Here is a 50,589-nt window from a genome sequence, read left to right as displayed (position 1 = left end):
AAATAAAAACGGAATACTACCAAGTATGACACAAAACTCTGACCCATATGAAAATGCAGTAGCAGAAAGAATAAATGGAATATTAAAACAGGAATTCATGATTGATAAATACAACCTAGATTTAAAAATCATGAAACAAATTGTAAAAGAATCAATCAGTATATACAATGAATTAAGACCTCATTATTCTAATTTCATGCTGACTCCAAACAAAATGCATATACAAAGTCAAATTAAAATGAGGACATATAAAACAAAAAACACTTGCAAAAACGTTTTTGCAAGTGTTTAATTAAATATTTTTATCTAATAATCTGTATCGGTTATTCAGGACAAGACAATTTGATTTTCATTTTAAATCAAAAATCATCACCTAAAATAAGACCAATTAAATTGAGTATTCCTATCAATAAAAAACTATCCCAGTTCAATTCTTTAATTACGACAAGGTTAAATCGTAGGATGAACTTGCACAATTTAGGCTATTTACCCCGATGGATTATCGTCAGCATTGATATGCTGATTTTAATGTTTTGTTTTTTTTCTACCTACATGATATTTAGAGGAATAGGGATGAATTATATCGCTACGCCCCACAATATTGCTTTCATTAGTTCTTTTTTTGGGCTCAATTTGTTTTTCTTTTGGTTATTCAGAACCTATTCTGGAATCATCCGACACTCCTCCAATATCGATGCGGTCAAATTGCTATTCTCCCAACTATCGGTTTTGGTTTTGTTTCTTCTCTTTAATTTTATCAGTCAGATTTTTTTCAAAGAAAAGCCCTTCCTCAACACCGCACTCTTTATCAATGTCGTGCTTTCTTTTTGTGCTTTGTTTTTGTATCGTGTAGTGGTGAAACAAACTTTTGAACTGTACTTCTCCGAAAAAAGTAATGCTAAATTAATACGAACCGTGATTTATGGTACGGATGCCAATGCATTATCCGTTGCTAACGCTTTAAAGTTTGAAACTCCATCGCGCTTTAAAATTGTTGGGTTCGTGGATAAGAACAATCAAAATGCTTCCAAGCGGATGTTAGATTTGCCTATTTTAGTGCAAAAGAAAAAGCTGCCTGCATTAATGCGTTCCGTCGGTGCTGGAAGTGTCATTCTAGCGGACAAGGGATTGTCACGCGAGGAACAAATCATTATTGTGGATCAATGCTTGGAATACAATTTCAAAGTTTTTACGGTACCTTTAATTTCGGACTGGGAAAATCAAAAAGAGATTTCCCAGAAAGTTAAGACCATTCAAATTGAAGATCTTCTGGAACGGAAACCTATCGTGCTAGACAGTAAAGCGATTTCTAAGCAACTAAAAGATAAAGTGATTTTGATTACTGGTGCCGCTGGTTCCATAGGAAGTGAAATCGTGCGTCAAGTTTTGGTTTTTAATCCAAAAAAAATTATCATGCTGGATCAGGCCGAGACACCGCTCCATCACCTGCAATTAGAAACAGAAAGTATCAGTACGACAGCAAAAATACGAACCGTCATCGCAGATATTAGAAATGTAGAGGCAATGGACATGGTATTTAAAACATACCAACCCCAAGTAGTCTTTCATGCTGCTGCCTACAAGCACGTGCCGTTGATGGAGGAAAATCCATGTCAAGCCATTTTTACCAATATAAAGGGGACCAAAAATCTTGCTGATTTAGCCTGCTTGTACAACGTGAAAAAATTTGTCATGGTGTCTACAGATAAAGCGGTAAATCCCAGCAATGTAATGGGGGCAAGTAAAAGAATTGCTGAAAAATACGTACAGTCGTTGCAGCTTCGGGATCAAAAAGAGAAAGGAACGGGCGCCACTAAATTCATTACCACTCGTTTTGGGAACGTATTAGGGTCCAATGGCTCGGTTGTTCCTTTGTTTACCAAACAAATTGCCGAAGGCGGACCACTAACGATTACCCATAAAGACATCATTCGTTATTTTATGACTATTCCTGAGGCTTGTCAGTTAGTGCTGGAAGCCGGAGCAATGGGAAATGGAGGTGAAATATACATTTTTGACATGGGTAAACCAGTCAAAATTATTGACTTGGCTCGAAAGATGATAAAGTTAGCAGGATTTATTCCAGAGCGAGACATTAAAATAGAGATTGTAGGATTGAGACCAGGAGAAAAACTCTATGAAGAATTACTCAATGATACGTCTAAGTCCATCCCGACGCACCATGCCAAAATCATGATTGCGCAAGAGATTCAAGAAGAGTTTGAAGCGCTGCATACCGATATAAATGAGTTAATCAGTCTGTCTAATTTATTCGGTAACGATGCTATAGTAGCTCAGATGAAAAAAATAGTGCCAGAGTTCAAAAGTATGAATTCGACGTATGAACTATTAGATAAATAATCAGACAGCTGCTAATCAATGCAATAGGATTGATAATCCATAATTTTTAATTCTTTTGTTTTATTCCTGTTTTTTAGCAAGTTCAAGGAGAGTTTAATTTTTATTTTGCAACAAAACAAAATAGCTTTTGTTAAAAATATTTAAAATAGAAGTGTCGTACAGTCACTTGTCTTATGCAGCTAAAGCCCTTTTTTCGGGAAGCTTTTAATTGAATTTTATAATGAAGCCAGTCTCGAGTAGCGTTTACTCTTGAATGTTTAATATTTTAATAATAATCCCTATATTTGCGCCCTTTTTAAAACATATTATATGAAATACTTTTTCTTATTAAAAAAATCAATCCCATTTTTGTTTTTAGTATTGTTGGGCTCTTGTGCATCCAAAAAAGACATGATTTATTATCAGGATATTGATGCTTTAGCAGGCCAAGAAAAATCAAATTCATATGAAATTAAAATACAACCCGATGATTTGTTGCAGATTTCCGTATATGCAGAGGATCCTGAGATTGCTAAAGCTTTTAGTTTAAATACGTCTAGTGAGACAGCAACTGCTGGAGGATTGGGATCGGTTTACTTGGTAGATGCCTATGGCCTTATTGATTTTCCAACTTTGGGTAAGATTAAAGTTAGTGGATTCACTAGAACTGAAGTTCTTCATTTATTAGATACTAAATTATCTCAATACATAAAAAAACCGATTGTCAGTTTACGCATTATGAATTTTAAAGTTTCAGTGCAAGGTGAAGTTAATACCCCTGGTACCTACCCCATAGCATCCGAGCGAATTACTTTGATTGAAGCTCTTACTCTCGCTGGTGACTTGAGTGTTTATGGAAAAAGAAAGAATATTTTAATTATTCGTGAAATAGATGGTGTTAAATCATTTAATAGGGTAGATATTACTAAAGCCGAGTTTATGAACACGCCCTTTTATTACTTGGCGCAAAATGATGTGGTTTATGTAGAGCCTAATCAAAATAAAATCAACGGATCAGCAGTGGGTCCGAGTACGGGGTTGATATTCTCAGTCATGTCCATCTTGATAGCTTTAACCACATTAATTATTACCTCTTCAAAATAAAACAGTTTCATGGAAAATAATATGTTAAATGAAAATTCAGAACAGGATTTTCAAATACGGGCTGTTGTAGATCAGTATGCATCCCATTGGAAATGGTTTGTATTTGGGGTTTTTGTCAGTTTGTTTGGTGCCTACCTCTATTTAAGATACACTGTACCGCAATACCGTGCGGCGACTACGATATTAGTAAAGGATGAAAAGAAAGGCGGACTTTCCTCAGAATTATCTGCATTTGCCGATATGGGAATTGGTGGAGGAAAAAGCAACCTTGACAATGAAATAGAAATACTCAAATCCAGAACTTTGGTAGAAAGTACCGTTCGGAAAATGAATTTGAATATTGCCTTTGTGGTGGAAGGAAAGGTACTAAGTACTAATTTGTATAAAAATGCACCAATTTTAATCAATTATCTGGAGCAGAAGTCTGATTTTTATAATAAAAGCAGGTCCTATCAATTTTTGGCGTTGTCGGAATCTACTTTTCAGTTTGAAGATTTATTAGGTCAAGGGAACGTGTTGGAAGGAGACAAAAAAGTTTTTCGCTATGGAGAGCCGGTAAAGACGAAATATGGTACGTTAGTTCTAAATAAATCGCTAGTAAGCTCAGCGCCGTATAATGAAAATGTAGAGCCAATAAACATTGTAATTAGTCCGCTTGAAAATGTAGCGGAAAGCTATAGAGCCCGCTTGAATGTGACCCCATTAAGTAAAACCAGCAGCATTGTCGAACTTTCTCTCGTAGATCCTGTTCTGCAAAAGGCAGAAGATTTTTTAGATAATTTAGTTCGAAATTACAATGAGTATGCTGCCGCTGATAAAAATTTTATTTCTGAAAACACCTCTAAGTTTATAGCTAATAGATTGGCCTTGATCACTGACGAATTGGATGGTGTAGAGCAAAATGTTCAGAATTTTAAGAATGCAAATCAGGTAACAGACATTGAAACGGAGGCAGGACTTTTTATAGAAGGGTCCAATGAGTACGATAAAAAAGGGATAGAGGCAGATATTCAGTTGAATGTTATTTCGTCCATGGTCGACTTTATAAAAAAAAGCAAGCCGTCTGATTTATTGCCTACTAATATTGTGAGCGGAGAAGCTACCGAATTAATCGGATCGTACAATCAATTGGTTTTAGACCGCAATAGAATTTTGAAATCGGCTACCGAGGTTAATCCTACGGTGATTAAACTGAATGAGCAATTAGCATCCTTAAAGTCAAATGTCGCATCAAGTTTGAGTCGCATGCAATCCAATTTAAGGATTCAAAAAAGAGATCTCAACAATCAGGAGGGACTTTTGAATCAAAAAATTGGTAAAATACCGGTTCAGGAACGTCAGTTTAGGGTCATAGCCAGGCAACAAAAAGTAAAAGAAGAGCTTTATTTGTATTTATTACAAAAAAGGGAAGAAACGGCTATTGCATTGGCAGCTACAGAGTCAGTTGCCAGAGTAGTGGATGCTGCCAAAGGTTCCGATAGTCCTGTTGCTCCTAAAAAAAATATCATTTATTTGGGTGCGCTTTTATTAGGGATTTTGGTGCCATTCGGAGTCATTTATGTAATGGATTTGTTAGACACTAAAATAAAAAGCCGACTGGATTTAGAAGGGAAAACATTAATTCCTTTTATTGGAGATGTGCCAACTTCAGACACTCCTTCGGAAATTATAAAATCTGAAAGTCGAACAAGTTCTGCCGAGGCTTTACGAATTATTAGAACAAATCTAGAGTTTATGCTCAGCAAGGTTCCTGACGGTCAGGCTAAAACTATTTTTTTAACCTGCACTTTTCCTAAAGAAGGAAAAACTTTTGTCTCTGCTAATCTCGCTGCTACTTTTGCTCTTTCAGGGAAAAAGGTTTTGTTGATTGGAATGGATATCAGGAATCCTAGATTAGATGAGTACTTAACTTTGCCGGATCGTGGTGTTACTAATTATTTGTCTTCTAAAAATTTAGTGCTAGAGGATCTTATTGTAAAATACAACGGGTTTGAAGATTTTCATGTGCTACCTGCTGGTGTAATTCCACCAAATCCTGCGGAGTTATTGATGAACAAGAAAGTAGACACCCTTTTTGAAACGCTAAAAAATCAATACGATTATATCATTGTAGATACAGCTCCAGTTAGTTTAGTGACAGATACGCTCTTAATAGCTAAGCATGCAGATTGTTTTATTTATGTGGCGCGTGCCAATTTCTTAGAAAAGAGAATGCTGAATATAGCCAACACCTTATACAAAGAGCAAAAGTTGCCTAATATGTGTTTGCTGCTTAATGATACCGATTCAACAAAAGGGTATGGATATGGGTATGGCTATGGTCTCAAGATTGAAAAAGCACCTTGGTATAAAAAAATATTTAAAATGTAATTTTTCTACCGCATTACTTTTAAAAAGGTTTATAAAGAATTAATTTCTTTGTAAACCTTTTTTTTTATTCTAAAGTGTTTTGTCTTCTATAGTTTGATTTAAGTTTTAACAGTATTTCAAATAAAATAAGTTAATCCTGCTAAAGCGCGATACTGTATTGGGTGTTCAGCGAACCACTTTTAAAAGAGAACGTGTAGCAATTTGTCAAAAAGTAAGCTTTTTTGTGTTGTGGGTTAATAGTACAGTTCGTTTTGATTACTTACTATATTTTAGTCACTGATTTAAAGGTTTCTCACTGATTGATTCAGTTAATCTAATTCACTTTTTCTTTCATCTCAGTGAAACATTGAAAGTGGTAGTAAAAAATCGGTTTGATGCTGTCCTACAAGTACTAAAAACTGATATGACTGATAGGTTTCAAAATAGTACTATAATATGAAAAAGTTTAGTTCCTGTTTTACAGCGAACGTAAGTAGTACAATTTTAGAAACTGATATGACTTCTATGTTTGAGAAAATCTTCCAAGAAAAGTTTTAAATCAGTAAGGAATTAAGAAAAAGTTTAATTCCTGTTTTACAGCGAACTTAAGTATTACAATTTATAAAAACTTATATGTTGATAAATACCATACCGAGAAAAGTTTTAAAGCAATAAGGAATAACAAAAAGTTTAATTCTTGTTTTACGTGGAAATGAAGCGGTAGTAATCACTAAACTTATATGACTTATATGTTGAAAATAGTATACCGAGAAAAGTTTTAAACCAGTTAAGAATTAAGAAAAACTTTAGTTCCTGTTTTAGAAGAAAATAATAACCTTGGATTGAAAATAAATAATAAGTAATGTGCGGCAACTATTGTGTTAGCCAAATTTAAAAAATTGATTGTTAGCAATGGCTTCTTGCAATGGCATGATGTCTTTGATTTGTACTTTTTGGTCAAAGGCTGCAATGTGATTGTTGTGATGCACATCGGATCCTACAAAGGAGTAAAGTCCTTTTTGAAGCAACTGTTCCGCTATTTTGGTTATCCCGGCACCATAATAGCCCACGATGGACAACAGATTCAGTTGAAACAAGCAGCCAGCTCTTTTTAGTTTGAAGTATTCATTAAAGTTATTGTGGTAAAATAGGTAGCGCTCTGGATGTGCTAATACTGGAATGTAACCGGCCACTTGCAAGTCAAAAAGGATGTCGTATAGTTGAATAGGTGCGTTGATATACGACATTTCGACTAGTACATAATTATCTTTCAAGGTCAATAAGTCCTTGGATTGAAACAGTCGTACAAACTGATCGTCCATCAAATACTCGGCGGCAGCTTTAAAGGGAATGGAAATATGGTTGCGTTGTAATTCAAGAACTGTCGCTGCTTTCTTAGATAGGATTTGTTCATGAGTATTATCCCAAACATGCTGGATGATATGAGGCGTGGTGATAAATTGTGAAACACCAAAACCTTGAAGCGCAGTGGTAAGTAGAAGTGTATCTTCAAAGTTTTTTGCGCCATCGTCTATGCCAGGAAGCAAATGGGAGTGGATGTCGATATGATCGTCTGGGATTAGATCCTTCAGTACGGGTTTTGATTTGAAAATTGAAAACATGCTGCAAATGTAGAAAAAAGGAAGTAGTTATTAGGGTTTGTTAAACAGTATTCATGAAGGAAAAGGTTTTTTAATTGATTTTGTATTTTAGAGTGCAAGAAGCCAATTCGTTGTGTTTTGGAATAAAATTACTTTTCAAACGTAAAAAAAACCGTTTTAGTATGTAATTTTTTATAAGAAATTTTCTATTTTAACTATTTTAAGCTAATTTATCGGTTTCAAACGTGAAAAAGCCTTTGTTTAGGTAAGTAGTTCATATTAGGGGGCTAAACGCAAGCGGGACGGTCTTTAGAAAAAAGAGGGTATTGCTAGTCAAAGCAATACTAGTATTGTTTTGCTTAATTGGAAAAATGATTTATTGCAGCCCTGTTTTAGAGGGTTTGTGGTACAACAAAGAGAATGTGCTTTGTCGCTCTGTCGGTGCCGGATGGATGCAGTTATAGTGCCTTTTTCAATTTTTTTCAAGGACTGTCATTCCTACAATAGCGTAGCTTGATATGTAGTTCTTCTAAATTTAGAGTTAAAAAGACAGTTGCTTAACATTTTGTTAATTTAGCATAAAAACACACTTAAATAGAAATATCTGCGAATAATGCGGTTTAACTATTAATATAGTGCATGTAAATGTTTTTTTTAATTGGTTCTGTTATAAAAAAATAAATTGTGTTAATTCTAGGATATATTTGTTTCTTTAAGAAATTATTATGATTTTTGTGAAATAACTAATTCAAAACAAATTTAATATGAGATCAAAATTCAAATGGATTTTTTCATTGCTGTTGGCCTTGTCAATGCAATTTGCATTTGCACAAGAGAGAACTATTACCGGTGTCGTTTCTGATGCTTCTGGTCCAGTTCCTGGTGTAAATGTTTTAATTAAAGGTACTAATTCAGGAGTACAAACCAATTTCGATGGTGCTTATTCAATAAAAGCGAAAACTGGAGACGTTTTGGTTTTCTCTTTCGTAGGGATGACTCAATCGTCAAAAACAGTAGGTGCTGCAAGTACCATCAACGTATCGATGCAAGATGATGCTAAGATGTTAGCTGAGGTAGTTGTTCAAGGGTATAGAACAGTAACTAAAAAGATGGCTGTTGTATCAGATGCAACTGTTTCAAGCAAAACAATTGAAAACAGACCTAATGCAAATGCGATTAATACACTTCAAGGTCAATTAGCGGGGGTTAATATCACTGCTAGTACAGGTCAGCCAGGTGCTAAATCAACAGTTGTGATTAGAGGGGTAGGAACTATTACAGGAAACTCAGATCCATTATATGTTATTGATGGTTTTCCTTCTAACAGTGATAACTTCCGTTCTATTAACCCTAATGACATTGAGTCTACATCTGTACTTAAAGATGCTGCGGCAATTGCTGAGTATGGTAACAGAGGATCAAATGGTGTTATAGTTATTAAAACTAAAAGAGCTAAGTTTGGTGAGTCTAAAACTACATTTAGAGCAAGCTCTCAGTATGGTGTTGGAGAATTGCAAAAACCAAAATACAGTTATGCTAACTCTAAACAATTATTACAAATTGAGAAAAATTTTGGTTCTGGTTTGGGAGCTACGTTAACCGATGCACAAATTGCAGCGTATGATATCAATACGGACTGGGTTGATTATTTCTTTAATCAATCAAATACAACTTCACATACCATAGCTGTAGAAAACAGTAGTCAAAATGTTAGTTCTTATACCTCTTTGGGTTATTTTGAGCAACAAGGTATTCTAGCTACAACTGGTTTAAAAAGATTTACATTAAGAAATAATGTTAATGGTAGATCTACAAATGAAAAATTTAAATATCAAGTTAATACTGCATTTGGTTTTAGTAAAAACAATGAAGCGACTTCTTTGGGTGATGGTGCTATTAATAGAAATTATGTTTTAGGTGCTTTTATTTCAGCTCCTTATGTTTCTCCAAGTATTTACACAGGTCCTCAATCAGCATTGGATTATTATAATAATACTCCGGGTTTATTGGCTACTCCTATTATGTTAGTGGATAAACTACAACAGTACAAAAACCAAACGGATGAGGTACGAGTTGATGTTGCTACAGATTTCTCGTATGATATCACAAAGGATTTAACAGTACGTAGTAGATTAAATGGTCAATTATTAGATACTAGATTTTTTCAATCTGAGTTTCCAAACTCTTTCAATGCATTGTTGTTTCAAGCTGCAGGTCAAACTTTTACCGGTTTTGAAGACATAAATTCAAGAAGAGAGTGGTATTTTAACAATTTATGGCAAATCAATTATGGTAAAACGTTAGGAGATCATACGTTCAATGTAAATGCGAACATGGAATACAATCATTCTCGTTTGTACACTAACAATATTAGACAAAGAGGTTTAATTGCAGGTATTTTCGTTCCTAATACAGGAGCTGGTTATGCAGGTGATACTGGTACGAATGATTTTTATGTACCGACAATTTCAGCGCGTAACGTGAGAAATGATTTGATTTCTTATTTTGGTTCGTTTGATTATGACTTTAAGGGTAAATATGGTATTGTTGGATCTGTAAGAACAGATGGTTCTTCAAGATTTATTGACGAAAAACAATGGGGTACTTTTTATTCTGTAGGAGGTAGATGGAATATTGACGAAGAAGCATTTATGGATGATGTGTCTTTTATAGATGTATTAAAATTAAGAGGATCTTACGGTACAGTAGGGAATCAAAGAGTTGTAGGAGGAGATGTTTTTCAAGGTATTAATCCTCCTCGTTTTGCTGACATATATGGTCTTGTGAATAACGCTTATAATGGTGGAACAGGTTATGGAATTAGCTTTGGTTATCCTGAATTACAATGGGAAATAACTACACAATGGAATGCTGGTTTAGACTTTGAAATGTTTAAAGGAAGACTTAGAGGAGCTTTTGATTATTACGATAGATCAACAACTAAATTGTTCTTGGAAAATCCGGTTACTTCAACTTCGGGTACATCAGTTTTAACTCAAAATACTGATGTAACTGTTACTAACAAAGGGTTAGAGTTAAACTTGGCTTATGATATTATTAGAAACCCAGAAAAAGAAATTGCTTTAACTATTAGAGCTAACGGTTCTCAAAATACCAATCTTGTTAGTAATATTACTACTAATGCTACAGGTCAAATATTTTTACCAGGTGGTCTTTTTGTTAGTGAGAACGGCGGCAGTATCAACGAACCGTTTGTATATCATTACTTAGGGGTTAATCCAGTGAACGGAAACTTATTATTTGAAGATGCAGCTGGTAATCCAACAGAAGCTCCGGTTCAAGCAGATAAAAGAAGAGCGGGTGTGAATAACTTACCAAAGTATCAAGGTGGTTTTGGTTTTGATTTTAGCATTAAAGGGTTTTATGCTTCTACATTATTTACTTTTGCGTATGATGTAGCTCGTTTTGATTACGATTTAGACAACTTGTACTCAGTGGGTAACATTGGACAGTTTACTGTTACGGATGACATGTTAAATGCTTGGACAGCTACTAACACTAATACTGACGTTCCTGCATTAAATGCAGGTAACTTGGGTTTAACTGATGAATCAGATCGTTTCCTTAAAGATGCTTCTTACATTCGTATGAGAAACGTACAAGTAGGTTACAATGTGCCACAAAAGTTTTTGAAGAATACTTTTATGACAGCAGTGTCATTCTCTTTACAAGGAGAAAATTTATTAACTTTTTCTAAATGGAAAGGTTTTGATGTTGAAAGTAGTAGAACTAACGATGTATATCAATACCCAACACCAAGATTGTACACTTTTGGTGTAGATGTTAAATTTTAATTAGAAAAATTATGAAGAAAATATTTGGAATATTAATTGTATCATTTGCACTTTTTGTTTCGTGTACAAATGATTTGTTAGAGCCTTTTACTCCTGGCTCTCTTACCGAAGAAGTGGCTGTGACTAAGAGTAGTGATTTAGTTAGGTTGGTAAATTCATCTATGAATATCCTTACTAATAGAGCAGATTATGTATTTAGCTCTATATTTACGGATGAAGCGGCTCCTGGGTCAAACAATGGAGGTCAAGGGATTACTACTGATTATGTTTTTTTAATGAATGTTAGTAATGGTTCGGCCGCTGCTATTTGGCAATCTAATTACTTTGCATTAGCCAGAATTAATCGTGTTATCACTTTTGCTGATCAAGTTGTTGCCATATCTCCTGCAGATCAACAAGTAATTAACAGAGCAAAAGCTGAGGCTTTAGTGTTGAGAGCATTAGCTCACCTGAAGATTATGTCTTATTTTTCTACTAATCCTAAAGATGATGCTGCATTAGCAGGTGTTTTAGCGGATAGAATTATCCTTACTACAGAACAACCACTAAGAGTTTCAAATGGCGAGTTTTATACAGCGATTCACAAGGATCTGAATGATGCTATAGCTATTTTTGATGCTAATACGGCTACTGCTTATGCAGGTATAATTAAAACGTATTATCCTTCTAAAGTTTTAGCTCAAGCACTTAAAGCGCGTACTTATGCATTAAAAGGTGATTATCCTAATGCTGAAATATTTGCAAATACCGTAATAAACACTTCTGGAATTACTCTAGCGAATACACAAGCGCAATACAATGCTGTGTTTCACACGCACAGTGAGGCTGCAGGTACAGAAGTTATTTTTAGATTGAGAAGAACGGTACAACAAAATGTGCAAACCACCAACCTAAACAACGGTTGGGTTTCTATTGCTAACAGAAGAAATGGTTCTCCATTTTATGAAGTAAGTAGAGCTTTGTATAACAAACTTGCTGCAGTGCCAAATGACTTTAGACTTAATACAATTGTTCATTTGACAGGTACTAGTCCATCTTTAATTGATCCAAACTATGCTACTGCAACGGATGTTAGAAACAGTGATATCATTGTTTTGCAAAAACACGGTGGTCAGTCTGCTGTTACAGCAACAAATGGTTTCAATCCTGATTTTATGGTTTCTAGAATTTCTGAAATGTATTTCATTAGAGCTGAGGCAAGAGCTGCAGCTAGTGATTTAGTAGGTGTTGGTACTAATTTGAAAGCAATTTTAGATGCTCGTTTCCCAACAGCTCAAGTTGCTCCTGTATTTGCTAATGCACAAGCAGCTTGGAAAGGAATCTTAGATGAAAGAAGAAAAGAATTGTCTTTTGAAGGTTTTAGATTTATTGATTTAAAACGTATTGGTACTCTAGCAGGTGCTGGTTTAGATAGAGATCCTTCTGAGTACGCTTCAAGCGCATGGAGTTTCCCTGCTGCTAACCCATCGAACTTGCCTTTGACAAGTTTCAAATTTGCTTTGCCAATTCCACAGGTAGAACTTAATGCTAATTCTGGAATTCAACAAAACCCTGGTTACTAATTATAAGTACATGTCTTAACGGACACTGCTGGTTATTTAATCAGAATATTTTAAATGGTTGCAAGATTTATTTCTTGCAGCCATTTTTTTTGCTTTAAATCCAAATTTAAAGAAGTTAGCTTAATGTATAATAGTATCAAAATTGAAAATTGGAAGACTTAGTATGAGTTGTATATAGCAGCAATACTTAATAAGTTACTTTTCCCGCATACTTTAAATAATGAGTTGGTTTCTTGTCTAGTTTAAATTTTTATTTAGTTATTTAACTACCTTTGCTTTTTTGTACTTTGATGTTGGTATGAAATCCAAATTAATGTCTGCAGTCTAACGTAATTCTATTACTGCTCCAAAATTAATTCCTGTATTCTTTATTTATGAAAAAAGCGGTATTATTATTTTTATTAGTAACAAACGTATGTATTGCTCAAGATTTAAGTCTACAAAAGCGAATTAAAGATACAACAGCAGCTAAAATTGCCACCATCGATTTGTATAAGGTGATTACAATCGAAAATGATACGACCTATATCGATACATCACTGACGATTCAAAAAGAGTACAGTCATAATTATTTGCGAAAAGATATTTTTGGATTGTTACCGTTTGCTAATGACGGTCAAACGTATAATACGTTGCAATACAGCTTAACGGATTTTTCTCCGTATCCTGAATTTGGCTTTAAAGCCAAACATTTTAATTTTTTAGAAGCCAACCAAATTAGGTATTATTCTGTTGCAACTCCCGTAACCGAATTGTATTTTAAAACTACAATCAAGAAAGGACAATCTGTTGATGCTTTTATTACCCTAAATACTTCTGAAAATCTAAATTTTTCAATAGCTTATAAAGGACTGCGGTCTGAAGGGGAGTATCTCAATCAATTGTCTAGTACTGGAAACTTTAGATTTACGACTAATTATAATACAAAGAACAAACGTTATTTTGCGAAAGCGCATTATACCTTTCAAGATATTCTCAACGAAGAAAACGGCGGAATTACTACCATCGATAATTTTGAGAGCGAAGACCCAAACTACAATAACCGACAGCGATTTGAAGTGTATTTTAATGATGCTAAATCCTTTTTAAAAGGCAAGCGCGTTTTTTTAGATCACAATTTTAGAGTCAACCCAAATAAAGGAGCAAATAATCTTTATGTAACGCATCAATTTAATTACGAGAATAAGTTTTTCGAATACAATCAAGCCACACTTTTGTCAACCGTAGGTTCAGAGCAGATAAATCGTTTTGGAGATTCTTTTCTGGATAGTGGTATTAATGATCAAACGCGTTATAATAAAATGTACAATAGAGTAGGGTTGATTTATGAGAACACTACTTTGGGAAATTTTCAATTTTTCATTGATGATTTTAGGTCTAATTATTACTATAATCGGATTTTGGTGTTTGATAATCAAAACACAATTCCTAGTGCATTCAGTCAGCAAATCAACAGCGCTGGTGGACAATATGAATACCGACGTGATAAGTGGAAAGGTAAATTTTTATATTCCCGATCGGTAACGGCACAGTCGCTGTCTAATTTGGATGCGAATTTGCAATATGATGTAAATGATGAAATTCAGTTGGTTTTTCAATATCAGAATATAAACAAATTACCCAATAATAATTATAATTTGCATCAAAGTAGTTACGTACAGTACAATTGGTCCAATGAGTTCAAGAATGAAAAAATTAATACCATAAAAGCCAATGCAATTTCGCCGTGGATAAATGCAGAATTACAGTTTTCAGTTTTGAATGATCATTTGTATTTTACAGATGTATCGACTGCGCAGCAGAAAGCAGCAAAAACGCAAATTGTAGCTCCTGCGCAATACGATGGAACAATCAATTATTTGTCGGTTAAAATTAGTAGAGAATTAAAATTCGGGAATTTTGCTTTGGATAACACCATTCTCTATCAAAAAACAGAACAGCAGGACGCTATATTAAATGTTCCAGCAATTGTGACGCGCAATACATTTTACTTTTCGGATTTTATATTTAAAAAAGCCTTGTTTCTGCAAACAGGTATTTCGTTAAATTATTTTTCTAATTATTATGCAAATGAATACAATCCTGTTATTGGAGAGTTTTTTGTTCAAAAAGACAAACAAATTGGGAACCATCCCAATCTTGATTTTTTTATAAATGCAAAAATCCAAAGAACAAGAATCTATTTTAAAGCAGAACATTTTAATTCCGCGCTCACCGGGAATAACTTTTATGCTTCTCCTAACAATCCATCCAGAGATTTTACCATTCGATTTGGGTTGATTTGGAATTTTTTCAATTAACAAGATAAAAAAAAGCACTTTCTAGAGGAGTCTTGATTAGCTTTTTTTAGGATGTATTTAGTTTTATTTACTCGTTTCAAGGGGCACCTATAGCGATGATACTCTAAATGAAATTGATTCTATTGCTGCTTTATAAAATAGGAGTGAAGGAATCTTTTATCCTATTTTTCACAACGAATATTATTTTGTAACAAAATACTATCTTTGCACCATTATTTACAACAAATTACAATCTTAAATTTACGATACAATGCGTTACGCAGAAAATATATTAGGTACAATAGGCAACACGCCATTAGTTAAACTAAATAAAGTAACCGCTGAAGTGGATGCTTTGGTGCTTGCAAAAGTGGAAACATTCAATCCAGGGAATTCTGTTAAAGACAGGATGGCTGTAAAAATGATTGCCGATGCGGAAGCTGATGGCAGATTAAAGCCTAGCGGAACCATCATTGAAGGAACTTCAGGAAATACGGGAATGGGTTTGGCTTTAGTAGCCATCATCAAGGGATACAAACTGATTTGTGTGATATCAGACAAACAGTCTAAAGAAAAGATGGATATTCTTCGCGCCGTAGGGGCAAAAGTAGTGGTGTGCCCTACGGATGTAGAACCTACTGACCCAAGATCTTATTATTCAGTTTCGAAAAGACTGGCCGAGGAGACGCCTAATTCATGGTATGTGAATCAATACGACAATCCATCCAATGCAATAGCGCACTACGAGCAAACTGGTCCTGAAATTTGGGAGCAAACAGAAGGTAAAATTACGCACTTTGTTGTAGGCGTAGGAACTGGCGGAACGATTTCTGGAGTAGCAAAGTATCTAAAAGAACGCAATCCGAATATTAAAATTTGGGGAATTGATACCTATGGTTCTGTGTTTAAAAAATACCACGAAACTGGGATTTTTGACGAAAACGAAATCTATTCCTACATAACCGAAGGAATTGGAGAAGATATTCTTCCCAAAAATGTGGATTTCTCTTTAATAGATGGGTTTACAAAAGTAACGGATAAAGATGCCGCGGTATACACACGTAAAATTGCTTTGGAAGAAGGGATTTTTGTAGGTAATTCAGCAGGCGCAGCTGTAAAAGGATTGTTGCAGCTCAAAGAACATTTCAAACCAGAGGATGTGGTTGTGGTTCTTTTCCATGATTCGGGAAGTCGCTATGTGGGTAAAATGTTCAATGACGATTGGATGCGCGAACGTGGTTTTCTAGAAGACGAAATTACAAAAGCAGAAGATGTGATCAAGGATCATATAGATAAACCATTAATTGTTGTGCGTACCGAAGAATTAGTCTCACATGCAATTGAGCGCATGCGTAAATATAAAATTTCACAAATTCCGGTCATCGATATCAATGGATTTGTTGGCTCTGTGGACGAAAGTGATTTGTTTCAAAGTTATGTAGCGGATAAAGATGTGGCCGATAAACCCATTAAAGAAATTATGGGTAAACCTTTTCCAATTGTAAAACACGGAACCCCAATAGAAGAGGTTTCTAAATTGTTTACTAAAGAAAATGAAGCGGTTTTAGTAGAATTACAAAATGGTAATCACCACATTATTACCAAATATGATATTATTGGTTCAATAAAATAAGAATTTTTTTTTGCCATAAATTAGATTAATCAGTACAAATTTATTTTGTGTTTGTTCTTTTAATTTGTGGCTTTTTTTTTGATTATTATTAAAACCTAAATTCCGCTTATTGCTCATAATCGCTAAGCCACAACCAATCACCCACGACAGACAATCGATAACCTAAAACTCCGAAAATGACATTCACCGCTATAGATTTTGAGACTGCCACCGCTTATCATCCATGTTCTGTGGGAATTGTTACTGTAGAAAACGGAATAATTGTGGATGAGTTTGTAACCTTGATCAAACCACCAAATAACCTGTTTTCTCCCTTTACAATACAAGTTCACGGGATTTATCCTCACGATACACTTCATGCAAAATCATTCATACAGGTATATCCAGAAATTAAAAAGCGGCTACAAAATAGAGTGGTAGTGGCGCACAATGAAAGTTTTGACCGAAATGTTTTAGCGAAATCGATGGTGCTGTACGGTTTGGATTATGCGGATTTAAATCTCGCAGCCCGATGGGAATGCACGGTGAAAATCTATAAAAGCAAAGGACTAAAACCAACCAAATTGAGTGATTGCTGCCGTGAGATGAACATCGTTTTGAATCACCACGAAGCTTTATCCGATGCTCGGGCTTGCGCCAAATTGTATCTGCTACGGTAAATGTACTTAGATTTTAAATGCATGTTGTTTAAAGTAAGACTTCTTGTCTAATTTACTATCTTAGTTCTCCTTTAATGATGAAATGTGAAATCCTCAATTTTGTCTTTCGCTCTTTTTAATAGAGCGGTTTGGGTTGAGGAGTGTCTAAAATCTAAAATATGAAAGAAGATTTTCTCCATTACCTTTGGAAATTCAAGAAGTTTGATGCTTTGAATTTGAGAACTTTCAATGATGAAGAAATCACAATTATTAATGTTGGTCAGTATCTTGAATTGGCAGGTCCTGATTTTTTCAATGCTCAAATCACCATTGGAAATCAAAAATGGGCTGGAAACGTTGAAATTCATCTTAAATCTTCAGACTGGTATGTGCATCATCACGAACTTGATTCAGCGTATGAAAATGTAATTCTTCATGTGGTTTGGGAACACGACACCGAGATTTATAGAAGCAATAATATTGAAATTCCCGTCTTGGAACTTAAAAAATATGTTGATCCAGTAACCATCCAAAACTATCAGTCTTTAATGGCTCCTAAATCATGGATTTTCTGTGAAAAGCAAATTAAAGAGGTCGATGAATTTGTTTTTAAAAATTGGCAGGAACGCCTGTTTTTTGAACGTTTAGAAAGAAAATCTAAGCCTATTTTTGATTTGTTAGCGCAAACCAGTCAAGATTGGGAAGCTGTTTTGTTTAGTCTTTTGGCTAGGAATTTTGGTTTAAATACAAACGGAGAGACGTTCTTTAAAATGGCCCAATCCATACCTTTTTCCATAATCCGAAAAGAAAGTTTTGAAGTTGAGAATATAGAAGCATTATTTTTTGGATTAGCTGGATTATTGGATTCTGAAAAAGAAGATAATTATTACAAGGATTTAAAATTCAGGTATTTTTATGTGTTGCATAAGTATCAATTAGAGCATTTAATGGCAGATCAAGTTCAGTTTTTTAAGCATAGGCCGGATAATTTTCCAACAATTCGTTTGTCTCAGTTGGCTAATTTGTATCACACACACCAAAATTTATTTTCTAAAATAAGTACTTTGAATTCCTTGAAAAATAGTGTTCAAGTTTTTCAAATAGGAGTTTCTCCTTATTGGGAAAGTCATTATCAGTTTGACAAGGAAAGTCCCATCAAAAAGAAAATGCTTTCTAAATCTTTCGTCGATTTGTTGATGGTGAATACAATAATTCCGCTGCAGTTTGCTTTTGCTAAAAGTCAGGGAAAAGAAATTACGGAAGACTTAATAAATTTACTAAACGGATTGAATCCTGAGAAAAACGCTATCATTGATAAATTTAGTTCATTTGGGATCGTTTCAAAAAGTGCTTTTGACACACAATCGTTGCTGCAACTTAAAAAGGAATATTGTAATAAAAGTAGGTGCTTAGAATGTGCTTTGGGATTGGAATTAATTAAAAGTAGGGTGTAAAGATCTCCAAAGGAAAAGGCACTTATTAATGCCTTAACCGATTGGTAAATTTTGTAATTTTGCTCCAACAAAAAACTCAAGAAAATGTCAGCAATTATTAAGCTCAAGTTCTTTTTTGAAAAGCACGGCTTTCACGTTTCCTCCCGTTTAGCGGATACATTAGGAATGCGCGCCAGTAGTGTGCGGCTTTTTTTTATTTATTTGTCATTCGTAACTGCAGGATTGTGGTTTGCAGTTTATCTAACCTTGGCTTTTTGGATTCGGTTAAAGGATTTAATACGAGCTAAACGTACGTCAGTTTTTGATTTGTAAGAAGGTATTAAAATAAAAAAGGGGATTATAAAGTATAAGTACTTTATAATCCCCTTTTTTATTTTAATACTAAATCTATTTATCAGGATTGTTTAATTTACTGTTTTTCTTTCCGTAAACAAAGTACAGTGCAACACCCAGTGCCATCCATATAATCAATCGAATCCAACTTTCGTACGGTAGCGAGTACATCAAGTAACTACATACTAAAACTCCAGCAATAGGAACGTAAGGAACGAATGGGGTTTTAAAAGATCGTGGTGCATCTGGCATTTTTTTACGCATCACTAATACGCCGATACAAACTAATACAAAGGCTAACAAGGTTCCAATACTAACCATGTGACCCAAATCACTTACCGGTACGAAACCTGCAAAAAGGCTCACAAATACCATGAAAAAAAGATTTGTTTTCCAAGGAGTTCTAAATTTTGAATGAATGTCGCTGAAGAAAGCAGGAAGTAATCCATCTTTACTCATCGTATAGAAAACGCGACTTTGTCCCATTAGCATCACCAACATTACCGAGGTGTATCCTGCCAAAATAGCGACAATTAATCCAGTTTGAAGGAACGTATAGCCAGTTACTGCAAATGCTGTTGCAGCTGGTTTTGCATCGCCTGCAAATTCATAATAGGGTACAAGACCCGTCATAACATGAGCAAATAATACATACAATATTGTACAAATTACCAAGGATCCTAAAATACCAATTGGCATTCCTTTTTGAGGATTTTTCGCTTCTTGTGCAGCAGTTGAAACGGCATCAAAACCAATGAAGGCAAAGAAAACAGTTCCGGCTCCAGCAGCTATTCCTGACCAACCAAACTGACCTTTAACACCAATGTTTTCTGGAATATATGGGGAATAATTTGCAGGATCAATATAGTCCCATCCTAAAACAATAAACATGATTACAACAATAACCTTTACTACTACTAAAATATTATTGATTGAGGCAGATTCTTTAGTTCCTCTAATTAATAATAATGACAGTGCAGAAACGATCAAAATAGCAGGAAGGTTAATATATCCTCCTTCGATAACGGTACCGTCACCTAATGTTAAGGTTTCCCAGGGAGAACATATAAATTTCGGATTCAGATGAATGCCGTACTTATTTAATAATTCCAGTAAATATCGAGACCAGCTAACTCCAACGGTAGCGGCACCTAATGCGTATTCAAGAACTAAATCCCAACCTATAATCCATGCCATAAATTCTCCCATGGTGGCGTAGGAATAAGTATAAGCACTACCTGCAACAGGTATCATGGAGGCAAATTCAGCATAGCAAAGTCCTGCAAAGGCACATCCTACTGCAGCTAAGATAAAAGAAAGGGTAACTGCTGGACCTGCGTGTTCCGCAGCAGCAATACCAGTTAATGAGAATAATCCAGCTCCAATAATAGCTCCAACTCCAAGTGCTACTAATGAACGTGATGACAAAGTCCTTTTTAATCCTTTTTCGGATTCTGACGCTTCATTAAGCAAGACCGAAAGGGGTTTAGTTTTCCAAATTGACATGGGTTATATGGTTTTGTTTGTTATTAAGCTCCAAATGTATTCTTTTTTACAAAAAATAAAAAACAATAATTTAGTTTTAAGTTATAAAATACAATATAATATGCTTTACCTTAATTAAATCTTTTGAAAACCCGATATATTGGGCGCTATCAACGTGTTATTTTTTTTTAAAATATTTATCTTCACAATGTAACAGGTCTTACTTTTATTTATAAATTTAGATTTCCTTTATCATTAGGTAAATACAATCGCATCAAATGAGTTTTAAAACGATTCAGACTTATTTTAAGTTTTCTAAAGAGCAACGCACAGGCATCTTCTGTCTGTTTGTAATCATCATTTCTTTACAACTAGTCTATTGTTTTGTTGATTTTACCCCAGTAACAAAAGAGGATCCAGCGAAACAAAAATGGCTTTCGCTTCAATCTGGATTAGACTCCATGAAAAGGAGTGCCGAAATTAGGGCGCCAAAAATATATCTTTTCAATCCCAATTTCATAACGGACTATAAAGGGTATAAATTGGGCATGTCCGTAAAGGAGATTGATCGATTGTTAGCCTTTAGAAAGAATAATAAATTTGTAAATTCTGCTGAAGAATTTCAGGATATTACTAAAGTGTCGGATTCTTTATTGCATAAGATTGCACCATTTTTTAAATTTCCGGATTGGGTAAACAGTAAAAAAGAGTCTAATAAATTTAAAAAGTATACCAATTCGGCTTTCGCCCAAAAAGAAAAAATAGTAGTCGTAGACATGAATCGGGCAACAAGAGAGGATCTGATTAAAATTTATGGTATCGGCGAAGCGATTTCCCTTCGAATTTTAAAACAAAAAGAAGCTTTAGGAGGGTTTGTGTCCATGGAACAAATGCAGGATGTGTGGGGATTGTCGTCAGAAGTGATCGAAAATTTGAACACCCATTTTAAGATCATAACGCTGCCTGAATTTAAGAAAATTGACATCAATAACGCCTCATTAAAAGAGCTTTCACAGTTTTATTATTTCAGGTATGCCTTGGCAAAAGAAATTGTGACCTACAGAAGCATGAAAGGAGATTTTAACAATATTGAGGATTTAACAAAAATTAAGGGATTTCCTGTTGATAAAGCAAAAATAATTGACTTATATTTGGACTTTGATTAAAAGTCTATAATTCGCTGATCTAAAATAGTGTAATTTGCTGCAAAACGGTTGTTTTGTGCCATAATTCTTTTTTAAGGTACAGCTTGATGGCTTCATTTAAAAAATCTTAAATCTGAAACGCATAGCTGTTGCTTTTTGTTTCAATTACATCAATTTGTTAAAAATAATAATAGTTATATGAATTCAAGTTATTTCACAGAAGAACACCAATTATTTAGAGAAAGTTTAAAAGGTTTTTTGCAAAAAGAAGTGGTGCCTCATATTGAAAAATGGGAGAAAACCGGGTCAATTGAGCGATTTATATGGAAGAAGTTTGGGGATATGGGCTTTTTTGGAATCGGGTATCCAGAGGCTTACGGTGGATTGAATTTAGATTTATTTTACACCGTTATTTTTCTAGAAGAACTTCAAAAAATTAAATCATCTGGTTTTGCTGCTGCTATGTGGGCTCATTCTTATTTAGCCATGACGCATTTGAATGCAGAAGGAGACGAAAGAATAAAGCAAGATTATTTAGCTCCAAGTATTGCTGGTGACAAAATAGGCGCTTTGTGTATAACAGAACCTTTTGGTGGTAGTGATGTTGCGGGTATGCGCACTAATGCAGTCAAAAAGGGAGACAAATACATTATTAACGGGTCTAAAACATTCATTACCAATGGTGTTTATGCTGATTATTATATAGTCGCTGCAAAAACAAGTCCTGAGCTGGGGAATAAAGGGATTAGTATCTTTTTAATGGATACGAACTTGAAAGGAGTTTCAGCTATAAAACTGGATAAATTAGGATGGAGAGCATCCGATACGGCCGAAATTGCATTTGATAATGTGGAGATTCCTGTCGAGAATTTGATGGGAGAAGAAGGAAAGGGGTTTCCTTATATTATGCAACATTTTGCTTTAGAGCGCTTGATTATGGCTATAAACGGTCATGCGAGAGCGGAATACGCAATTGATTATACAATAGAGTACATGTCGCAGCGCGAGGCTTTTGGAAAAAAAATAAATAAATTTCAAGCATTGAGACATACGTTAGTAGAGCATGCAACAGAGGTAGAGCATTGTAAAGTATTTAATTATGCAGCCGTAGCACGATTAGACAAAGGAGAATATGTAGTTAAAGAAGCTACTATGGCTAAATTAAAATCTACTAAAGTCGCAGATGAAACAATTTATAGTTGTTTGCAAATGTTGGGAGGTTATGGTTACATGGAAGAATATCCTTTAGCACGTTTGTTTAGAGACAGTCGTTTAGGTCCAATAGGAGGTGGAACTTCTGAGATTCTTAAGGAGATTTTATCAAAAATGATAATTGATAAGCAAGATTATAAGCCAGCGGTGAAATAGTTTCTGACTTATAGTTAATTCAGTTCTGACCCAGCAAGTGTTGAAGATTTTTCCAATTTTATCCTATTTTAATAGGGATTGGTGAAATGTAAAACATAGTGATTGTTAGAAAGTAATTGAATTAGTAAACATATTTAAAATTATAAAAAAGCGATAATCAAGTACGGTTATCGCTTTTTTCATTTATTCCTTCTTTTATTATTTCTTGAACAATCTCCTGTTCTCCATCTTTGAGGTTTTCTGTTAAATGCTCTTGTTTTGCAGTTTTCTTGTTGATGAAAAATTTTGCGTATATTGGAAAATGATCAGATCCAAAATGTTCTAAGCTTTTTAATTCCTCAATATATACATCTGCTGTATGAAACATCAAGTCGATAGGAAATCTTAAAAACCAATATTTGGTATGAAAACTTGAAATGAATCCTCTGCCAATTCTTCCGTCTATTGTTCCGCTGGTTTTTCTAAATAAAATAGAGGATTTTGCCCAGGCCACATTGTTGAAGTCTCCTACTATTACGCAGGTGTCGGAGTTCTGTTTTATTTTTTTTGCGATACTTAAAAGCGCTCCATCACGCTCTTTGGAATTTTCTTCCTCTGTAGGACTTGGCGGCGGAGGATGTACCGCAAAGAAAGTAAATTCAAAATTGTCAGGAGTTCTAATTTCGGCTTCAATGCTGGGCAGATCATCCGCTACAAAATGAGGAACACGACGCTTTATTATCTAAAATTGAGAATATAAATGCATGCCGTAGGTGTTGTTTAAGGCTACTTTGACGCTGTGTTTGCAGTCGTCGTCCAAAACGGAGAGTGCCTTTTCTCAATTTTCATCAGATTCCATTGTTAAAAAAATAGCTGGATTGTATTTAGCAATCAGAGCTATAAATTTTTCGTGTTCTTTATTTTCTTGAAATACATTTGCCGAAAGGGCCGTAATTTTTTCTGAAGAAGTGTCGCAAGGTTCTTTTTGTATGGACTTGTAAAAAGAAGTGCATTTATATAGTGCGACTGTGTGACTATCGATGCTTAACAGTCTCAATAACTGAAGAATACGGAGTAAAAAATAAGATTCGTCTATCAGAATAAAGCTGAGGACTAAAGCCGTAATTTGTAAAATAAATATTTAAATTTTTCCAAATTCAAATACGCTATAGAATCAATGTGTCAGCGGCGTATAAGGTAATATACTTGCTAAAAGTAGTAAAATAGAAATTGCGATAAACCACATAAATAGTTTCTTAGTTTGTAAAATTAAATAAAATTACGCAATTACTTGTTAGTTCATATTATTATCCTACTTTTGCAGACTAAAGAAAGGGGGTGTCTATATTATGTTAATTATACCAATTAAAGACGGAGAAAATATCGATAGAGCGTTAAAACGCTACAAAAGAAAATTTGATAAAACAGGAACTGTTCGTCAACTAAGAGCACGTACTGCTTTTATTAAGCCTTCAGTAACGAATAGAATCAAAATTCAAAAAGCGGCTTATATCCAAAATATGAGAGATAACTTAGAGAGTTAGTCGATTCCATTAAATTAAAATACCGTTAGTCATCAAAATTTTATAACTTTGATGCTAACGGTTTTTTTATGTCTACAAATAAAGATGCATTTCGGGATTACCTCCAGTTGGAGAAAAAATACTCTACACATACCGTCACGGCTTACTGTGATGACCTCGATTCTTTTGAATCATTCCATAAATCGCATTTTGACCAAGAAGAAATAGATCAGGTGGGCTACGGCCAAATTAGAAATTGGATTGTAGTATTGGTTAATAGTGCTGTTTCTAATGTTTCAGTAAATAGAAAGATGGCTTCTTTGAAAGCTTTTTACAAATTTCTTGTAAAGACAAAGCAAATAGAGACTAGTCCAATGTTGAGGCACAAGGCGCTTAAGGTTCCAAAAATAATACAAATCCCTTTTTCTGAAAAAGAAGTGACCGAGGTTTTGAATCAGCTGCAAACGACGGTTGGTTTTGAGGACATCAGAAATAAGCTAATCATTGATTTGCTCTACACAACAGGGATGCGTCGAGCGGAATTAATTCATCTTAAAATGGCAAATATTGACTTAGCAAATCGGGTAGTCAAAGTGGTTGGGAAGCGAAACAAAGAACGAATTATTCCTATTTTGCCGGTGATAGCAGATCAATTTAATTGGTACCTGAAAGAACGTACTTCGGTATTAGTAGGTAAAGATGAGGATTATTTTTTTCTCACTAAAAAAGGGTTAAAATTAAATGATTCCTTTGTGTATCGTCTAATTAATTCTTACTTTAGTACTGTCTCTGAAAAAGTAAAAAAAAGTCCACATATATTGCGACATACTTTTGCTACCCATTTATTAAACAATGGAGCAGATTTGAATTCAGTGAAAGAATTATTAGGACATTCCAGTCTGGCGTCTACGCAGATTTACACCCATAATAGTCTTTCAGAGCTTAAAAGTGTATACAAAGAGGCTCACCCTCGCGGACGGAAGTGATTTTACAAATGTTTAACAATTAAAAAAGATGATTATGAAGGTAAGTGTTCATGCAGTTAACTTTGCTGTTGACAAAAAGCTAGTAGATTTTGTTCAAGAACGATTGGACAAGTTGGAGAAGTATTACGATAAAGTCGTGTCTGCAGATGTTTTTTTAAAAGTTGAAAAGACAAGTGATAAAGAAAATAAAATTGCAGAGATAAAAATTAATGTTCCTGGAGACGATTTTTTAGTTAAAAAACAATGTAAAACATTTGAAGAGGCAGTAGAACTCTCTTCAGAATCACTAGAGCGGTTGCTGGTAAAAAGAAAAGAAAAAATAAGTTCGCATATTTAATATAAATTTTTTTAAAAAATGTTTTGATTGAGAGATAAAATCTATACATTTGCAGTCCGTTAGAAATAGCGGACTTTTTTTATTGATTCGCCAGCGTAGCTCAGTTGGCTAGAGCAGCTGATTTGTAATCAGCAGGTCGTGGGTTCGAGTCCCTCCGCCGGCTCAAGAAAGAGGATGGTTGTAGTGCTTCGCAGGGTATTGCTTTGAATCTTTAAAGAGGAGAAGGTAATCTCGGGTGAGGTCAAGGGGAGATCCTTCGCTGAATCTAGACTGTAAGGGTTTGACAATAAAAAGAGTAGGGGAGATACTCAAGCGGCCAACGAGGGCAGACTGTAAATCTGCTGTGTAAACTTCGCAGGTTCGAATCCTGCTCTCCCCACCAAAAGAATTTAGATTTTAGAATTTAGATGCCCGGACTGTAAAGTTCTACTATCGAAGACCTAAGATCAGGAATCTAAAATCTTTACCGCCGGTGTAGCTCAGGGGTAGAGTGCTTCCTTGGTAAGGAAGAGGTCTCGGGTTCAATTCCCGACATTGGCTCAAGTAAGTAGGAGATTGAAATTAAATATATAAATAGATTAAAAATTAAGTAAAATGGCAAAAGAAACCTTTAACCGTAACAAGCCCCACTTAAACATTGGTACAATTGGGCACGTGGATCACGGAAAAACTACATTAACTGCAGCGATAACTAAAGTGTTATCTGATGCTGGTTACTGTCAAGCAAAATCATTTGATCAAATTGATAATGCTCCAGAAGAAAAAGAAAGAGGTATTACAATTAATACATCACACGTAGAGTATGAAACTGCTAATCGTCATTACGCTCACGTTGACTGTCCAGGTCACGCGGATTACGTAAAGAACATGGTTACTGGTGCTGCTCAAATGGATGGTGCTATTCTTGTTGTAGCTGCTACAGATGGACCAATGCCACAAACACGTGAGCACATCCTATTAGGTCGCCAAGTTGGTATTCCTAGAATGGTTGTATTCATGAATAAAGTGGATATGGTTGATGATGAGGAATTACTTGAATTAGTTGAGATGGAAATCAGAGACTTGTTATCTTTCTACGAATATGATGGAGATAATGGTCCAGTTGTTCAAGGTTCAGCTTTAGGTGGATTGAATAATGATCCAGTTTGGGTACCAAAAATTCTTGAATTGATGGAAGCTGTTGACTCTTGGATTGAAGAGCCAGTAAGAGACGTTGCAAAACCTTTCTTAATGCCTGTTGAAGATGTATTTTCAATCACTGGTCGTGGAACTGTAGCAACAGGTCGTATCGAAACTGGTGTTGCTAATACTGGAGATCCAGTTGAAATCATTGGTATGGGTGCTGAAAAATTGACTTCTACTATTACGGGAGTTGAGATGTTTCGTAAAATCCTTGATAGAGGAGAAGCAGGAGACAACGTAGGTATTCTTTTAAGAGGTATTCAAAAAGAAGACATCAAAAGAGGAATGGTTATTTGTAAGCCAGGTTCAGTTAAACCACATGCAACATTTAAAGCAGAGGTTTACATCTTGAAAAAAGAAGAAGGTGGTCGTCATACGCCATTTCATAATAACTACCGTCCACAGTTCTATGTACGTACAACTGATGTAACAGGTATCATTACTTTGCCAGAAGGTGTAGAGATGGTTATGCCTGGGGATAACTTAACTATTAGTGTTGTATTGCTTAGCGCAATTGCATTAAGTGTTGGTTTACGTTTTGCTATCCGTGAAGGTGGTAGAACAGTAGGTGCTGGTCAGGTAACTGAAATAACAGCATAGTTATATTAAATTATATAGCCAGTAATTATTATAATGGTGGTTACTGGCTTTAATACGGGCGTAGTTCAAGGGTAGAATAGCGGTCTCCAAAACCGTTGATGGGGGTTCGAATCCCTCCGCCCGTGCAAAAAAACAAATCATAATGACAAAAGTTGTAAATTACATATCTGAAGCATTTGAGGAATTAAAGTCAAATGTAACTTGGCCAGCTTGGCCTGAGGTGCAACGTCTAACGATTGTTGTTGCTGTCTTTTCAGTATTGTTCGCCTTGGCAACTTGGGGAGTAGACGAAATTTTTGCAAAAGCTTTAGCTGGATTTTTTAACTGGATAAAAGCTTAAATTTTTTGTTATGGCAGATAATAATATTAAAAAGTGGTATGTCGTTAGGGCAGTAAGCGGACAAGAGAATAAGGTAAAAGCATATATCGAGACCGAAATCGCAAGATTAGCTATGGGTGATTATGTTTCCCAAGTTTTAGTTCCTACTGAAAAAGTCGTTACCGTTAAAGAAGGAAAAAAAATAATCAAAGACAAAGTTTATTTTCCGGGTTATGTTATGATTGAGGCAAATCTTATTGGAGAAATACCTCATATTATTAAGTCCATAACAAGCGTTATTGGATTTTTAGGGGAAATTAAAGGTGGAGAGCCTGTTCCTTTAAGAATTTCAGAAGTAAACAGAATGTTAGGTAAGGTGGATGAGTTAGCGGTTAATACCGATACGCGTGCAATACCTTTTAATATTGGAGAAACAATTAAGGTTGTTGACGGTCCGTTCAATGGTTTCAACGGAACTGTGGAGAAAATTAATGAAGAAAAGCGTAAATTAGAGGTAATGGTAAAGATTTTCGGAAGAAAAACACCATTAGAGTTGAGTTTTATGCAAGTTGAAAAAGTATAATTTTTGTTACATCTATAATATCCATTGCAATCGCTTCCAATGATTGTAGTGTTAAATTTTTAAAAAATGGCTAAAGAAATTAGTAAGGTAGTTAAACTACAAGTTAAGGGAGGTGCTGCGAATCCATCGCCACCGGTTGGACCTGCTTTAGGAGCTGCTGGGGTAAACATCATGGAGTTTTGCAAGCAATTTAATGCAAGAACTCAAGATAAACCCGGCAAAATATGCCCAGTACAAATTACTGTGTATAAAGACAAATCGTTTGATTTTGTCGTAAAAACTCCTCCAGCAGCAGTTCAGTTAATGGAAGCTGCAAAGCTAAAATCTGGTTCTGGTGAGCCTAATCGTAAAAAAGTAGCTAGTGTTACTTGGGAACAAATTAGAGCTATTGCTGAAGACAAGATGCCAGACTTAAATGCATTCACTATGGAGTCTGCAATGAGTATGGTTGCTGGAACAGCTAGATCTATGGGTATAACTGTATCAGGAGACGCTCCTTTTTAATTAAGAGAAAGACATGGCAAAATTGACAAAAAAGCAAAAAGAGGCTGCTTCAAAAATTGAAAAGAACAAACTATATTCTCTTAAAGATGCTGCGGCATTGATAAAAGTAGTTGCTTCTGCAAAATTTGATGAGTCTGTTGATATCGCAGTACGTTTGGGTGTAGATCCAAGAAAAGCGAATCAAATGGTTAGAGGTGTGGTAACATTACCTCATGGAACTGGTAAAGACGTTAAAGTATTAGCATTGGTTACTCCAGATAAAGAAGCGGAAGCTTTAGCAGCTGGTGCAGACTTTGTAGGTCTTGACGATTATTTACAAAAAATCAAAGATGGTTGGACAGATGTTGATGTAATTATCACAATGCCATCTGTTATGGGTAAATTAGGTCCGTTAGGTCGTATTTTAGGACCTAGAGGTTTAATGCCTAACCCGAAAACAGGGACTGTAACTATGGATGTTGCAAAAGCTGTTGCTGAGGTTAAAGCTGGTAAAATCGATTTCAAAGTTGATAAAACTGGTATAGTGCATGCAGGAATTGGGAAAGTTTCTTTTGGAACAGAACAAATCATTGACAATGCTCACGAAATTATTCAAACATTAATCAAACTTAAACCAACTGCGGCTAAAGGAACTTACATTAAAAGTATTTACCTAACTAGCACAATGAGTCCTGCAATTGCATTGGATCCTAAAGCAGTATAATTGGTAGTTAAAAATTTTTAGTATGACTAGAGAAGAAAAATCAATCGCGATTGAAGTTTTAACTGCACAGTTAGCCGGTACAAACATTGTTTATGTATCTGATATTTCTGGTATGAATGCAGAATCTACTTCAAACTTGAGAAGGGCTTGTTACAAAGCAGGTATAAAATTAGAGGTTGTAAAAAATACGTTGCTTGCAAAAGCAATGGAGGCTTCTGCTAATGATTATGGTGATTTACCTTCAGTTTTGACAGGTAACAGTGCTATATTTATTTCAGACGTTGCAAATGCACCTGGAAAAATAATTAAAGATTTCAGAAAAAAATCTGCTACCCCATTGTTAAAGGGTGCCTATATTAACGCTGAAATTTACATTGGTGACGATCAATTAGATGCATTAGCAACTATTAAATCTAAAGAAGAGCTTATCGGCGAACTTATTGGTTTATTGCAAGCACCAGCACAAAGAGTTATTTCTGCTCTTCAAAACCAATTTGCGAAAAGCGAAGAGGCTACAGAAGAAGTAGAAGCATAATAAAAAATAGATTTTTCTCTACTTTTTATTAATTAAAAAGCGCACAATAAATAAATTATATTTTTACAAATCATTTTAAAACGATAGAAAAAATGGCAGATTTGAAACAATTCGCAGAACAATTAGTTAACCTAACGGTAAAAGAAGTTAACGAATTAGCAACAATATTAAAAGATGAGTACGGAATCGAACCAGCTGCTGCAGCTGTAGTAGTTTCAGGTGGTGGCGAAGCTGCTGCTGAAGATGTTCAAACTGAATTTACAGTTGTATTAAAAGCAGCAGGTGCTTCTAAATTAGCTGTAGTGAAATTGGTTAAAGAACTTACAGGTTTAGGTTTGAAAGAAGCTAAAGATGTGGTAGATAGCGCACCAAGCAACGTTAAAGAAGGTGTTTCTAAAGAAGAAGCTGAAGGGCTTAAAAAATCTTTAGAAGAAGCTGGAGCTGAGGTTGAACTTAAATAGTTAAAATCAGTTTTAAGAATAAGGTTTAGGTCTTGGGTTTAATCATCCAATGACCTAAACCATTTTTCGTATAACAAAAGGCTGCCTTGTGTTCTTGCATTTTAGTCTTTTAAATAAATTCATTTTACCCATTACGAGGAAAAAAAATTAACAGATAATAAGAAAGTAGTTATCTTAAATTGGTTTTTAAAGATGTAATGGTTGTAAAAGAAAAGTGTAAATAAATGCTATTTACATAAAAAAAATTACTTTTTTAATCAAAATTTTGTCCATTGATGCTAACAAATCAGACTGAAAGATTGAATTTTGCCTCTACAAAAAATATTCCTGACTATCCAGATTTTCTAGATGTTCAGGTTAAATCGTTTAAAGATTTTTTTCAATTAGAAACTAAATCTGACGAAAGAGGTGACGAAGGGCTTTACAATACCTTCATGGAAAATTTCCCAATTACTGATACAAGAAATAACTTTGTATTGGAATTCCTTGATTATTTTGTAGATCCACCACGTTATACTATTCAAGAATGTATAGAAAGAGGACTTACTTATAGTGTGCCTTTAAAAGCAAGGTTAAAACTATATTGTACAGATCCAGAACACGAAGATTTTGAAACTATTGTTCAAGATGTTTATCTTGGTACAATTCCTTATATGACACCAAGTGGTACCTTTGTTATTAATGGCGCCGAACGTGTAGTTGTTTCTCAATTACACAGATCTCCTGGGGTTTTCTTTGGTCAATCATTCCATGCAAATGGAACAAAATTGTATTCTGCCAGAGTAATTCCTTTTAAAGGTTCTTGGATAGAATTTTCTACAGATATAAACAGTGTTATGTATGCTTATATTGACAGAAAGAAAAAATTACCTGTAACTACTTTATTCCGTGCCATTGGATTTGAAAGAGACAAGGATATCCTTGAGATTTTTGATCTTGCAGAGGAAATAAAAGTGTCTAAAACAGGACTTAAAAAGTATATCGGTAGAAAATTAGCTGCTCGTGTATTGAATACATGGCATGAAGATTTCGTTGATGAAGATACAGGTGAAGTCGTTTCTATCGAACGTAACGAAATAATCCTTGATAGAGATACCATTATCGACAAAGATAATGTGGAAGAGATCATTGATTCTAACGTTAAATCTATTTTGTTGCATAAAGAAGATGCTAATCAAGGTGATTATGCCATCATCCATAATACGCTACAAAAAGATCCCACAAACTCTGAAAAAGAGGCTGTAGAACATATTTATAGACAATTGCGTAATGCTGAACCGCCTGATGAAGAAACGGCTCGTGGTATTATTGATAAATTGTTCTTCTCTGACCAACGTTATAACTTAGGTGAAGTAGGTCGTTACAGAATTAATAAAAAATTAGGGTTGGATACTCCAATGGAAAAGCAAGTCTTGACCAAAGAAGATATCATAACTATCGTGAAATATTTGATTGAATTGATCAACTCTAAAGCAGAGATTGATGATATTGATCACTTATCAAACCGTCGTGTAAGAACAGTTGGTGAACAATTGTCTCAACAATTCGGTGTTGGACTAGCGCGTATGGCGAGAACTATTCGTGAGAGAATGAACGTTAGAGATAACGAGGTGTTTACACCAATAGATTTGATTAATGCAAAAACATTATCATCTGTTATCAATTCTTTCTTTGGAACAAACCAGTTGTCTCAGTTTATGGATCAAACGAATCCACTTGCCGAGATTACGCACAAGAGAAGATTATCTGCACTAGGACCAGGTGGACTTTCGAGAGAAAGAGCAGGTTTTGAGGTACGTGACGTTCACTATACGCATTATGGACGTTTATGTCCAATTGAAACTCCTGAGGGACCAAACATTGGTTTGATATCCTCTCTTGGTGTTTATGCTAAAGTAAACGGAATGGGTTTCATTGAAACACCATACCGTAAAGTAACTAATGGAACTGTAGATTTAGTATCTACTCCTGTTTACTTAAGTGCTGAAGAAGAAGAAGGAATGTTAATTGCACAAGCAAACATTCAAATGGATGCTACTGGAAAAATTACTGCCGAAGACGTTATTGCACGTCAAGAGGGTGATTTCCCAGTAATTGAGCCAACAAGAGTGGATTACACCGATGTTGCTCCAAATCAAATTGCTTCTATTTCTGCCTCATTGATTCCTTTCTTGGAACATGATGATGCGAATAGAGCCTTGATGGGATCTAACATGATGCGTCAGGCCGTACCATTAATTCGTCCTGAAGCTCCTATTGTTGGAACTGGTTTAGAGCGTCAAGTAGCTTCTGATTCTAGAGTATTGATTAATGCTGAAGGAGATGGAGTTATAGAATATGTAGATGCAAATATCATCACTATCAAATACGACCGTTCTGAAGAAGAAAGAATGGTAAGTTTTGAGCCTGATGAAAAAACATACAATCTAATTAAATTTAGAAAAACCAATCAAGGTACAAGTATCAACCTGAAACCGATCGTAAGAAAAGGGGATAGAGTGGTGCCTGGACAAGTATTATCAGAAGGATATGCGACTCAAAATGGGGAATTAGCTTTAGGTCGTAACCTAAAAGTTGCTTTTATGCCATGGAAAGGATACAACTTTGAGGATGCGATTGTAATTTCTGAAAAAGTAGTTCGTGACGATATTTTTACCTCTATTCATGTGGATGATTATTCATTAGAAGTTAGAGATACTAAATTAGGTAACGAGGAATTAACGAATGATATACCAAACGTTTCTGAAGAAGCTACTAAAGATTTAGATGAAAATGGTATGATTAGAATTGGAGCCGAGGTTAAACCTGGTGACATTTTGATCGGAAAAATTACTCCAAAAGGAGAATCAGATCCTACTCCGGAAGAGAAATTGCTTCGTGCAATCTTTGGGGATAAAGCAGGTGATGTAAAAGATGCTTCGTTGAAAGCGTCTCCTTCTTTACATGGTGTTGTTTTAGATAAAAAATTGTTCGCAAGAGCCGTAAAAGATAAACGTAAACGTACTCAGGACAAAGATGCTTTAGGAGCACTTGAAATGGAGTTTGAAGTTAAATTTGTTGAATTAAAAGACAAATTAGTGGAGAAACTTTTCTTGATCGTGAACGGAAAAACATCTCAGGGTGTAATGAATGATTTGGGTGAAGAAGTTTTACCAAAAGGTAAAAAATACACACAAAAAATGCTTTATGCTGTAGAAGATTTTGCTCACTTAAGTAAAGGTCAATGGGTTGCAGATGATGCAGCTAATAAAATGGTGAATGATTTAATTCATAACTATAAAATTAAATTGAACGATTTACAGGGTGCTTTACGTAGAGAGAAATTCACGATCACTGTTGGGGATGAATTGCCAGCAGGTATCTTGAAATTAGCGAAAGTATATATAGCCAAAAAACGTAAGTTAAAAGTTGGGGATAAAATGGCGGGACGTCACGGTAACAAAGGTATTGTTGCTCGTATCGTTCGTCATGAAGATATGCCTTTCCTTGAAGACGGAACGCCAGTTGATATCGTGTTGAACCCACTTGGAGTACCTTCACGTATGAACATTGGTCAAATTTATGAAACGGTTCTTGGTTGGGCTGGACAGAACTTGGGTAGAAAATTTGCTACACCAATTTTTGACGGAGCAACTCTTGATCAAATTAATGAATTGACTGATGAAGCTGGAATACCACGTTTTGGACATACCCATTTATATGATGGTGGTACAGGAGAACGTTTCCATCAAGCAGCAACAGTAGGAGTTATCTACATGTTGAAACTGGGTCACATGGTTGACGATAAAATGCACGCACGTTCTATAGGACCGTACTCGTTGATTACTCAACAGCCACTTGGAGGTAAAGCTCAATTTGGAGGACAACGTTTTGGAGAGATGGAGGTTTGGGCACTTGAAGCTTATGGAGCATCAAGTACACTTAGAGAAATCTTGACTGTTAAGTCTGATGATGTTATTGGTAGAGCAAAAACTTACGAAGCTATCGTTAAAGGTGAATCTATGCCAGAACCAGGATTACCAGAATCATTCAATGTATTGATGCATGAATTGAAAGGTCTTGGACTTGACATTCGTTTAGAAGAATAAAAAAAGTTTACAGTATTCAGTTTTCAGGTAGAAATATCTGGAAACTGATTACTCATTTATAAGAGTTTTTAGGATTTAGACCCGTAACCCGTTCCGATTTTTTATAAAATATTAAAAGATTTTATAACTAGCACTTCAAAAATTTGTTGAAGTTTAGAGAAGTGATCCGTGGTAATCTTTTAGTCGCCAGTCAAATGTCATAAAGTTTTAAAGTCTCGAATGACTTTCGACCTTATACCTTAAACTTTCGACTTAGATGTAAATCAATTTTTTAATTGCAAATAAATCAATAGTAAAAACTATGATAAATAATAGAAATAATAACAATAAAGATAAAAACCCTGTAAAAAGGTTTAGTAAAATCTCAATCGGCCTTGCTTCTCCTGAATCTATCTTGAAAGAGTCGAGAGGTGAAGTGTTAAAGCCAGAAACTATCAACTACAGAACGCACAAACCAGAGCGTGATGGTCTTTTCTGCGAACGTATTTTCGGACCAGTAAAAGATTTTGAATGTGCTTGTGGTAAATATAAAAGAATACGTTACAAAGGAATCATCTGTGACCGTTGTGGTGTTGAAGTAACTGAGAAAAAAGTACGTAGAGACAGAGTAGGTCACATCAATCTTGTTGTGCCAATTGCTCATATCTGGTATTTCCGTTCTCTTCCAAACAAAATTGGTTATATCCTTGGTCTTCCATCTAAGAAATTAGATATGATTATTTACTACGAAAGATACGTAGTAATCCAAGCCGGTATTGCTAAAAATGCAGAAGGTGAATCAGTACAAAGATTGGACTTTTTGACAGAAGAAGAATATTTGAATATTTTAGACACTCTTCCTGCTGACAACCAATATCTTGATGATTTTGATCCTAATAAATTTGTTGCCAAAATGGGAGCAGAGTGTATTATGGATTTATTGGCAAGAATTGATTTAGATCAATTATCTTACCAATTAAGACATAATGCTAACAATGAAACATCTAAACAACGTAAAACTGAAGCGTTAAAAAGATTACAGGTTGTTGAATCTTTCCGTGAGTCTAACTTGAACCGCGAGAATCGTCCGGAATGGATGATTATGAAAGTGGTACCAGTTATTCCACCAGAATTGCGTCCACTTGTGCCACTTGATGGAGGTCGTTTTGCAACTTCAGATTTAAATGATTTGTACCGTCGTGTAATCATCCGTAATAACCGTTTGAAAAGATTAATGGAGATTAAAGCTCCAGAAGTGATCTTAAGAAACGAAAAACGTATGCTGCAAGAATCGGTAGATTCACTTTTCGATAATACGCGTAAAGCTTCTGCAGTAAAAACAGAATCAAACAGACCATTAAAATCACTTTCGGATTCCCTGAAAGGAAAACAAGGTCGTTTCCGTCAAAACTTACTTGGAAAACGTGTAGATTATTCTGCTCGTTCGGTAATTGTTGTTGGACCTGAATTGAAATTATCTGAATGTGGTATCCCAAAAGATATGGCAGCAGAATTGTACAAACCTTTTGTTATCCGTAAATTGATAGAAAGAGGAATTGTAAAAACGGTTAAATCAGCTAAGAAAATAATAGATAAGAAAGAGCCTGTAGTTTGGGATATCCTTGAAAATGTAATCAAAGGTCACCCAATATTACTGAATCGTGCTCCTACTTTGCACAGATTAGGTATCCAAGCATTCCAACCAAAATTAATTGAAGGAAAAGCAATCCAATTGCACCCTTTAGTTTGTACTGCATTTAATGCGGATTTTGATGGGGATCAAATGGCAGTTCACTTGCCACTAGGACCAGAAGCTATTTTGGAAGCGCAACTTTTAATGTTAGGTTCTCACAATATTCTGAATCCTGCTAATGGAGCTCCAATTACGGTACCTTCTCAAGACATGGTGCTTGGTCTTTATTATATGACCAAAGAGCGTTTGTCAACTCCTGAACTTAAAATTTTAGGAGAAGGAATCACTTTTTATTCTGCTGAAGAAGTAAATATTGCTTTGAACGAAGGTAGATTAGAATTGAATGCTTCTGTTAAAATTAGAGCAAAACATTTTAATGAAGCAGGTGACTTGGTTTACCAAATCATTAAAACGACTGCTGGTCGTGTATTGTTTAATGAAGTAGTGCCAGAAGCAGCAGGATATATCAATGATGTATTGACTAAGAAAAATCTTAGAGACATTATTGGGCACGTATTAAGTTCTACTGATGTACCTACAACAGCGGCTTTCTTGGATAACATGAAAGATATGGGGTACAAATTTGCCTTCAAAGGTGGATTGTCATTCTCTCTTGGAGATATTAGAATTCCAGATCAAAAACCTAAATTAATTGCAGACGCCAGAGAACAAGTTCAAGGTATTTCTGCTAATTATAACATGGGTCTTATCACAAATAACGAACGTTACAACCAAGTTATTGATGTTTGGACTTCAGCAAATGCTCAATTGACAGAATTAGCAATGAAAAACATAAGAGAAGACCAACAAGGTTTCAACTCGGTGTATATGATGCTTGATTCTGGAGCAAGGGGTTCCAAAGAACAAATTCGTCAGTTAACTGGTATGCGTGGTTTGATGGCTAAGCCAAAAAAATCTACTGCTGGTGGTGGTGAAATTATTGAAAACCCGATTCTTTCTAACTTTAAAGAAGGTCTTTCGATCCTTGAGTACTTTATTTCTACTCACGGTGCGCGTAAAGGTCTTGCGGATACAGCTTTGAAAACGGCAGATGCAGGATACTTAACAAGAAGATTGCATGATGTATCGCAAGATGTTATTGTTAATATCGATGATTGTGGTACACTTAGAGGTGTTGAAGTTTCAGCATTGAAAAAGAATGAGGAAATAGTTGAAACTTTAGGAGAAAGAATTTTAGGACGTGTTGCTTTGCAAGATGTTATTAATCCTTTAACTAATGAAGTTTTAATCGAATCTGGAAAACAAATTACTGAGGCAATAATGAAGCTAATTGAAGCTTCTCCAATCGAGAAAGTGGAAGTTCGTTCTCCTCTTGTTTGTGAAGCGCCAAAAGGGATTTGTGCTAAATGTTACGGTAGAAATTTAGCTACTGGTAAGATGACACAAAGAGGTGAAGCAGTTGGTGTAATTGCAGCACAATCTATTGGAGAGCCTGGAACACAGTTGACATTACGTACATTCCACGTTGGTGGGGTTGCGGGTGGTATCTCTGAAGAATCTAGTATTATTACGAAATTTAACGGTAAACTCGAAATTGAAGATTTAAAAACAGTTAAAGGAGAAGACAGTGAGGGTAATGCAGTTGATATTGTAGTATCTCGTTCAACTGAATTGAAATTAATTGATGAAAGAACAGGTATCTTATTGAGCACTAATAATATTCCTTACGGTTCAAGTATCTTTGTTAAAGACGGTCAATCTGTTGTAAAAGGAGATGTGATTTGTAAATGGGATCCATATAATGGAGTTATCGTCTCTGAATTTACCGGTAAAATTGCTTATGAAGAATTAGAGCAAGGTCAATCATTCATGGTTGAAATTGATGAGCAAACTGGTTTCCAAGAGAAAGTAATTTCTGAATCTAGAGCTAAGAAATTAATTCCAACTTTATTGGTTTACGGTAAAGACAATGAATTGATTCGTTCTTATAACTTACCAGTTGGAGCCCACTTGATGGTTGAAAACGGGGAGAAAATTAAAGCAGGTAAAGTATTGGTTAAAATTCCACGTCGTTCTTCTAAATCTGGAGATATTACAGGAGGTTTGCCTAGAATTACAGAGTTATTAGAAGCTCGTAATCCTTCTAATCCAGCTGTTGTGTCTGAGATTGACGGTGTTGTTTCTTTTGGAAAAATCAAAAGAGGGAATCGTGAGGTTGTTATCGAATCTAAATTTGGAGACATTAGAAAATACTTGGTTAAATTATCAAGCCAAATTCTAGTTCAAGAAAATGACTTCGTAAGAGCAGGTGTACCTTTATCTGATGGTGCAATTACTCCGGATGATATTTTAAGAATTCAAGGACCAGCAGCTGTTCAACAGTATTTGGTTAATGAAATTCAAGAAGTATACCGTTTACAAGGGGTGAAAATTAACGATAAACACTTTGAAGTAGTAATACGTCAAATGATGCGTAAAGTTAGAGTTCAAGATCCAGGTGATACTTTATTCTTAGAAGATCAATTGATTCACACTAAAGATTTTATCGTTCAAAATGATAAATTATATGGTATGAAAGTGGTTGAAGATGCTGGAGATTCTAGTGCATTAAAAGAAGGACAAATTATTACGCCTCGTGAGTTGCGTGATGAAAACTCTTTATTGAAACGTACAGACAAAAATCTTGTTGTAGCTCGTGATGTTGTTACTGCAACGGCAACACCAGTTTTACAAGGTATTACTAGAGCATCACTTCAAACAAAATCATTTATCTCTGCTGCATCTTTCCAAGAAACGACTAAAGTACTGAATGAAGCTGCTGTTGCAGGTAAAATCGATTACTTAGAAGGATTGAAAGAAAATGTAATTGTTGGACATAGAATTCCTGCTGGAACGGGTATGAGAGAATATGATAATACGATTGTAGGTTCGAAAGAAGATTACAATGATATGATGGCTAATAAAGAGGAATATATTTATTAAGGTATGAGTAATTCTAATCAACAACAAGAGCAAATTAATATTGAGTTAGACGAAAAAATTGCTGAAGGAATTTATTCTAATTTAGCAATAATAAATCACTCCTCATCTGAGTTTGTTTTAGATTTTGTAAGTATAATGCCAGGAATTCCTAAAGCTAAGGTGAAATCAAGAATTGTCTTGACACCACAACATACTAAAAGATTGCTAAAAGCAATTGGAGAAAATATTCATCGTTTTGAAATCGCTCATGGCGAAATAAAAGACACTGAACAAGCACCAATTCCGCTTAATTTTGGTCCTGCGGGACAAGCATAATATTCTTAAAAGGCTCCAGAAATGGAGCCTTTTTATTTATATGTTTTTCTTGAATATGAGGATTTGCTAGTTGCATTCAACGTTTTAAATTTGAAATACAAGTGATTGGAATGATTTTTGGTTTTTAAAAATCAAATCTGATTCTCAAAATGTACTTCGGTTTTGCCAGAAACCTACTAGTATAATTGTACTGTTTTTTAGTTTGTGCTTTATTATTATTTGAGCCTTACCATTATTTCACCACTTTAAGTTAACGTGTTTATTGAATATGTCAACATTAACTCATCATTAAATCTTGGCTATTTACAACAAATTTGTGCTTTAAACGAGTATTATGGTTCTTTATCGAAAATATTTTTCGCTCGTTTGTAAATGATATATTTTCGCTCTCGAGATAGACAAATGTTTTTTGTCTATTATAAAAAAAAAACGAATTGTTATGAAATATTTTTCTTTAGAAGCAAGTAAAAAAGTCATGTTGAATGGCTTCCTAATGTTTGCTTTTATTTTCTTGTCTAACACTAATGTTTTTGCTCAAACTTCAAAAAATGTAGTAGAAGTAAATACAATTGAAGTTACAACTAACACTAAACAAGATAATGTCTCTGCAGTTTCATCCTCAAATAGTATGAACTTTGTATTGTGGTTTATGGGTTCTAAACAAGATCCAAATACTACGATATCTACTGAAGGAACAAATACTAAAAAACAAGTTATTACTTCTGGTACTGCACCAAATCGCCTGTTAATCAAAGCTTTTTTGAAAAAAGCAGTAAGTTTGGAAAGTATGGTGGCTTAAGCTAAGAATCATTTTTAAAAACATAAAAAAAACGCTAATTTTTAAATTAGCGTTTTTTTTTATTTTAATTTCTGGATAACATATTGTCATCCAGAAATCTTTTTTAACTTATATATTATTCAAATTCCGAAGTAAAGAATAGTTTTACGTTTGGATATTTATTTTGTGTCATTTGAATTGTAAAATTAGAATCAGCCAGAAATACTAATTGTCCGTATTTGTCATGTGCCAAGAATTTTTGTTTAATTCTTCTAAATTCTTTAAACTCTTCGCTTTTTAGGTCGTTTGGTTTTACCCAACATGCCTTGTGGACTGGGAAATTTTCATACGTACATTTTGCACCATATTCATGTTCCAAACGGTATTGGATAACCTCGTATTGAAGCGCTCCAACTGTTCCAATGATTTTTCGGTTATTCATTTCTAAGGTAAATAACTGTGCAACACCTTCATCCATCAATTGGTCAATTCCTTTGTCCAATTGTTTGGCTTTCATGGGATCAGCATTGTTGATGTATCGGAAATGTTCTGGAGAGAAACTCGGAATTCCTTTGAAGCTCATGATTTCTCCTTCAGTTAACGTATCACCAATTTTGAAATTTCCGGTATCATGTAAACCAACAATATCTCCAGGATACGAGATGTCTACAATTTCTTTTTTTTCTGCAAAAAAAGCATTTGGACTGGAGAATTTTAAGTTTTTCTTTTTGCGTACGTGATAATACGGTTTGTTTCTTTCAAAAGTTCCTGAAACAATTTTTATAAAGGCCAGACGGTCTCTGTGTTTTGGATCCATATTGGCATGGATTTTAAAAACAAATCCAGTCATTTTCTCTTCTTTTGGATCTACCAATCGTGTTTCGGAATCTTTTGGTCTTGGCGATGGAGCAATTTGAACAAAACAGTCCAATAACTCTCTTACACCAAAATTATTTAAAGCAGAACCAAAAAATACAGGCTGTAGTTTTCCGTCTAAATAGTCCTGACGATCAAATTTAGGATAAACTTCGTCTATTAATTCTAATTCTTCACGCAAAGTAGCAGCAGGTTTTTGCCCAATAATTTTTTCTAATTGTGGGTTTTGTACATCTGAAAAAGCTATAGTTTCTTCAATATTTTTGCGGTTGTCACCACTAAAAAGATTGATGTTTTGCTCCCATAAATTGTATATTCCTTGGAAGTCATATCCCATTCCTATTGGGAAACTCAGGGGAGTTACTTTTAAACCAAGTTTCTGTTCCACTTCATCCATTAGATCAAAAGCATCTTTTCCTTCTCGGTCTAATTTGTTAATGAAAACGATAATTGGTATTTTTCGCATTCTACAAACCGCTACTAATTTCTCTGTTTGTTCCTCAACACCTTTGGCAACGTCAATTACTACAATCACACTGTCTACTGCCGTTAAGGTTCTAAAAGTATCTTCTGCAAAATCCTTATGTCCTGGAGTATCTAATATGTTTATTTTTTTATCTTTATAATTGAATGCCAAAACTGAGGTAGAAACCGAAATTCCTCTTTGGCGTTCAATTTCCATGAAATCGCTCGTGGCTCCTTTTTTGATTTTATTGTTTTTAACAGCACCCGCTTCTTGGATGGCACCCCCAAAAAGGAGTAGTTTTTCTGTAAGTGTTGTTTTACCGGCATCAGGATGCGATATAATCCCGAAAGTTCTTCTGCGTTGTATTTCTTCTAAAAAGCCCATATTTGTATAAATAGTCTGCAAAAGTACTATTTATAAGTGTGAATAAAAAAAATGAGACTGTCTTTTAGAACAGCCTCATTTTTTTTACAAATTTTTTATGATTACATGTTTATTGACCAAACCGAATACCCATTTGGAGGACATTGAATTTTAACCCATTTATCACCTTGGGTTGTTGGTAGCCAAGTCGAATTTCCAGTAAAATCTTTGATTTGAGCATTAGTCCAGTTAGTCTGGATCCATCTTTCTTGCCAAGTGGATGAATTGTTAATGTAAACTACCAATCCAGGATTGCCGTTGTATCCGTTTCTGCGAGCGATGTATTCATCAGTATCAGTATATAAAATTGAGGTTGTTCCCGTTGCTTTTTGGTTGTGAATCCAAATCAAATTGTTCATTTTGGTTTTGTTCAGCCATTCTTCATAATCTCTGTAAAAAATAGTTGGATATCCTTCATGGGTTAGGATGTAAGCATAGGCTAGCTCTTTTTTCCAAATCTCATCAGTATCGTGGTTGGCAACGAACGTAACTGCTTTGTGTGGGTTTCTTTTCCACATCATGTCATCGTTGAGGATGTTCAGGTTGTTTCCGTCAAATGCATCGTTCATTTTATAATAACAGGCAAAATCAAAAACAGAACTATTGGCATTATTTGCCCAATCATTCAGTATGTTTACGTTAGAATCCCATAATTCACCAACGGAGAATCCGCCAACGTTTGCATTCCAGTCTTTTATGACCCAAGGAGCAAAACCTTTCACGTAATCAAATCTCCAGCCATCAAATTTCATCGTGTTCTTGTAATATTTACCAACTCCGTCTGCTCTTTTCCAAAGCCAGTCTTGCACATTTGGTGCCACATGGGCTAAATCTGGAAAGCCGCCAAAAGCTCCTTCGTCATTGTTTCCATAAGAATTTTTGTAAAAGTCAGCACTAGTTCTCGGGAATTTTCCAGAAGCCACACCCGTAAAATTGGTGTATGTTTGAGTTCCTGTAAAGGGATTGTTCTCTAATTGCCCTCCGCTATTGTGATTCAATACCATATCAGCATATACTTGCATGTTTTCAGTATGTGCTTTTGTAATTAGACTTTCTAGTTCGGTACGCGAACCAAATCGGGTTTCTACCGTGCCATTTTGATTGTAATTTCCAAAATCGAAATAATCAGTAGGATCGTATCCCATAGAGAAGGGCCCGTTCTGCGCCTTTGAAACGGGTGGAAGCCAAACGGAACCAATACCAACATTTGACCACGCCGTTATTTTAGTGTTTACCGTGTTCCACCAAGTGCCGCCGGCAGGTACATCCCAGTAAAAAGCTTGCATCATAACACCTCCGCCTGGATTCGCCAGATATTTTCCGTTTGTAGTATTTGATACTTTTCCGGTGCTGAAAGGATGCCCATCATGATGGGTGACATCGAAAACTTTAAATTGTTTCGCAGCAGTAGTAGCATCGTTTGTAAAATCATCACTTGAATTACACGAAGACAAACCAACCAATAATGCGGCCAGCAAGTAATTTTTAAAATTTTGTTTGTTCATAAAAGGAGTAATTTGGGGTTAGTTAATAGATTTGGGTAAGTGCTTTTAAAAGCAGTTTTAGAAATAATTTCTTGTATTAGATTTTGATTCATAGGTTGTTTCGGAATTTCAAATCTGTACTAGTTTGTGAATATTGAAACAGAGAACCGTAAAAAGTAGTATAACTTTATTTTTATATCTGTTTTTCTATCAAATTATTATGTTTTAGCTAATTTATACAATTTCTTACATGAGAAGCGTCAGAGTTTTTTTTAATGTGGAACGAAAACGTTGTAGTGTTGAGAAGTTTTTATTTAGGGGTTTTAAAATGAGGATTTTAAGGAAATGTAACCCGCCTTTTGCGGTGAACTCATTAAATTGTAGTAAGATTTTTGTGTGTAGCCAATAGTATGAAGCAGCAGTTTTTAATTTTGAAGCGACAAATACAGCGCAAAGGAAAATTTTGTGTAAATGATTAAGGTCACATTCTAGAAAGTAGATTCTGAATTGGCTTCTTACAATCAGGTTATTTCTGGTATAGTAGTTTATTAAGCTAATTAAAAAATGTCTTTATAATATTTTGTTAATACTAGTAGGGAAACTTGTATTATCTAATTGAATTGTTATTTTTGTTCGTTATAAATTTTAGGATAAGTACGGGATTGTATTCTGTAAAGCAGTTCAATACTTGATTCTTAAAGTGTATATTTGCCAAAATTATTCTGGCACCTATTAAAAGGTTTAATAACAATTGAATAAGTATATTTTTACGATAAATACAAATTATAATAATACCAATAAATAAAATACAAATGAAATCTATTAATAATAGAATTGCACTGACTTTTTTTCTTTTGCTTTTTACAAGTGTTATAACAAGTGCTCAAGAAATTATTAAGGACTCCGTTATCGCGCCTGTTAAAAAGATAAAATCGACCGGAAAACTTAAAATTGACGGAGTAATAGCAACCGTTGGAGACTATATTATTTTGGATTCAGATATTGACAAGTCTTTTCTTGAAATTTCTACGCAAGGAGGTTCTGTGAGTGATATTTCAAGATGTCAAATGCTAGGAAAATTATTAGAAGACAAATTGTATGCGCATCAAGCAATTCAGGATAGTATCGTAGTAACAGATTCAGAGGTAAAAGGAATGATGGAAGACCGATTGAATTATATGATTGAAAAAATTGGTTCTTTAGAAAAAGTAGTTCAATATTATAAAAAGGATTCTGAAGAAGAATTTAGAACCTATTTCTCAGATATTTTAAAAGAGGGGAAGTTAAGCTCTGAAATGCGGAATAAGATCGTTGAAGCAGTTGAAATTACTCCTGAAGAAGTTCGTAATTATTTCAAAACTATTCCTAAAAGTGATTTGCCTACTTTTGGAGTAGAACTAGAAGTTGCTCAAATTGTTGTTACCCCTAAAGTCTCAGCGGAGGATAAACAAAAAGTTATTGATCGATTGAATGAATTCAAGAAAGAAATTCAAGAAGGTTCTAGTTTTTCTACTAAAGCAGTTTTATATTCTCAAGATCCCGGATCTAGATCGAATGGTGGATATTACAAAATGAATCGCAAAACACCTTTTGTAAAGGAATTTAAAGAGGTTGCTTTTAGTTTAGCGGAAGGTGAAATATCAGCTCCTTTTGAAACAGATTTTGGATATCATATTATTTATGTAGAAAAAATTAAAGGACAGGAAATAGAATTGCGTCATATTTTATTATCGCCAACGATTACTGAAAAGGCGCTGGATGAAGCGAAAGAAAAAATTACTTTAATCAAAAAAAGGATCGAGGACAAAGAAATTACTTTTGCGGAAGCAGCCAGAACATTGTCTGATGAAAAAGAAACAAGAGCCAATGGAGGTGTATTAATCAATCCGCAAACACAGGATACTCGTTTCGAGTTGACAAAAATGGATCCTACTTTTTACAGTCAAGTGTCTAATTTGAAAGCAAATCAAGTTTCTGTTCCTATATTAGATCAAGGAGAAGAAGGAAAGAAGAAATTCAAGCTGATCACTGTCACTAATAGAATTGATGAACATACGGCTGATTATGCTAAGGATTATATCAAAATTAAAGAATTGGCTTTAAAGAACAAGCAGATTAAGGCTATAGGAAAATGGTTTAATGAAAAAATAAAAGAAACTTATATCAAAATCATTGGAGAATATAGAGACTGTGATTTTGCAAATAATTGGCTTAAGAAATAGTACTATTTTTCAAAGTTTAGGTACGCTCAGTACTAAAAAATTTTCCTTTTAATAAATAAAAAGAGTTAGTTTTATGGTCTCATAACGCTAACTCTTTTTTAATTTTAAAGACCTTATACATGTCAGACGTAGTAGCAATACAGAATTTAGTTCAAAAACGACAAGAGTTAAAAAGCGAAATAGCAAAAATTATTGTTGGGCAAGATGCTGTGGTAGATCAAATTTTACTTTGTATTTTCTCTGGTGGACACGCCTTATTAGTAGGAGTTCCTGGATTAGCAAAAACCTTGATGGTAAATACGCTTGCGCAAGCTCTAGGTCTTGATTTTAAAAGAATTCAGTTTACTCCTGATTTAATGCCTTCGGATATATTAGGAAGTGAGATATTAGATGAAAACAGACATTTTAAATTTATAAAAGGACCTATTTTTTCTAATATTGTGTTAGCCGATGAAATCAATAGAACACCGCCAAAAACTCAGGCTGCTTTGTTAGAGGCCATGCAGGAGCGTTCCGTTACTATTGCAGGTGAAAATTACAAGTTAAATTTACCTTATTTTGTTTTGGCTACCCAAAATCCAATTGAGCAAGAGGGAACTTATCCTTTGCCTGAAGCGCAATTAGACCGGTTCATGTTTGCTATAAAACTAGAATATCCCTCTTTTGCAGAGGAAGTTCAAGTTGTAAAACGTACGACTTCCGACATAAAAAACACTGTAAATCCATTGTTTACGGCACAACAAATTATTGATTTTCAGGCTTTAATCCGCAGAATTCCCGTAGCGGATAATGTTATTGAATATGCTGTAACTCTCGTTAGTAAAACGCGTCCTGACAATCCACTTTCTACTGAATTTGTAAAAAATTATTTAGATTGGGGAGCGGGACCACGAGCGTCACAAAATTTAATTTTGGCTGCAAAAGCCAATGCTGCTTTCAACGGAAAATTTTCTCCAGACATAGAAGATGTCAAAGCGGTAGCAATAGGAATACTTCGTCATAGAATAATCAAAAACTACAAAGCAGATGCTGAAGGTGTCACCGAAGAAATGATAATTACAACGTTGTTCTAAACGCTTTTTTTGTTGCTTTGAGCTTTATTTTTTGTTTGAACTATAACGTTTTCTTAGTTATTCAATTATTTGTCTTTTAGAAACGATACGAATACAATTGATTAGTTATGGATTAACCAGTTTTGTGTTAAATTTTTTAAAATTTATCATTTTTAAACAGTAAAAATCAGTATTAGGTAATAATATCTTTTGAAAACATGGCGTTCATTAAATTTTTTTAAATTTCATCTTAAAGAGCTAAATTTGCGTCATAAATAAAAAACTAGATATTATGGCTTTTAATTTTGAGAGGATCAAAAGAAGCAGCCTTTAACATTGAAAACAATTGTATGATGAACATTTATAACGATTATCTAAAGGAAATCGAAGAAAGAAAAGGGCAGGGACTGCACCCAAAGCCAATTGATGGAGCTGAATTATTAGGCGAAATCATCACACAAATTAAAGATTTAGATAACGCAGATCGCGAAGACTCTCTTACATTCTTTATTTACAATACGGTTCCTGGAACCACTCCTGCTGCTGGCAAAAAAGCTTCATTTTTAAAGGAGATTATACTTGGCTCAGCGGTTATAAAAGAAATTACTCCTGCTTTTGCGTTTGAACTATTGTCTCACATGAAAGGAGGTCCTTCGATAAAGGTACTGCTTGACCTAGCTTTAGATACAAATGTTGCTATTGCAAAAGAAGCAGCTGAGGTTCTTAAAATACAATTTTTCCTTTATGAGGCGGATACCAATCGCTTAGAAGCGGCATTCAAAAGTGGTAACGATATTGCTAAAGAAATTTTAGAAAGTTATGCTAAAGCGGAGTTTTTCACAAAGCTTCCTGAAGTAGTAGAAGAAATAAAAGTAGTTACTTACATTGCTGGAGAAGGCGATATTTCAACTGATTTATTGTCGCCTGGGAACCAAGCGCATTCTAGATCTGATCGTGAGCTTCATGGTAAATGTTTGATTTCTCCTGCAGCTCAGGATGAAATTCAGGCTTTAAAAGCGCAACATCCTGATAAAAGCGTCATGTTGATTGCTGAAAAAGGAACAATGGGTGTGGGTTCCTCAAGAATGTCAGGTGTGAACAATGTGGCGCTTTGGACCGGTAAAAAAGCAAGTCCTTACGTTCCATTTATAAATAGTGCACCAATTGTAGCAGGAACAAACGGAATTTCTCCAATTTTCCTAACTACTGTTGATGTAACCGGTGGTATTGGTCTTGACCTTAAAAACTGGGTAAAGAAATTAGATGAAAATGGAGATCCAATTCGCAACGAAAGTGGTGATGTGGTGCTAGAGGAAGCGTATTCTGTCGCTACTGGAACGGTGCTAACTATCAATACTAAAACAAAGAAATTATACAATGGCGATACAGAATTGATCGATGTTTCTAAGGCATTTACACCTCAGAAAATGGAATTTATCAAAGCTGGTGGGTCTTACGCGATTGTTTTTGGAAAAAAACTACAAACGTTTGCTTCAAAAACTTTAGGAATTGCGATTGTTCCCGTTTTTGCTCCATCCAAAGAAATTTCTATAGATGGACAAGGTCTTACGGCCGTTGAAAAAATATTTAATAAAAATGCTGTTGGTTCAACGCCAGGGAAAGTCTTGCACGCTGGATCTGATGTGCGTGTTACCGTAAACATTGTTGGCTCACAAGATACGACAGGTTTGATGACTTCTCAAGAATTAGAGTCTATGGCTGCAACTGTGATTTCACCAATTGTAGATGGTGCTTATCAATCGGGTTGTCATACAGCATCGGTTTGGGATAATAAATCAAAGGCAAACATTCCAAGATTGATGCAATTCATGAATGATTTTGGATTGATCACTGCTCGTGATCCTAAAGGCGTTTATCACGCTATGACGGATGTGATTCACAAGGTGTTAAATGACATTACTGTTGATGAATGGGCTATAATTATTGGTGGTGACTCACACACCAGAATGTCAAAAGGAGTTGCTTTTGGTGCTGATTCAGGTACCGTTGCGCTTGCTTTGGCTACCGGAGAGGCATCTATGCCAATTCCAGAATCAGTAAAAGTGACCTTCAAAGGCGACATGAAAAATTACATGGATTTTCGTGATGTAGTTCATGCTACGCAGTCTCAAATGTTAAAGCAATTTGGTGGCGAAAATGTATTTCAAGGACGTATTATTGAGGTGCATTTAGGAACCCTTACTGCGGATCAAGCCTTTACTTTTACAGATTGGACGGCAGAAATGAAAGCAAAAGCTTCTATTTGTATTTCTGAGGACGACACTTTGATTGAATCATTAGAAATTGCCAAAGGTAGAATCCAGATCATGATTGATAAAGGAATGGACAACGAAAAGCAAGTGCTAAAAGGATTGATTGCTATTGCTGATAATAGAATTGCAGCTATTGAATCAGGGGAGAAACCTGCCTTGACTCCAGATGCTAATGCAAAATATTATGCGGAAGTGGTTATTGATTTAGATATTGTTATAGAGCCAATGATTGCCGATCCAGACGTGAATAACGCGGATGTTTCTAAGCGTTACACACACGATACCATTAGACCACTTTCTTTTTATGGAGGTGTGAAAAAAGTAGATCTTGGTTTTGTAGGTTCTTGTATGGTGCATAAAGGCGATTTGAAGATTCTTTCTCAAATGCTAAAAAACATCGACGAACAATATGGAAAAGTGGAGTTCAAAGCGCCACTTGTAGTAGCGCCACCAACATACAACATTGTTGATGAACTAAAAGCAGAAGGAGACTGGGAAGTTTTACAAAAATATTCTGGATTCGAATTTGATGATAATGCTCCTAAAGGCATAGCGCGTATTGGATATGAAAACATTCTATACCTAGAGCGTCCTGGTTGTAACTTATGTATGGGTAACCAAGAAAAAGCAGGCAAAGGAGATACAGTTATGGCAACATCAACTCGTCTTTTCCAAGGAAGAGTTGTTGAGGATACAGAAGGTAAAAAAGGAGAATCTTTGCTTTCATCTACACCAGTTGTGGTATTGTCTACAATTTTAGGTAGAACTCCAACTCTTGAGGAATATAAAGCTGCAGTGAAAGGAATCAATTTAACTCAGTTTGCACCATCTCATAAATTATTAGTAAAATTATAAAGCTTTTTTGTTAATGTCTTGTCCTGAATAACCGATACAGATTATTAGATAAAAATATTTAATTAAACACTTGCAAAAACGTTTTTGCAAGTGTTTTTTGTTTTATATGTCCTCATTTTAATTTGACTTTGTATATGCATTTTGTTTGGAGTCAGCATGAAATTAGAATAATGAGGTCTTAATTCATTGTATATACTGATTGATTCTTTTACAATTTGTTTCATGATTTTTAAATCTAGGTTGTATTTATCAATCATGAATTCCTGTTTTAATATTCCATTTATTCTTTCTGCTACTGCATTTTCATATGGGTCAGAGTTTTGT

General features: G+C 34.9%; 36 protein-coding genes and 4 tRNA genes. 34 read left to right on the top strand and 6 right to left on the bottom strand.

Annotated elements, in window-relative coordinates:
* The 4 genes from BLS90_RS15185 to BLS90_RS15170 all read left to right on the top strand — a co-directional run.
* The coding region (locus BLS90_RS15185; protein ID WP_139171451.1) for an integrase core domain-containing protein at window positions 1-292 on the top strand (292 nt) is incomplete at its 5' end.
* 170 nt (window positions 293-462) lie between these two features.
* A complete protein-coding gene (locus tag BLS90_RS15180) occupies window positions 463-2,361 on the top strand; it encodes a polysaccharide biosynthesis protein (RefSeq protein WP_091259120.1) in 1,899 nt (632 codons plus the stop codon).
* A gap of 309 nt (window positions 2,362-2,670) precedes the next feature.
* On the top strand, window positions 2,671-3,444 hold the full coding sequence (locus BLS90_RS15175) for a polysaccharide biosynthesis/export family protein (protein WP_091259118.1): 774 nt from the start codon (window positions 2,671-2,673) through the stop codon (window positions 3,442-3,444).
* Window positions 3,445-3,453: 9 nt separating this feature from the next.
* Window positions 3,454-5,814: a GumC family protein gene (locus tag BLS90_RS15170; RefSeq protein ID WP_091259117.1), complete on the top strand. Its 2,361-nt coding sequence runs from the start codon at window positions 3,454-3,456 to the stop codon at window positions 5,812-5,814.
* An 860-nt stretch (window positions 5,815-6,674) separates the two neighbouring features.
* Here BLS90_RS15170 and BLS90_RS15165 read toward each other — a convergent pair.
* Complete coding sequence (locus BLS90_RS15165) at window positions 6,675-7,415, bottom strand: tyrosine-protein phosphatase (protein ID WP_091259115.1); 741 nt, start codon at window positions 7,413-7,415, stop codon at window positions 6,675-6,677.
* A gap of 743 nt (window positions 7,416-8,158) precedes the next feature.
* Here BLS90_RS15165 and BLS90_RS15160 point away from each other — a divergent pair.
* The 7 genes from BLS90_RS15160 (at window position 8,159) to BLS90_RS15130 (ending at window position 19,087) form a co-directional block, all read left to right on the top strand.
* Window positions 8,159-11,209, top strand: a complete 3,051-nt coding sequence (locus BLS90_RS15160) for a SusC/RagA family TonB-linked outer membrane protein (RefSeq protein WP_091259113.1) — start codon at window positions 8,159-8,161, stop codon at window positions 11,207-11,209.
* 11 nt (window positions 11,210-11,220) lie between these two features.
* Window positions 11,221-12,771, top strand: a complete 1,551-nt coding sequence (locus BLS90_RS15155; protein ID WP_091259111.1) for a RagB/SusD family nutrient uptake outer membrane protein — start codon at window positions 11,221-11,223, stop codon at window positions 12,769-12,771.
* A gap of 374 nt (window positions 12,772-13,145) precedes the next feature.
* Window positions 13,146-15,071 carry a putative porin gene (locus BLS90_RS15150; protein WP_091259109.1) on the top strand — a complete coding sequence of 642 codons (1,926 nt, stop codon included), beginning with the start codon at window positions 13,146-13,148 and terminating at the stop codon, window positions 15,069-15,071.
* 250 nt (window positions 15,072-15,321) lie between these two features.
* Entirely contained in the window at window positions 15,322-16,683 is a 1,362-nt protein-coding gene (locus tag BLS90_RS15145; protein WP_091259107.1) for a pyridoxal-phosphate dependent enzyme, read from the top strand.
* Between the two features lie 176 nt (window positions 16,684-16,859).
* The gene (locus BLS90_RS15140; protein WP_091259105.1) at window positions 16,860-17,342 is read left to right on the top strand and encodes a 3'-5' exonuclease; all 483 of its coding nucleotides are present in this window, start codon (window positions 16,860-16,862) and stop codon (window positions 17,340-17,342) included.
* A 158-nt stretch (window positions 17,343-17,500) separates the two neighbouring features.
* On the top strand, window positions 17,501-18,775 hold the full coding sequence (locus BLS90_RS15135) for a DUF2851 family protein (RefSeq protein ID WP_091259103.1): 1,275 nt from the start codon (window positions 17,501-17,503) through the stop codon (window positions 18,773-18,775).
* Between the two features lie 84 nt (window positions 18,776-18,859).
* Entirely contained in the window at window positions 18,860-19,087 is a 228-nt protein-coding gene (locus BLS90_RS15130) for a PspC family transcriptional regulator (protein ID WP_066082307.1), read from the top strand.
* Between the two features lie 75 nt (window positions 19,088-19,162).
* Here BLS90_RS15130 and BLS90_RS15125 read toward each other — a convergent pair whose 3' ends face one another.
* Window positions 19,163-20,614 (bottom strand): amino acid permease, encoded by a 1,452-nt coding sequence (locus tag BLS90_RS15125; protein WP_091259101.1) that lies wholly within the window; start codon window positions 20,612-20,614, stop codon window positions 19,163-19,165.
* A 257-nt stretch (window positions 20,615-20,871) separates the two neighbouring features.
* On the opposite strand from BLS90_RS15125, the gene BLS90_RS15120 reads away from it, so the two are divergent.
* Together BLS90_RS15120 and BLS90_RS15115 are read left to right on the top strand one after the other, a co-directional pair.
* The gene (locus tag BLS90_RS15120) at window positions 20,872-21,759 is read left to right on the top strand and encodes a ComEA family DNA-binding protein (protein ID WP_091259099.1); all 888 of its coding nucleotides are present in this window, start codon (window positions 20,872-20,874) and stop codon (window positions 21,757-21,759) included.
* 177 nt (window positions 21,760-21,936) lie between these two features.
* On the top strand, window positions 21,937-23,106 hold the full coding sequence (locus tag BLS90_RS15115; protein ID WP_091259097.1) for an acyl-CoA dehydrogenase family protein: 1,170 nt from the start codon (window positions 21,937-21,939) through the stop codon (window positions 23,104-23,106).
* Between the two features lie 157 nt (window positions 23,107-23,263).
* Here the strand turns inward: BLS90_RS15115 and BLS90_RS16945 are convergent, their stop codons facing one another.
* A complete protein-coding gene (locus tag BLS90_RS16945; protein ID WP_394331036.1) occupies window positions 23,264-23,824 on the bottom strand; it encodes an endonuclease/exonuclease/phosphatase family protein in 561 nt (186 codons plus the stop codon).
* Between the two features lie 610 nt (window positions 23,825-24,434).
* On the opposite strand from BLS90_RS16945, the gene rpsU reads away from it, so the two are divergent.
* The 18 genes from rpsU to BLS90_RS15010 all read left to right on the top strand — a co-directional run bounded on the left by rpsU (window position 24,435) and on the right by BLS90_RS15010 (window position 40,635).
* Complete coding sequence (rpsU, locus tag BLS90_RS15095; protein WP_035670421.1) at window positions 24,435-24,629, top strand: 30S ribosomal protein S21; 195 nt, start codon at window positions 24,435-24,437, stop codon at window positions 24,627-24,629.
* Window positions 24,630-24,697: 68 nt separating this feature from the next.
* Window positions 24,698-25,594: a tyrosine-type recombinase/integrase gene (locus tag BLS90_RS15090; protein ID WP_091259089.1), complete on the top strand. Its 897-nt coding sequence runs from the start codon at window positions 24,698-24,700 to the stop codon at window positions 25,592-25,594.
* Window positions 25,595-25,628: 34 nt separating this feature from the next.
* Window positions 25,629-25,931 (top strand): ribosome hibernation-promoting factor, HPF/YfiA family, encoded by a 303-nt coding sequence (gene hpf, locus BLS90_RS15085; RefSeq protein ID WP_073354720.1) that lies wholly within the window; start codon window positions 25,629-25,631, stop codon window positions 25,929-25,931.
* Window positions 25,932-26,020: 89 nt separating this feature from the next.
* Window positions 26,021-26,094 (top strand) — tRNA-Thr (locus BLS90_RS15080).
* Window positions 26,095-26,229: 135 nt separating this feature from the next.
* A tRNA-Tyr gene (locus tag BLS90_RS15075) sits at window positions 26,230-26,313 on the top strand.
* 86 nt (window positions 26,314-26,399) lie between these two features.
* Window positions 26,400-26,471, top strand: a tRNA-Thr gene (locus BLS90_RS15070).
* A 54-nt stretch (window positions 26,472-26,525) separates the two neighbouring features.
* Window positions 26,526-27,713 carry an elongation factor Tu gene (gene tuf, locus BLS90_RS15065; protein ID WP_073354708.1) on the top strand — a complete coding sequence of 396 codons (1,188 nt, stop codon included), beginning with the start codon at window positions 26,526-26,528 and terminating at the stop codon, window positions 27,711-27,713.
* A gap of 54 nt (window positions 27,714-27,767) precedes the next feature.
* Window positions 27,768-27,838, top strand: a tRNA-Trp gene (locus tag BLS90_RS15060).
* 17 nt (window positions 27,839-27,855) lie between these two features.
* Window positions 27,856-28,053 (top strand): preprotein translocase subunit SecE, encoded by a 198-nt coding sequence (gene secE / locus BLS90_RS15055; RefSeq protein ID WP_066082297.1) that lies wholly within the window; start codon window positions 27,856-27,858, stop codon window positions 28,051-28,053.
* A gap of 10 nt (window positions 28,054-28,063) precedes the next feature.
* On the top strand, window positions 28,064-28,615 hold the full coding sequence (gene nusG / locus BLS90_RS15050; protein ID WP_091259087.1) for a transcription termination/antitermination protein NusG: 552 nt from the start codon (window positions 28,064-28,066) through the stop codon (window positions 28,613-28,615).
* Window positions 28,616-28,681: 66 nt separating this feature from the next.
* On the top strand, window positions 28,682-29,119 hold the full coding sequence (gene rplK, locus BLS90_RS15045; RefSeq protein WP_066082293.1) for a 50S ribosomal protein L11: 438 nt from the start codon (window positions 28,682-28,684) through the stop codon (window positions 29,117-29,119).
* Window positions 29,120-29,132: 13 nt separating this feature from the next.
* Window positions 29,133-29,822, top strand: coding sequence for a 50S ribosomal protein L1 (gene rplA / locus BLS90_RS15040; RefSeq protein ID WP_066082291.1), 690 nt, complete (start codon window positions 29,133-29,135; stop codon window positions 29,820-29,822).
* A gap of 22 nt (window positions 29,823-29,844) precedes the next feature.
* Window positions 29,845-30,357, top strand: coding sequence for a 50S ribosomal protein L10 (gene rplJ, locus BLS90_RS15035; RefSeq protein ID WP_091259083.1), 513 nt, complete (start codon window positions 29,845-29,847; stop codon window positions 30,355-30,357).
* Window positions 30,358-30,449: 92 nt separating this feature from the next.
* Window positions 30,450-30,818: a 50S ribosomal protein L7/L12 gene (rplL, locus tag BLS90_RS15030; protein ID WP_039109063.1), complete on the top strand. Its 369-nt coding sequence runs from the start codon at window positions 30,450-30,452 to the stop codon at window positions 30,816-30,818.
* Window positions 30,819-31,093: 275 nt separating this feature from the next.
* Window positions 31,094-34,906: a DNA-directed RNA polymerase subunit beta gene (gene rpoB, locus BLS90_RS15025; protein WP_091259081.1), complete on the top strand. Its 3,813-nt coding sequence runs from the start codon at window positions 31,094-31,096 to the stop codon at window positions 34,904-34,906.
* A 301-nt stretch (window positions 34,907-35,207) separates the two neighbouring features.
* Window positions 35,208-39,521, top strand: a complete 4,314-nt coding sequence (gene rpoC / locus BLS90_RS15020; protein ID WP_091259079.1) for a DNA-directed RNA polymerase subunit beta' — start codon at window positions 35,208-35,210, stop codon at window positions 39,519-39,521.
* Window positions 39,522-39,524: 3 nt separating this feature from the next.
* Window positions 39,525-39,836, top strand: coding sequence for a DUF3467 domain-containing protein (locus BLS90_RS15015; protein WP_091259077.1), 312 nt, complete (start codon window positions 39,525-39,527; stop codon window positions 39,834-39,836).
* 439 nt (window positions 39,837-40,275) lie between these two features.
* Window positions 40,276-40,635: a hypothetical protein gene (locus BLS90_RS15010; RefSeq protein WP_091259075.1), complete on the top strand. Its 360-nt coding sequence runs from the start codon at window positions 40,276-40,278 to the stop codon at window positions 40,633-40,635.
* Window positions 40,636-40,750: 115 nt separating this feature from the next.
* Here BLS90_RS15010 and BLS90_RS15005 read toward each other — a convergent pair whose 3' ends face one another.
* Together BLS90_RS15005 and BLS90_RS15000 are read right to left on the bottom strand one after the other, a co-directional pair.
* Complete coding sequence (locus tag BLS90_RS15005) at window positions 40,751-42,340, bottom strand: peptide chain release factor 3 (RefSeq protein ID WP_091259074.1); 1,590 nt, start codon at window positions 42,338-42,340, stop codon at window positions 40,751-40,753.
* A gap of 101 nt (window positions 42,341-42,441) precedes the next feature.
* On the bottom strand, window positions 42,442-43,884 hold the full coding sequence (locus BLS90_RS15000) for an alpha-amylase (RefSeq protein WP_091259072.1): 1,443 nt from the start codon (window positions 43,882-43,884) through the stop codon (window positions 42,442-42,444).
* A gap of 791 nt (window positions 43,885-44,675) precedes the next feature.
* On the opposite strand from BLS90_RS15000, the gene BLS90_RS14995 reads away from it, so the two are divergent.
* The 3 genes from BLS90_RS14995 (at window position 44,676) to BLS90_RS14985 (ending at window position 50,265) form a co-directional block, all read left to right on the top strand.
* Window positions 44,676-46,085 (top strand): peptidylprolyl isomerase, encoded by a 1,410-nt coding sequence (locus tag BLS90_RS14995; RefSeq protein WP_394331035.1) that lies wholly within the window; start codon window positions 44,676-44,678, stop codon window positions 46,083-46,085.
* A 119-nt stretch (window positions 46,086-46,204) separates the two neighbouring features.
* Window positions 46,205-47,158, top strand: coding sequence for an AAA family ATPase (locus tag BLS90_RS14990; RefSeq protein WP_091259068.1), 954 nt, complete (start codon window positions 46,205-46,207; stop codon window positions 47,156-47,158).
* Between the two features lie 332 nt (window positions 47,159-47,490).
* Window positions 47,491-50,265 (top strand): bifunctional aconitate hydratase 2/2-methylisocitrate dehydratase, encoded by a 2,775-nt coding sequence (locus BLS90_RS14985; protein WP_091259122.1) that lies wholly within the window; start codon window positions 47,491-47,493, stop codon window positions 50,263-50,265.
* A 62-nt stretch (window positions 50,266-50,327) separates the two neighbouring features.
* Here BLS90_RS14985 and BLS90_RS14980 read toward each other — a convergent pair.
* Window positions 50,328-50,589, bottom strand: a 262-nt coding sequence (locus BLS90_RS14980; protein WP_139171447.1) for an integrase core domain-containing protein, incomplete at its 5' end; no start/stop codon positions are given.

Origin of the sequence: Flavobacterium omnivorum (genome assembly GCF_900099915.1) — a bacterium.
Taxonomy (GTDB): domain Bacteria; phylum Bacteroidota; class Bacteroidia; order Flavobacteriales; family Flavobacteriaceae; genus Flavobacterium; species Flavobacterium omnivorum.
This window is presented reverse-complemented; position numbering and strand designations above follow the sequence as displayed.

Bases quoted from the DNA above. Each gene is read 5' to 3' on its own strand.
- BLS90_RS14985 (WP_091259122.1), top strand. From the start codon at position 47,491: ATGAACATTTATAACGATTATCTAAAGGAAATCGAAGAAAGAAAAGGG.
- BLS90_RS15150 (WP_091259109.1), top strand. From the start codon at position 13,146: ATGAAAAAAGCGGTATTATTATTTTTATTAGTAACAAACGTATGTATT.
- hpf (WP_073354720.1), top strand. From the start codon at position 25,629: ATGAAGGTAAGTGTTCATGCAGTTAACTTTGCTGTTGACAAAAAGCTA.
- BLS90_RS15175 (WP_091259118.1), top strand. From the start codon at position 2,671: ATGAAATACTTTTTCTTATTAAAAAAATCAATCCCATTTTTGTTTTTA.
- rplK (WP_066082293.1), top strand. From the start codon at position 28,682: ATGGCTAAAGAAATTAGTAAGGTAGTTAAACTACAAGTTAAGGGAGGT.
- BLS90_RS15120 (WP_091259099.1), top strand. From the start codon at position 20,872: ATGAGTTTTAAAACGATTCAGACTTATTTTAAGTTTTCTAAAGAGCAA.
- rplJ (WP_091259083.1), top strand. From the start codon at position 29,845: ATGACTAGAGAAGAAAAATCAATCGCGATTGAAGTTTTAACTGCACAG.
- BLS90_RS15090 (WP_091259089.1), top strand. From the start codon at position 24,698: ATGTCTACAAATAAAGATGCATTTCGGGATTACCTCCAGTTGGAGAAA.
- BLS90_RS15015 (WP_091259077.1), top strand. From the start codon at position 39,525: ATGAGTAATTCTAATCAACAACAAGAGCAAATTAATATTGAGTTAGAC.
- BLS90_RS15140 (WP_091259105.1), top strand. From the start codon at position 16,860: ATGACATTCACCGCTATAGATTTTGAGACTGCCACCGCTTATCATCCA.
- rplA (WP_066082291.1), top strand. From the start codon at position 29,133: ATGGCAAAATTGACAAAAAAGCAAAAAGAGGCTGCTTCAAAAATTGAA.
- rpoB (WP_091259081.1), top strand. From the start codon at position 31,094: ATGCTAACAAATCAGACTGAAAGATTGAATTTTGCCTCTACAAAAAAT.
- BLS90_RS15160 (WP_091259113.1), top strand. From the start codon at position 8,159: ATGAGATCAAAATTCAAATGGATTTTTTCATTGCTGTTGGCCTTGTCA.
- BLS90_RS15115 (WP_091259097.1), top strand. From the start codon at position 21,937: ATGAATTCAAGTTATTTCACAGAAGAACACCAATTATTTAGAGAAAGT.
- BLS90_RS15155 (WP_091259111.1), top strand. From the start codon at position 11,221: ATGAAGAAAATATTTGGAATATTAATTGTATCATTTGCACTTTTTGTT.
- BLS90_RS14995 (WP_394331035.1), top strand. From the start codon at position 44,676: ATGAAATCTATTAATAATAGAATTGCACTGACTTTTTTTCTTTTGCTT.
- BLS90_RS15145 (WP_091259107.1), top strand. From the start codon at position 15,322: ATGCGTTACGCAGAAAATATATTAGGTACAATAGGCAACACGCCATTA.
- nusG (WP_091259087.1), top strand. From the start codon at position 28,064: ATGGCAGATAATAATATTAAAAAGTGGTATGTCGTTAGGGCAGTAAGC.
- BLS90_RS15010 (WP_091259075.1), top strand. From the start codon at position 40,276: ATGAAATATTTTTCTTTAGAAGCAAGTAAAAAAGTCATGTTGAATGGC.
- BLS90_RS15000 (WP_091259072.1), bottom strand. From the start codon at position 43,884: ATGAACAAACAAAATTTTAAAAATTACTTGCTGGCCGCATTATTGGTT.
- BLS90_RS15125 (WP_091259101.1), bottom strand. From the start codon at position 20,614: ATGTCAATTTGGAAAACTAAACCCCTTTCGGTCTTGCTTAATGAAGCG.
- BLS90_RS15170 (WP_091259117.1), top strand. From the start codon at position 3,454: ATGGAAAATAATATGTTAAATGAAAATTCAGAACAGGATTTTCAAATA.
- rpoC (WP_091259079.1), top strand. From the start codon at position 35,208: ATGATAAATAATAGAAATAATAACAATAAAGATAAAAACCCTGTAAAA.
- BLS90_RS15135 (WP_091259103.1), top strand. From the start codon at position 17,501: ATGAAAGAAGATTTTCTCCATTACCTTTGGAAATTCAAGAAGTTTGAT.
- BLS90_RS15005 (WP_091259074.1), bottom strand. From the start codon at position 42,340: ATGGGCTTTTTAGAAGAAATACAACGCAGAAGAACTTTCGGGATTATA.
- BLS90_RS15165 (WP_091259115.1), bottom strand. From the start codon at position 7,415: ATGTTTTCAATTTTCAAATCAAAACCCGTACTGAAGGATCTAATCCCA.
- BLS90_RS15130 (WP_066082307.1), top strand. From the start codon at position 18,860: ATGTCAGCAATTATTAAGCTCAAGTTCTTTTTTGAAAAGCACGGCTTT.
- tuf (WP_073354708.1), top strand. From the start codon at position 26,526: ATGGCAAAAGAAACCTTTAACCGTAACAAGCCCCACTTAAACATTGGT.
- rplL (WP_039109063.1), top strand. From the start codon at position 30,450: ATGGCAGATTTGAAACAATTCGCAGAACAATTAGTTAACCTAACGGTA.
- BLS90_RS14990 (WP_091259068.1), top strand. From the start codon at position 46,205: ATGTCAGACGTAGTAGCAATACAGAATTTAGTTCAAAAACGACAAGAG.
- rpsU (WP_035670421.1), top strand. From the start codon at position 24,435: ATGTTAATTATACCAATTAAAGACGGAGAAAATATCGATAGAGCGTTA.
- BLS90_RS15180 (WP_091259120.1), top strand. From the start codon at position 463: ATGAACTTGCACAATTTAGGCTATTTACCCCGATGGATTATCGTCAGC.
- secE (WP_066082297.1), top strand. From the start codon at position 27,856: ATGACAAAAGTTGTAAATTACATATCTGAAGCATTTGAGGAATTAAAG.